At 35.4% G+C, this 57,671-nt stretch carries 53 protein-coding genes and 1 tRNA gene (2 of these 54 only partly in view); 23 read left to right on the top strand and 31 right to left on the bottom strand.

Annotated features, from left to right (window positions below):
- On the top strand, positions 1-1,210 hold the 3' portion of the coding sequence (locus tag J4050_RS01580; protein ID WP_208152181.1) for a SulP family inorganic anion transporter. 653 nt of this gene lie to the left of the window's left edge; 1,210 of the gene's 1,863 nt are visible here — the last part of the coding sequence; its start codon lies off the left edge, out of view; its stop codon occupies positions 1,208-1,210.
- 13 nt (positions 1,211-1,223) lie between these two features.
- Complete coding sequence (can, locus tag J4050_RS01585; protein WP_208152182.1) at positions 1,224-1,865, top strand: carbonate dehydratase; 642 nt, start codon at positions 1,224-1,226, stop codon at positions 1,863-1,865.
- On the opposite strand, the gene J4050_RS01590 is transcribed toward can, so the two are convergent.
- The gene (locus tag J4050_RS01590) at positions 1,862-2,380 is read right to left on the bottom strand and encodes a CvpA family protein (protein ID WP_208152183.1); all 519 of its coding nucleotides are present in this window, start codon (positions 2,378-2,380) and stop codon (positions 1,862-1,864) included. The two genes, can and J4050_RS01590, sit on opposite strands and share 4 nt — an antisense overlap.
- Before the next feature lie 97 nt (positions 2,381-2,477).
- Here J4050_RS01590 and J4050_RS01595 point away from each other — a divergent pair, with 97 nt between their 5' ends.
- From J4050_RS01595 to J4050_RS01605, 3 genes are read left to right on the top strand one after another with little or no spacing between them, the layout of a single operon-like run.
- Positions 2,478-2,834, top strand: coding sequence for a hypothetical protein (locus tag J4050_RS01595; protein ID WP_208152184.1), 357 nt, complete (start codon positions 2,478-2,480; stop codon positions 2,832-2,834).
- A 55-nt stretch (positions 2,835-2,889) separates the two neighbouring features.
- Positions 2,890-3,909, top strand: a complete 1,020-nt coding sequence (gene pheS, locus J4050_RS01600; RefSeq protein ID WP_208152185.1) for a phenylalanine--tRNA ligase subunit alpha — start codon at positions 2,890-2,892, stop codon at positions 3,907-3,909.
- 3 nt (positions 3,910-3,912) lie between these two features.
- The gene (locus J4050_RS01605) at positions 3,913-4,308 is read left to right on the top strand and encodes a hypothetical protein (RefSeq protein WP_208152186.1); all 396 of its coding nucleotides are present in this window, start codon (positions 3,913-3,915) and stop codon (positions 4,306-4,308) included.
- Between the two features lie 10 nt (positions 4,309-4,318).
- Here the strand turns inward: J4050_RS01605 and J4050_RS01610 are convergent, their stop codons facing one another.
- Positions 4,319-5,320: an NAD(P)H-dependent glycerol-3-phosphate dehydrogenase gene (locus tag J4050_RS01610; protein ID WP_208152187.1), complete on the bottom strand. Its 1,002-nt coding sequence runs from the start codon at positions 5,318-5,320 to the stop codon at positions 4,319-4,321.
- 133 nt (positions 5,321-5,453) lie between these two features.
- Between J4050_RS01610 and J4050_RS01615 the strand changes: the two genes are divergently transcribed.
- Entirely contained in the window at positions 5,454-6,398 is a 945-nt protein-coding gene (locus J4050_RS01615) for a nicotinic acid mononucleotide adenyltransferase (RefSeq protein ID WP_208152188.1), read from the top strand.
- A gap of 192 nt (positions 6,399-6,590) precedes the next feature.
- Entirely contained in the window at positions 6,591-6,896 is a 306-nt protein-coding gene (locus tag J4050_RS01620) for a DUF8785 domain-containing protein (RefSeq protein WP_498370596.1), read from the top strand.
- Here J4050_RS01620 and J4050_RS01625 read toward each other — a convergent pair.
- A complete protein-coding gene (locus J4050_RS01625; RefSeq protein ID WP_208152190.1) occupies positions 6,883-8,196 on the bottom strand; it encodes a TlpA family protein disulfide reductase in 1,314 nt (437 codons plus the stop codon). The two genes, J4050_RS01620 and J4050_RS01625, sit on opposite strands and share 14 nt — an antisense overlap.
- Positions 8,197-8,239: 43 nt before the next feature.
- Entirely contained in the window at positions 8,240-11,575 is a 3,336-nt protein-coding gene (gene mfd / locus J4050_RS01630) for a transcription-repair coupling factor (protein WP_208152191.1), read from the bottom strand.
- 196 nt (positions 11,576-11,771) lie between these two features.
- On the opposite strand from mfd, the gene J4050_RS01635 reads away from it, so the two are divergent.
- Positions 11,772-12,203 carry a tellurite resistance TerB family protein gene (locus J4050_RS01635; RefSeq protein ID WP_208152192.1) on the top strand — a complete coding sequence of 144 codons (432 nt, stop codon included), beginning with the start codon at positions 11,772-11,774 and terminating at the stop codon, positions 12,201-12,203.
- 48 nt (positions 12,204-12,251) lie between these two features.
- Here J4050_RS01635 and fbp read toward each other — a convergent pair whose 3' ends face one another.
- The gene (gene fbp / locus J4050_RS01640; RefSeq protein ID WP_208152193.1) at positions 12,252-13,256 is read right to left on the bottom strand and encodes a class 1 fructose-bisphosphatase; all 1,005 of its coding nucleotides are present in this window, start codon (positions 13,254-13,256) and stop codon (positions 12,252-12,254) included.
- A 126-nt stretch (positions 13,257-13,382) separates the two neighbouring features.
- Between fbp and J4050_RS01645 the strand changes: the two genes are divergently transcribed.
- From J4050_RS01645 to J4050_RS01660, 4 genes are read left to right on the top strand one after another with little or no spacing between them, the layout of a single operon-like run.
- Positions 13,383-13,859: a GNAT family N-acetyltransferase gene (locus J4050_RS01645; RefSeq protein WP_208152194.1), complete on the top strand. Its 477-nt coding sequence runs from the start codon at positions 13,383-13,385 to the stop codon at positions 13,857-13,859.
- Positions 13,859-15,109, top strand: a complete 1,251-nt coding sequence (locus J4050_RS01650; protein ID WP_208152195.1) for an aspartate kinase — start codon at positions 13,859-13,861, stop codon at positions 15,107-15,109. The genes J4050_RS01645 and J4050_RS01650 overlap by 1 nt, the downstream gene beginning before the upstream one ends.
- 20 nt (positions 15,110-15,129) lie before the next feature.
- On the top strand, positions 15,130-16,959 hold the full coding sequence (locus J4050_RS01655) for a GNAT family N-acyltransferase (RefSeq protein WP_208152196.1): 1,830 nt from the start codon (positions 15,130-15,132) through the stop codon (positions 16,957-16,959).
- Positions 16,949-17,968, top strand: coding sequence for a carboxypeptidase-like regulatory domain-containing protein (locus J4050_RS01660; protein ID WP_208152197.1), 1,020 nt, complete (start codon positions 16,949-16,951; stop codon positions 17,966-17,968). Before J4050_RS01655 ends, J4050_RS01660 begins: the two co-directional genes overlap by 11 nt.
- A 49-nt stretch (positions 17,969-18,017) precedes the next feature.
- Here the strand turns inward: J4050_RS01660 and J4050_RS01665 are convergent, their stop codons facing one another.
- The 15 genes from J4050_RS01665 to J4050_RS01735 all read right to left on the bottom strand — a co-directional run bounded on the left by J4050_RS01665 (position 18,018) and on the right by J4050_RS01735 (position 30,740).
- On the bottom strand, positions 18,018-18,524 hold the full coding sequence (locus tag J4050_RS01665; protein WP_208152198.1) for a TM2 domain-containing protein: 507 nt from the start codon (positions 18,522-18,524) through the stop codon (positions 18,018-18,020).
- Between the two features lie 58 nt (positions 18,525-18,582).
- Complete coding sequence (locus tag J4050_RS01670; protein WP_208152199.1) at positions 18,583-18,969, bottom strand: VOC family protein; 387 nt, start codon at positions 18,967-18,969, stop codon at positions 18,583-18,585.
- Between the two features lies 1 nt (position 18,970).
- Positions 18,971-19,429, bottom strand: a complete 459-nt coding sequence (locus tag J4050_RS01675) for a DUF1801 domain-containing protein (protein WP_208152200.1) — start codon at positions 19,427-19,429, stop codon at positions 18,971-18,973.
- A gap of 27 nt (positions 19,430-19,456) precedes the next feature.
- Complete coding sequence (locus J4050_RS01680; RefSeq protein ID WP_208152201.1) at positions 19,457-20,434, bottom strand: 2-hydroxyacid dehydrogenase; 978 nt, start codon at positions 20,432-20,434, stop codon at positions 19,457-19,459.
- 30 nt (positions 20,435-20,464) lie between these two features.
- Positions 20,465-21,178 carry a DUF6090 family protein gene (locus tag J4050_RS01685; RefSeq protein ID WP_208152202.1) on the bottom strand — a complete coding sequence of 238 codons (714 nt, stop codon included), beginning with the start codon at positions 21,176-21,178 and terminating at the stop codon, positions 20,465-20,467.
- 35 nt (positions 21,179-21,213) lie between these two features.
- The gene (locus J4050_RS01690) at positions 21,214-21,786 is read right to left on the bottom strand and encodes a hypothetical protein (RefSeq protein ID WP_208152203.1); all 573 of its coding nucleotides are present in this window, start codon (positions 21,784-21,786) and stop codon (positions 21,214-21,216) included.
- Between the two features lie 18 nt (positions 21,787-21,804).
- Positions 21,805-21,999: a DUF6090 family protein gene (locus tag J4050_RS01695; protein ID WP_208152357.1), complete on the bottom strand. Its 195-nt coding sequence runs from the start codon at positions 21,997-21,999 to the stop codon at positions 21,805-21,807.
- Positions 22,000-22,001: 2 nt separating this feature from the next.
- Positions 22,002-22,367, bottom strand: coding sequence for a cupin domain-containing protein (locus tag J4050_RS01700; protein ID WP_208152204.1), 366 nt, complete (start codon positions 22,365-22,367; stop codon positions 22,002-22,004).
- Between the two features lie 55 nt (positions 22,368-22,422).
- Positions 22,423-23,793: a magnesium transporter gene (gene mgtE / locus J4050_RS01705; protein WP_347879098.1), complete on the bottom strand. Its 1,371-nt coding sequence runs from the start codon at positions 23,791-23,793 to the stop codon at positions 22,423-22,425.
- Between the two features lie 49 nt (positions 23,794-23,842).
- The gene (gene rsmA / locus J4050_RS01710; protein WP_208152205.1) at positions 23,843-24,622 is read right to left on the bottom strand and encodes a 16S rRNA (adenine(1518)-N(6)/adenine(1519)-N(6))-dimethyltransferase RsmA; all 780 of its coding nucleotides are present in this window, start codon (positions 24,620-24,622) and stop codon (positions 23,843-23,845) included.
- A gap of 18 nt (positions 24,623-24,640) precedes the next feature.
- Positions 24,641-24,976 (bottom strand): DUF4286 family protein, encoded by a 336-nt coding sequence (locus J4050_RS01715; protein WP_208152206.1) that lies wholly within the window; start codon positions 24,974-24,976, stop codon positions 24,641-24,643.
- A 13-nt stretch (positions 24,977-24,989) separates the two neighbouring features.
- Positions 24,990-26,774 (bottom strand): tetratricopeptide repeat protein, encoded by a 1,785-nt coding sequence (locus J4050_RS01720; RefSeq protein ID WP_208152207.1) that lies wholly within the window; start codon positions 26,772-26,774, stop codon positions 24,990-24,992.
- Positions 26,775-27,171: 397 nt separating this feature from the next.
- Positions 27,172-28,443, bottom strand: a complete 1,272-nt coding sequence (gene serS, locus J4050_RS01725) for a serine--tRNA ligase (protein ID WP_208152208.1) — start codon at positions 28,441-28,443, stop codon at positions 27,172-27,174.
- An 88-nt stretch (positions 28,444-28,531) separates the two neighbouring features.
- On the bottom strand, positions 28,532-29,839 hold the full coding sequence (locus J4050_RS01730; protein ID WP_208152209.1) for an HTTM domain-containing protein: 1,308 nt from the start codon (positions 29,837-29,839) through the stop codon (positions 28,532-28,534).
- The gene (locus J4050_RS01735; protein ID WP_208152210.1) at positions 29,832-30,740 is read right to left on the bottom strand and encodes a bifunctional riboflavin kinase/FAD synthetase; all 909 of its coding nucleotides are present in this window, start codon (positions 30,738-30,740) and stop codon (positions 29,832-29,834) included. The genes J4050_RS01730 and J4050_RS01735 overlap by 8 nt, the downstream gene beginning before the upstream one ends.
- Positions 30,741-30,840: 100 nt before the next feature.
- Between J4050_RS01735 and J4050_RS01740 the strand changes: the two genes are divergently transcribed.
- Positions 30,841-34,806 (top strand): reprolysin-like metallopeptidase, encoded by a 3,966-nt coding sequence (locus tag J4050_RS01740; protein WP_208152211.1) that lies wholly within the window; start codon positions 30,841-30,843, stop codon positions 34,804-34,806.
- A 44-nt stretch (positions 34,807-34,850) separates the two neighbouring features.
- On the opposite strand, the gene pth is transcribed toward J4050_RS01740, so the two are convergent.
- From pth to J4050_RS01755, 3 genes are all read right to left on the bottom strand, one after another.
- Entirely contained in the window at positions 34,851-35,483 is a 633-nt protein-coding gene (gene pth / locus J4050_RS01745; RefSeq protein WP_208152212.1) for an aminoacyl-tRNA hydrolase, read from the bottom strand.
- Between the two features lie 73 nt (positions 35,484-35,556).
- Entirely contained in the window at positions 35,557-36,204 is a 648-nt protein-coding gene (locus J4050_RS01750; protein ID WP_208152213.1) for a 50S ribosomal protein L25/general stress protein Ctc, read from the bottom strand.
- A 151-nt stretch (positions 36,205-36,355) separates the two neighbouring features.
- On the bottom strand, positions 36,356-37,297 hold the full coding sequence (locus tag J4050_RS01755) for a ribose-phosphate pyrophosphokinase (protein ID WP_208152214.1): 942 nt from the start codon (positions 37,295-37,297) through the stop codon (positions 36,356-36,358).
- 141 nt (positions 37,298-37,438) lie between these two features.
- Here J4050_RS01755 and J4050_RS01760 point away from each other — a divergent pair.
- From J4050_RS01760 to J4050_RS01775, 4 genes are all read left to right on the top strand, one after another.
- A tRNA-Leu gene (locus tag J4050_RS01760) sits at positions 37,439-37,520 on the top strand.
- A 200-nt stretch (positions 37,521-37,720) separates the two neighbouring features.
- The gene (locus J4050_RS01765) at positions 37,721-38,311 is read left to right on the top strand and encodes a HupE/UreJ family protein (protein WP_208152215.1); all 591 of its coding nucleotides are present in this window, start codon (positions 37,721-37,723) and stop codon (positions 38,309-38,311) included.
- A gap of 103 nt (positions 38,312-38,414) precedes the next feature.
- Positions 38,415-38,846 (top strand): deoxycytidylate deaminase, encoded by a 432-nt coding sequence (locus tag J4050_RS01770; protein WP_208152216.1) that lies wholly within the window; start codon positions 38,415-38,417, stop codon positions 38,844-38,846.
- Positions 38,846-40,453: a S41 family peptidase gene (locus J4050_RS01775; RefSeq protein WP_208152217.1), complete on the top strand. Its 1,608-nt coding sequence runs from the start codon at positions 38,846-38,848 to the stop codon at positions 40,451-40,453. The genes J4050_RS01770 and J4050_RS01775 overlap by 1 nt, the downstream gene beginning before the upstream one ends.
- Here the strand turns inward: J4050_RS01775 and J4050_RS01780 are convergent.
- The 3 genes from J4050_RS01780 to J4050_RS01790 form a co-directional block, all read right to left on the bottom strand.
- Positions 40,443-41,054, bottom strand: a complete 612-nt coding sequence (locus tag J4050_RS01780; protein WP_208152218.1) for an FAD-dependent oxidoreductase — start codon at positions 41,052-41,054, stop codon at positions 40,443-40,445. The genes J4050_RS01775 and J4050_RS01780 overlap by 11 nt on opposite strands.
- The gene (locus J4050_RS01785) at positions 41,051-41,254 is read right to left on the bottom strand and encodes a hypothetical protein (RefSeq protein WP_208152219.1); all 204 of its coding nucleotides are present in this window, start codon (positions 41,252-41,254) and stop codon (positions 41,051-41,053) included. Before J4050_RS01785 ends, J4050_RS01780 begins: the two co-directional genes overlap by 4 nt.
- A 61-nt stretch (positions 41,255-41,315) precedes the next feature.
- Positions 41,316-41,897 (bottom strand): MarC family protein, encoded by a 582-nt coding sequence (locus J4050_RS01790; protein ID WP_208152220.1) that lies wholly within the window; start codon positions 41,895-41,897, stop codon positions 41,316-41,318.
- Positions 41,898-41,987: 90 nt separating this feature from the next.
- Here J4050_RS01790 and J4050_RS01795 point away from each other — a divergent pair, with 90 nt between their 5' ends.
- The 3 genes from J4050_RS01795 to J4050_RS01805 all read left to right on the top strand — a co-directional run bounded on the left by J4050_RS01795 (position 41,988) and on the right by J4050_RS01805 (position 46,560).
- A complete protein-coding gene (locus J4050_RS01795) occupies positions 41,988-42,560 on the top strand; it encodes a DUF3109 family protein (protein ID WP_208152221.1) in 573 nt (190 codons plus the stop codon).
- Positions 42,561-42,912: 352 nt separating this feature from the next.
- Complete coding sequence (locus tag J4050_RS01800) at positions 42,913-43,893, top strand: ribonucleotide-diphosphate reductase subunit beta (RefSeq protein ID WP_208152222.1); 981 nt, start codon at positions 42,913-42,915, stop codon at positions 43,891-43,893.
- Between the two features lie 195 nt (positions 43,894-44,088).
- Complete coding sequence (locus J4050_RS01805) at positions 44,089-46,560, top strand: ribonucleoside-diphosphate reductase subunit alpha (RefSeq protein WP_208152223.1); 2,472 nt, start codon at positions 44,089-44,091, stop codon at positions 46,558-46,560.
- A 58-nt stretch (positions 46,561-46,618) separates the two neighbouring features.
- Here J4050_RS01805 and J4050_RS01810 read toward each other — a convergent pair whose 3' ends face one another.
- The gene (locus tag J4050_RS01810) at positions 46,619-47,338 is read right to left on the bottom strand and encodes a DUF6503 family protein (protein WP_208152224.1); all 720 of its coding nucleotides are present in this window, start codon (positions 47,336-47,338) and stop codon (positions 46,619-46,621) included.
- Between the two features lie 103 nt (positions 47,339-47,441).
- On the bottom strand, positions 47,442-48,293 hold the full coding sequence (locus J4050_RS01815; protein ID WP_208152225.1) for an OmpA/MotB family protein: 852 nt from the start codon (positions 48,291-48,293) through the stop codon (positions 47,442-47,444).
- Between the two features lie 139 nt (positions 48,294-48,432).
- Here J4050_RS01815 and J4050_RS01820 point away from each other — a divergent pair, with 139 nt between their 5' ends.
- A complete protein-coding gene (locus tag J4050_RS01820; protein WP_208152226.1) occupies positions 48,433-50,178 on the top strand; it encodes a Na/Pi cotransporter family protein in 1,746 nt (581 codons plus the stop codon).
- On the opposite strand, the gene J4050_RS01825 is transcribed toward J4050_RS01820, so the two are convergent.
- Positions 50,179-52,461: an inorganic phosphate transporter gene (locus J4050_RS01825; protein ID WP_208152227.1), complete on the bottom strand. Its 2,283-nt coding sequence runs from the start codon at positions 52,459-52,461 to the stop codon at positions 50,179-50,181.
- Between the two features lie 286 nt (positions 52,462-52,747).
- Here J4050_RS01825 and J4050_RS01830 point away from each other — a divergent pair, with 286 nt between their 5' ends.
- Positions 52,748-53,107, top strand: a complete 360-nt coding sequence (locus J4050_RS01830) for a toxin-antitoxin system YwqK family antitoxin (RefSeq protein ID WP_208152228.1) — start codon at positions 52,748-52,750, stop codon at positions 53,105-53,107.
- An 85-nt stretch (positions 53,108-53,192) separates the two neighbouring features.
- Here J4050_RS01830 and J4050_RS01835 read toward each other — a convergent pair whose 3' ends face one another.
- Together J4050_RS01835 and J4050_RS01840 are read right to left on the bottom strand one after the other, a co-directional pair.
- Positions 53,193-54,389 carry a beta-helix domain-containing protein gene (locus J4050_RS01835; RefSeq protein WP_208152229.1) on the bottom strand — a complete coding sequence of 399 codons (1,197 nt, stop codon included), beginning with the start codon at positions 54,387-54,389 and terminating at the stop codon, positions 53,193-53,195.
- Positions 54,390-54,428: 39 nt separating this feature from the next.
- Positions 54,429-57,248 carry a TonB-dependent receptor gene (locus J4050_RS01840; protein ID WP_208152230.1) on the bottom strand — a complete coding sequence of 940 codons (2,820 nt, stop codon included), beginning with the start codon at positions 57,246-57,248 and terminating at the stop codon, positions 54,429-54,431.
- A gap of 228 nt (positions 57,249-57,476) precedes the next feature.
- Here J4050_RS01840 and J4050_RS01845 point away from each other — a divergent pair, with 228 nt between their 5' ends.
- Positions 57,477-57,671, top strand: the beginning of a protein-coding gene (locus tag J4050_RS01845) for a deoxyguanosinetriphosphate triphosphohydrolase (RefSeq protein ID WP_208152231.1). The gene runs 1,146 nt beyond the window's last position; 195 of the gene's 1,341 nt are visible here — the first part of the coding sequence; its start codon is at positions 57,477-57,479; the stop codon falls past the right edge of the window.

Raw genomic sequence — 57,671 nt, forward strand, 5'->3', positions numbered from 1 at the left:
AGCGCTGAGGGTATTGCCAAGAGCAATTAAAAATATCAATTGGTTAGAATTAGCATTGGCTATAAGCACAATTTTTATTGTTTTTGGATTTAAGAAAATAACAACTAAAGTACCAAGTTCCCTTGTTGCTTTGGTATTGGTTTCTACCGTTGCAGTTGTATTTAATTTAGATTACAGGACCATAGAGGAAATTCCTTCAGGTATACCCATACCTAATATGGAGATTTTTAGCAATATTAGTATTGGAACTATTACTCCATACATTTTTACCGCATTAACGCTTGCTATTTTAGGAGCAATAGATTCCTTGCTCACAAGTGTTGTAGCTGATAATATGACCAAAACAAAACACAAACCGAATAGAGAATTAATGGGTCAGGGTATTGGAAATAGTATTGCTGCTATTTTCGGTGGAATTCCAGGAGCAGGAGCCACGATCAGAACAGTAGTAAATATTAATGCAGGAGGAAAAACTAAATTATCAGGGATGATTGCAGGTTTAGTTTTGCTAATTATTATGATGGCATTGGCACCAATAGCTTCAAAAATTCCAGCTGCTGTTCTTGCCGGAATATTAGTTGTGGTAGGGATAAATGTAATGGACTATAAAGGCATAAAAGCCATACCTAGTTTACCAAAAGATATTGAATTAGGCCCTTTAAAATTGAGCTCAGAAGTAATCATCATGCTCATTGTATTGCTCCTTTCAACATTTTGGGACTTAATATATGCAGTAGGAATTGGTCTTGTAATTGCGTCGTTAATGTTTATGAAAAAAATTGGGAACATTACCGCGAGACGCAGTAGTGTTAAGTCAATTAAGGAAACAATATGGGCAGATGAGCTAAACTTTCCTCAACGATTTAAAGAAGAAGTTTTCATTAAACATATTAATGGGCCACTCTTTTTTGGTTCTACATCAGATTTTCAGGCCTTGACAATTCAAATTCCTGAAACAGCTTCAATAGTAATAATGCGTTTGGGAAGAATGCAATATATGGATCAATCGGGTTTATATGCTATGGAAGATATGCTGTTAGACCTTAAAAAAAAGAATGTAAATGTGCTCTTTGTAAAATTATTGGCTCAACCAAGATATATGATGGAACGCATTGATATTATCCCAGATTTTATTGGTGAGGATAGAATATTTAACAATTTTGAGGATTGTATTGCATGGATAAACAAAAACGTAGAGGATAAATACTAAAAACCCTAGGCTTATGAAAAATACATATTACAAACAATTACTTGTCAATAATAAAGAGTGGGTCAAGGAAATGACCGACGCTGACGAAAATTATTTTGAGAATTTGGCTAGGGGACAGAAACCACCAGTACTTTGGATTGGTTGTGCGGATAGTAGAGTACCGGCAAATGAAATTACAGGAACACATCCTGGAGAACTTTTTGTACATCGTAATATTGCTAATATGGTAGTACATACAGACATGAATATGTTAAGTGTCCTCGACTATGCGGTAAATCATCTTAAGGTTAAGCATATCATCGTTTGTGGCCATTACGGATGTGGAGGTGTTCAAGCCGCTATGCAGAATAAGTCCATAGGGCTTATTAACAAATGGGTTAGAAATATTAAAGAGGTTTATAAAGACAATAAAACCGAACTGAAGAAAATTGACGATGACAAAAAAAGATTTGATAGACTAGTAGAACTCAATGTTATTGCTCAAGTATATGATTTGGCCAAGACCTCAATTGTACAACAGGCATGGAAAGATGATACAGGCCTGCAAATACATGGCTGGGTATATGAGCTAAAAGATGGTGTTATCAAAGATTTAAAAGTGTCAATGGATAGCGCAGCACATCTCGACGAGATTTTTACCCTGGATTTAGATTAATTATTTTCAGATAAATCCTTTTGTTCATCTTCACCACTTTTAATAAGTGTTGGAAAAATTAAAGGTGCCAATGATTTAACTGGGTGGTAAAGCACACTCTCCTCTGTATCTTCGTCCTCTAAATAAGGTATAGTAGAATTGATTTTTTCAAATACCATAAGCAAAACACTAAGGATCAAGCCAATTTTTAATGCGCCAAAGGCAGCACCCAAAAATCGGTTTAGTAATCCTAGTGCCGCGAAATTTGCTAATTTAGTAAGCGCTTTTCCTGCAAGGCTAATGGCCAAGACTATGATGACAAAAGTAATTCCGAAAGCAACAATATTCAGCATTTTTTCGTCCCAGTCTACCCTAGCACCAAGGAACTCCGCAGCGAAAAAACTAAAGTGAATAGCTCCATATATACCTAGTACTAAAGCTAGAAGAGACGCTACTTCCACAAATAATCCTTTAATTAGTCCTCTTATTAAACCAAATAATAAGAGTGATCCCAAAACAATATCAATTATGCTCATTGTTGAAATAAGGTTTAATTAGGGTAAAATAGGTAATAAAGCGGAAATATAAATTAAATTTGTTTCTTATTATAACGCATCAATAGATGTAAAAATTATGGCTAGGGATATTCAATTAAAGGAGCGATGGGAATTAGTAGTAGAAAAACTATCCAATCAATTTGCAGATGGAGATACTTTAGATTTAGATGCAATTATCTATTTAATTGGTGTTCAAGAATTGGGTCAGTTACACCGACAGTTTAAAAAAGACCAGAAATTAGATTTAATGCACATTGCCATATGCAAAGTATTAGAACCATATGGTTTTTATGAATTTGATTTCGTCGATGACGAAGGATGGCCTCATTACAAGGTTAAAGCCCAATTACCCTTTCTTAAAGCTGGAGAACAGAGTGTTTTAATGAAGGAAGCTATTGTCAACTATTTTGTTGAATTAGACTATATCGACTAAGATTTTTTAAATTTGCCTTCATTTTTAAAAGGTCTCTAAATCAGCATTTGTAATTATGATTGATAAACTAAAAGAACTAATTGCCGAAGTCGAAGTATTCACTGCCCAAACCAAGGAAGAGGTAGAAGTATTTCGTATAAAATATTTAGGGTCTAAAGGTCTTCTTAAACAATATTTTACTGAGTTTAAGAATGTACCCAATGACCAAAAAAAGGAGTTTGGGCAAACCATCAACCAGCTTAAGAAAACAGCAGAAGAAAAAGTTAATACTTTAAAGGAAGCACTTGAGAATGCAGAGGAAGACAAAGGCATTTATGGTGACTTGTCTCGGCCAGGAGAACCCGTTGCATTAGGTGCACGGCACCCAATATCAATTGTAAAGAACCAAATAATAGATATCTTTTCTCGTATAGGATTTAATGTGAGTGAAGGGCCAGAGATTGAAGACGACTGGCATAACTTTACAGCATTAAACCTGCCAGAATACCACCCTGCCAGAGATATGCAGGATACATTCTTCATTCAGACCAATCCAGATATTTTATTGCGTACCCATACTAGCTCGGTGCAAGTGCGTTATATGGAAAATAATAAACCTCCAATAAGAACCATATCACCTGGACGTGTCTACCGAAATGAAGCCATATCTGCGCGATCGCATTGTTTCTTCCATCAAGTAGAAGGGCTATACATTGATAAGGATGTTAGCTTTGCAGATTTAAAGCAAACGTTACAATACTTTACAACTGAGATGTTTGGTAAATCCAAAATTAGACTTCGTCCTTCGTACTTTCCATTTACAGAACCTAGCGCTGAGGTTGATGTGTATTGGGGTTTGGAAACAGAAACGGATTATAAAATGACCAAAGGAACAGGTTGGCTAGAGATTATGGGTTGTGGTATGGTTGACCCTAATGTTCTAGAAAACTGTGGTATTGACTCCAAGGAATATTCTGGTTTTGCTTTTGGGATGGGTATTGACCGTATAGCTTTATTATTGCATCAAATTAGTGATATAAGACTCTTAAGCGAAAATGATGTGCGTTTCTTAGAGCAATTTAAAAGCGCACTTTAAATTTTGAAGAAAGACATTACAATTCCAAAGGTTAAGGAGGTTTACATTGCTGTGGTGCAGGAGAAACATCTAGAATACCAAACCCAAGATTGGAATGCCTATATCATTAATAATAGCGATAAAGAATTAGATACCGTTCTTATTCTTTCTCAAGGATATTCCGAAAGTAAAATGACACCTCCAATGCGGCATTCCATTGCCAAATTACCAGCAAGAAGTTTTGCTAAGATTGAATATTTGCAAGAGGATGTACTAGAACTTAATAACTCTTTTAAGCTAAGCTTTTTCCAGGGCAATCAAATGTTTGATAAAACGTATGTGTTTAGAAAAAACACAATAAACACAAGAGCCTTTCAGCCAATTCCTCTTATGAATACTAATGGTATATTGGTTAAATAGTATCTAATCTTTAATCTAATTTTTCCGTCAATTTATTAAACACTTTTTTTGGGTCTTTGTTGAGATATAAAATATCGTAAACAGCCTCTATTATAGGAAGACGGCTTTTTCTGTTATTCTTTTCATTAATGAGATAAGCGCTTTTGGTTGCATAGTAACCTTCTGCAATCATATTCATCTCCATCATAGCAGATTTTACGGTATATCCTTTGCCAATCATATTACCAAACATGCGATTTCTTGAAAAGATAGAGTAACCTGTTACGAGTAAATCGCCTAAATAAGCTGAGTTATTGATATTGCGTTTCATTTTATGGACTTTTTTGATGAAACGTTTCATTTCTCTAATGGCATTACTCATTAACACACTTTGGAAATTATCGCCATAACCTAAGCCATGAGCGATACCTGCGGCTATAGCATATATATTTTTAAGCATCACCGCATACTCTACTCCAATAATATCATCACTTATTTTAGTGTTGATATAAGAACTTGATAATCTGTTAGCAATAGCCTGAGCTTTAACAGGGTCTGCACAAGAAATTGTGAGATAAGATAAGCGTTCTAAAGCTACTTCTTCTGCATGGCAAGGACCAGCAATAACGGCTATATTTTCAAAAGGAATATTATAAATATCGTGAAAGTGCTCGCCTACCAAAAGACCAGACTCTGGGATTATGCCTTTTACGGCCGAAACAATTATTTTATCCTTAATGTCCACATTAAGCTTTTCTAATTCAGAATGCATAAATGCGGATGGAATAACAAAAAATAACACATCTGCCCACTCTGCAATTTCGTTGATATCATTACTTAGTTTTAGTTGTTCTGTGTTAAATTCTACTGAGCTTAAATAGCTAGGATTGTGCTGCTCTTTAAGGATGTGCTCTTTCGTATAAACACTGCGCATATACCAACCGACCTCATCTAAATTTTCACAAAGCATTTTAACAATAGCAGTTGCCCAACTACCAGCACCAAAAACAGCATATTTTGCAGATTCTATCATTGTAAAAACAAAATTTTTGTCTTTCAAAAATACATAAAATAAAGGTCTTGTTATTTCTCTATTGCAATGGGTGATTTAAATCTTGGCACAGGTTTTGAATTTCATTATACAGAAACCCTAAAACTTTTGAATTATGAAGACGATTAGATTTTTTTTAGGATTAGTATTAAGTACAACCCTCTTGACTTCTTGCTATAGAGAAGAAGTTGTTATTACCGATGTCAACCCAGCACAGTCGCTAAACCAGTTGCTTAGCTCTTACGAGTTGTGGTATGTTGATATCAATCAAACTCAAGGATTTGGGGAAGTACCATTTTTACAAATAGCGTTTACTGTTTCTTTTAACAATGGTCGCGTATTCGCTAATAATAACCTCGTTGGATTTGGAAGCCAAGGCAATGGTTTTGGAGTAGAGATTGGAAACTATGATGCTTATAATATGATTTTAGACACTTACCACATTGTTGATGGTTATGATAGTTTCGATGTCTATCAAATAAATAACAACACCATAGAATTATATAATCCTTTTACAGACACCTCTTACTTTTTAAAAGGTTACCAAAGGAATAATTTTGATTATGATTTTATTTTCTATGACAATATTCATTATTTCCTACAAGAGTATGAGGCTTGGGAAAAGGTGTACACAAGTAATTATGGTGTGTTAAATGAATTCGACTATGAGAATTATCTACAGTTTTTGCCAAGAGGAAATGACTCTACATTTAGAAGTTCTCAAGATGAACATGTTAATAATACCAATATGATTTTTTGGGATTACACAGGTCTTTATGGCGTTGGTAATGTAGCTGGTAATTTCTATTTAAAAACATTAACACTAGATTATGATTTCTTTGACAATGAATTCTTTGAACTTAGCGTTATTAATGATGCACGGATAGCGCTGTTCCATACTGTATCTGGTACAGTTTATGAGTTTGTAGGACGAAATTATATACCATATTTACGAAATACGAATACAGAAGGTAAAACGACGATTGAAGATGGTAAACCCAAAAAACGAAAGCAAAAAACCCCTAAGATAGATAACCCTAGGGAAAATGCACGAAGCTAAATTTTGGTTGGTTATTTAGTTTCAAAACGCTCAGTCTAAGCACTTGCTTAGCTGAGCGTTTTCTTTATCTTTACTTTAAATTAAGTTAATATACCTATGGAAGAGCAAAAGCGAAGTTTTAAATCTAAAGTAAAGTCTTTTTTTGTAAAAATACTCCTTGGTTTAATAGTGGTTTGCGCTTTAATACTATGGATGTGTTCATGGACATATTCAGAGGGTACACGAGCAGGGCAGCTTATTAAATTCAGTGAAAAAGGGGTTGTGTTTAAAACCCATGAAGGCGAGCTTAATTTAGGTGGACTAAGAACTGGCAACGCAAATGATGGTTTAGAAGGTAATCTGTGGCAGTTTTCTGTTTTAAACGATGATGTATTAAATGATTTAATAAATGCCGAAGGCAAACGCGTGAAATTAAGCTATAAAGAAAGATACAAAGCTATGCCCTGGCAGGGTGAGACTAATTATTTTATAACGAAGGTTGAAACTATAAATCCTTAAGTCTGTTTTCGACCTCATTGAAGTCATAAGGCTTAGACAGTATTTTCTTTTCTTTATCCAATAAAAAATAGGTTGGTGTAGCTGTAATGCCATAAGTCTTTACAATGGTATTCTCCCATTTTCCTAAACCAATGGTATGTAAAAAATCAGGATAGTTTTTTATTTCTTCAGACCAACCTGAGGCTTCATTTTCTAATCCAAATGCTACGACTTTTATATTAGTATAATTAGTCACTAAATCTTTTACTAATGGGAGTTCTTTTAGGCAATGACCACATTCGCTACTCCAAAAAATCACTAGGTAATAGTCCGATTCACTTAAGTCGTAAAGCTGTTTTTTTATGGTAGAGCCATTTTTTGTAGTTACTTCAATATCAAAATTAGGGGCAAACGCTCCAATAGAGGTGTTTTTATAAGAGGTTATAGTCTCGGCTATCACCTTGTTATTAGTACCATTTGCTAAGTTTAACAAATAGGTATCTGTAATATAATTTGCTACTTCATGATTATTTATGTTTACAAAGCGTTGCCATAGCAGGTATAAAAGAGATGTTTTAATTTCCGTGCCCTCTGCACCAATGGTATTAGAAACATCGTCAATATGAGATTTATAAGTGTCATTAGTGGGCTCTAAAACAATATCAAAAACATAGGCCATTACACGGTCAACAAGAAACGACGAACACTGCAAAAAGTAATTATTAAAATCTATTTCACTCAGGTAATGCTCCTTTAAATTCTTAGAGTAAGTGCGAATATCTTCATAAGATTGCGGAATATACGGGCGATTAGCATCTATGAATGCCGACACCAACATGCCCTTAGAAGATTCTTCATAGGCGTTTTGGGTATCTGCAAGCACTTTGAATATAGAGGTGTAACCTTTTTCGTCAGTTTTTCCTTGCGCGTAATAATTGCTAATGGTTTGGTTTACCATTTCCATACTTTTTAAGTAAGAATCCCAGAGTTTATTCTCATCTGATTGTGTAAATTCCACACCAGATTCAGCATTAAACTTAAATTCCACAGACGTTTTACCGTCATATATAAAGTCGAAATTGTTTTCTTCAGGAGGAATGGCATAAACAATTTTATAAATTCCAGGAGCTATCGTACTATCTAGCTCTATCTCAAAATAGCCTTCTGCATTGAGTTTGCCACGATCTACATAGTTGGCCCCATCTGGAGTGGCGTTGTATAAAAAAGCATAAGTATAATCAGTAACTGGTGAGAAACTACCTTTCACCGTTTGCGATAAAATCAGTGTAGGTAAAAGAAGTAGGAAGAGGAATTTTTTCATAAGTAAAGCACGTATTATGCAATTAAATCAATATCGTCAAAAACTACGCCAATATGGGTTTAAGTAAAGCCAAGGCTTCATTAACACTTTTAACCTTATCAAAAGTAAGTAATAATCTTAGACCGTTTCTCGTTTGTTTTTCTTTCATTTTACATTTTCCAGAATTTAACTGTATAAATTGTAATACTTGAGTGAACGAGGAGCTTTGGTAGAACTTGCTCTGCTGATCTTTAATAAAATATCCAACAAGTTTACCGTGCTTCATAATAAGTTTTTCAAGACCCATATTGGTAGCAATCCACTTTAATCTAACACTATCAAATAAGTCTAAAACTTGAGTAGGTAATTCTCCAAAACGATCAACGATTTCAGATTCAAATTTTTGAAGTTCTTCTTCGGTTTTTATATCATTAAGCTTCGTATACAAATTAAGTCGCTCAGTGATATTGTTTACATAATCGTCAGGGAATAGCAATTCAAAGTCAGTATCTATGGTAATATCTTTGACGTATTGTTTTGGCTTGCCGTCATCTTTATATAAATCTGAAAATTCTGTTTCTTTAAGTTCTTCGATGGCTTCGTTTAATATTTTTTGATAGGTGTCAAAACCAATGTCATTGATAAAACCACTTTGTTCTCCACCAAGTAAGTCTCCAGCGCCACGAATTTCTAAATCTTTCATGGCAATATTAAATCCGCTGCCAAGTTCTGTGAATTGTTCTAAGGCCGTAATTCGTTTTCTGGCATCAGTAGTCATGGCAGAATATTCTGGAGTAATAAAATAACAGAAGGCTTTTTTGTTGCTTCTACCTACTCGTCCCCGCATTTGATGTAAGTCGCTAAGCCCAAAATTATTAGCATTATTTATAAATATAGTATTGGCATTAGGTACATCTAAACCGCTTTCAACAATCGTGGTGCTAATTAAAACATCAAATTCACCGTTCATAAAGGCAAGCATTAGCTCCTCAAGCTTTTTGCCTTCCATTTGCCCATGACCTATACCTATTTTAGCATCTGGGACCAATCGTTGAACCATACCAGCTACCTCTTTTATATTCTCAATACGATTGTGAATAAAGAAGACTTGTCCGCCGCGTTGAATTTCGTAGCTCACAGCATCTCTTATGGTTTCTTCATTAAATCGAATGACGTGGCTTTCTATAGGATATCTGTTTGGTGGAGGTGTAGTAATAACCGATAAATCTCTAGCAGCCATAAGGCTAAATTGTAAAGTCCTTGGGATTGGAGTTGCGGTTAGAGTCAATACATCCACATTTTCTTTTAATGTCTTTAGCTTATCTTTTACGGCAACACCAAACTTTTGTTCCTCGTCTACAATTAATAAACCAAGATCTTTAAACATTACATTTTTATTGGCTAGTTGATGTGTACCAATAATAATATCAACACTTCCTTTTTCTAATCCCTCTAAGGTAATCCGCTTTTCTTTGGCTGTTCTAAATCTATTGACGTATTCTACAGTAACGGGAAAGTCCTTCAAACGTTCTTTAAATGTACGATAATGTTGGTACGCTAGGATTGTTGTTGGTACTAAAACAGCTACTTGTTTACCGTTATCAACAGCTTTGAATGCTGCTCTAATGGCTACTTCTGTTTTGCCGAATCCAACATCCCCACAAACTAAGCGATCCATTGGACGCTCACTTTCCATATCTCTTTTAATATCTGCTGTGGAGGACATCTGATCTGGAGTGTCTTCATAAATAAAAGACGCTTCCAATTCTAACTGCATATGGCTGTCTGGGGCATATTGAAAACCTTTTTTTAATTTTCTCTTGGCATAAAGTTTAATAAGATTGAAGGCAATTTCCTTAACTCTAGATTTTGTTTTTTGTTTGAGCGTTTTCCATGCCTTGCTTCCAAGTTTATAAATCTTCGGAGGTTTTCCGTCCTTACCGTTAAACTTCGTAATCTTGTGAAGGGAATGAATACTCAAGTATAAAATATCGCGTTCGCCGTAAACGAGTTTAATGGCTTCTTGCTTATTACCTTCGACATCTATTTTTTGGAGTCCTCCAAACTTTCCTATCCCGTGATCGATATGTGTTACATAATCTCCAATTTCTAAGTTGGTCAGCTCCTTGAGCGTAATGGCTTGCTTTTTGGCGTAACCATTTTTTAAATGAAATTTGTGATAGCGGTCAAAAATTTGGTGGTCTGTATAGACTGCTATATGTTGGTCTTCATCTATAAACCCTTGATACAAGGACAAGACTACGGTTTTATAATGGACTTGCGCTTCGGCATCATCAAAAATATCATGGAAACGCTGCGCTTGTTGCTCACTGACGCAAGCGATAAAATTAGTAATCCCTTTATCGTGGTTTTCATTAAGGTTTTCAATAAGCAAATTAAACTGCTTGTTAAAGGCAGGCTGTGGCTTGATACTGAACGTTATGTCTTCACTTTCAAAAACAGGTTGGGATCCAAACTCAATTATGTTGTAGTCTAGAAATTGCCTTTTGAGTAAATCTGAATTACAAAACAACTCCTCTGGAGTGGCGTGTTTAATGTCTTGAGATAACGTATTAAATGCCTCTTTAGCTTTTTCAAAAAGACCGTCAATCCTAGAAAATATTAGAGAGGTGTTTTTAGTAAACACAACCGTTTTGGATGAGATGTATTTTATGAAGCTTTCGCGGTTTTCAGCGATTTGCTTGTTGGCCACATTAGGAATGATACTAACCTTTTTAATTTTCTCAGTAGAGAGTTGAGTTTCTACGTCAAATGTTCTGATGCTATCAACTTCCTCACCAAAAAATTCAATTCTATAAGGTTCATCATGAGAGAAAGAAAACACATCAATAATACCTCCACGTACGGAAAATTCTCCTGGCTCAGTTACAAAGTCAACGCGTTTAAACTTATACTCAAAAAGAACTTCATTGACAAAGTCAATACTTAAGTCGTTACCAACTGTAATTTTTAGGGTGTTTTTTTCTAGTTCCTTTTTTGTGACGACCTTTTCAAATAAAGCATCAGGATAGGTAACTATTATGGCTGGTTTTTTTCGGGAATTTATTCGGTTAAATACTTCAGCACGTAAAAGAACGTTAGCGTTATTGGTCTCTTCAATCTGATAAGGCCTTCTATAGCTTCCGGGATAAAACAGAACATCCTTATCATTAAGCAGTTGCTCTAAATCATTTAAGTAATATGCGGCCTCTTCTTTATCATCGAATACGATTAGAAAGGGTTGGTCCGCGGATTTAAAAAATTCTGAAATTACGATTGAAAATGAAGAGCCAACTAGACCTTTTAAATGAATCTTATGGTCGTTTTTGGCAATAGCGTTCCTCAGATTTTGCAGTTGCAAGGTCTGTGCATAGGTTTGGGTAATAACAGATTTACTCAAGTGCCTTTAATTGGAAGTGCAAATATAAAACAAATCAATGCTTACAGTCTTTATATATGGAATTCCTTAACAGGTTTTTTTTAGAATAAAAGTAGTTCATCTTCCGCAGCACAACCTGACCTAAATTAGTTTTTAAAACCTAAAAATTTCGTAGGTTTGTGAACCTTAATAAGAGGACTAAAATAAAACGTATTATATGTCAATTTCAGATTTATTCGATAGTGGTTTTAGAAAGCGTAACGAAGATCATTTTGCCGCTATTGTTAGAGTGGCCATGAGCGACGGTGTTATAAATGATGCAGAAAAAGCCTTCTTAGATCGATTAGCTACTAGGTTAGATATTAGCGAACATGATTACAAGAAAATTCTTAAGGATTATATGAGTCATCCCATCAATGCACCACACTCTTATGATATGCGTTTAGAACGTTTGTATGATTTGGCAAGAATGGTGTGGGCAGATCATATCGAGGGGCCTAATCAAGTATCCTTATTAGAAAAACTTTGCATTGGTTTAGGGTTTACACCTGATAATGTAAAATATATCGCGGATAAAGCACTAAGTTTGGTTTATTATGAGGTCGGTCAAACGGAATTTATTGAAAAAATGAAGACCATGAATCAATAAAAAGGTCAACGAAATCAAGTAGGAAGCGAACAATGATGTTCGCTTTTTTTATGCGTTGCGCATAAAGTCTTCAACTTTTTCTACCATGTTTTTGCTACCACATATAAACGGTACACGTTCATGCAGTTCTGATGGTTCAATATCCATAATACGAGTAAAACCGTCACTTGCTTTACCATTGGCCTGTTCTGCTATAAATGCCATAGGATTGCATTCGTAGAGTAAGCGCAATTTCCCTTTGGCATTTTTAGAACTTTTAGGATACATATATATACCACCCTTTATCATATTTCTATGGAAATCAGATACCAAAGAGCCAATATATCTACTGGTATACGGACGGTCGCCTTCCTCCATTTGGCAATATTTAATATAGTCTTTAATCCCTTTTGGGAAATGAATATAATTTCCTTCGTTTACAGAATATATTTTTCCATCCTCAGGAAATTGCATATCTGGGTGCGATAAATAGAAAGATCCAATTGCAGGGTTTAACGTAAAGCCGTTAACACCATCGCCAGTTGTATAAACCAACATAGTGCTGGTTCCGTAGATAACATAACCCGCAGCGACTTGCTGATTTCCTTTTTGTAAGAAATCTTTAAGTTGTACAGGTGTTCCTACTGGGGTGACACGTCTGTAAATTGAAAAAATTGTTCCGACCGAGACGTTGACATCAATATTTGATGAGCCATCAAGAGGATCAATTAAAACAACATACTTATTCTGATGATTTTCATCTTGGCTGTTAATGGTAATAAAGTGATCTTCTTCTTCACTAGCAATGCCGCAAACTATATTTCGTTTAGTCATGGTTTGAATAAACTTTTCATTGGCATAAACATCTAGTTTTTGCTGGTCTTCACCTTGGATATTGGTATCTCCTGCTGCTCCAATGATATCAACTAAACCAGCTTTGTTTACTTCATGGTTTACAACTTTTGCCGCTAAACGGATAGAATTAATAAGTCTAGAAAGTTCTCCCGAGGTGTATTTGAAGGAAGCTTGGTTTTCAATAATAAATTCACCAAGGGTCTGATTGCGCTGAGACATGGAGTTTGAGATTGATTTGTTGCACAAATATCGCATTTTTTGCCAAACTATATCGATATCGTGGCTTAAATAAATTGTTATGAAAACCTACTTTTCAACTATCTTTGACCTCGTTGAAAAAGTATTATGATTATCCCAAGATTAGCGGTAAAAGAAGACATGATGCAGGTATGGCAGCTGATAAAGGAGCTTGCTATTTTTGAAAAAGAGCCAAATGCGGTTGAAATTTCAATAAGTGAATTAGAAGAACATGGGTTTGGAGACAAGCCACAGTTTGTCTGTTTTGTCGTTGAAGACGATAAAAAATTATTTGGAATGGCCTTGGTTTACCCAAGATATTCAACATGGAAAGGTCAGGTCTTGCATTTAGAGGACCTAATTGTTAGTGAATCTTATAGAGGGCAAGGCTACGGAACGCTATTGTTAGATACGGTTGTAAAGTATGGTAAATCTTTAGGTGTTAACAGAATTAGTTGGGAAGTTTTAGATTGGAATGAACCAGCTATTGGGTTTTATGAAAAGAAAGGTGCAAAGGTATTAAGAGATTGGAATGTTGTTCAGCTCAATAAAGAAGAAATAAATAATTATTTAGATAAACTCTAATGCGTGTTTTCAAATTTGGTGGTGCATCTGTAAAAGATGCCAAGGGTGTAAAGAATTTGGCCAAGGTTTTAAAGACAGTAGGCCACGAACAAACCCTGGTGGTGGTCTCTGCTATGGGGAAAACCACCAATGCCATAGAGCTTGTGGTTAAAAATTATTTTGAAAACAAAGCGGAGTTACAAAGTTCCCTACATGCAATTATAAAATATCATAACGAAATTTTATTAGATCTTTTTGATAATGACCGACACAGGGTCTTTTCAGATGTAAAATCACATTTTGATGAGCTTTCTGCGTTTCTCAAATCTAACAAGTCTCCAGATTACAATTTTGTTTACGATCAAACCATTGGGTATGGTGAACTTATTTCTACAACAATAATTAGTTTTTTCTTAAATGAAATTGGATTGAAAAACCAATGGTTGGATGTTAGGGAGTTTATAAAAACGGATAATTATTACCGGCGGGCAAATGTTAAGTGGGAGCAAACACAAGAGTTAATTACATTATCTTTTGACACCTCTAAATTGAATATTACACAAGGATTTTTAGGGAGTGATGCCAATAATTTTACAACAACTCTAGGTAGAGAAGGAAGTGATTATACTGCGGCCATATTTGCCTATTGTTTAAATGCTAAATCCGTTACAATTTGGAAGGATGTTCCTGGTCTACTTAATGCAGACCCACGATACTTCGAAAATGCACAATTATTGTATCAAATATCTTATAGAGAAGCCATTGAGTTGGCATTCTATGGCGCATCGGTAATTCATCCAAAAACCCTTCAGCCATTGCAGAGAAAAGAAATACCTTTAAATGTAAAGTCTTTTCTTAATCCCAATGAAAGAGGTACGGTTGTTGGAAAAGGGAAAACTATAGAACCCGAAATACCTTGTTTTATAGTGAAGAAAAATCAAACCTTGATATCCTTGTCATCTCTCGATTTTTCTTATATCGTTGAAGAGAATATAAGTGATATTTTTAGCCTTTTACATCACTACAAGATGAAGGTAGATGTTATACAGAATTCTGCAATTAGTTTTTCGGTATGTGTAGATAATCTTTTTAATAACCTTGAGCGCTTATTGCAGCACCTTAAAGCTAAGTTTAATGTTACATGCTACGACAACGTGAATCTCTATACAATTAGGCACTACAACACCAAGGCTATTGAAGAAATTGAAAAGGATAAAACCATTTTATTGAAACAAATAACGAAAGAAACCGTTCAAATGGTCACTAAGTAAATAGTTATTACATTTGTTTTATGGGGAAAACATCTGATTTGGGTTTAGTATCAGCTAAGGAAGTTGCAAAGGCTATTAAAGCCGATAAATATGGCTTTCTTGGTACATTCTTCGGATGGGTGTTAATGAAGGTGCTTAAAATATCTACCCTTAACCGTATATATAGACGTAACAAGCACTTAAGTAAACTAGAATTTTTGGACGGTATTCTCGGAGAATTTCAAATAAAGTTTGAAATTCCAGAAGAGGACTTGAAGCGTTTACCAAAAGATGGTGCTTATATTACTATTTCCAATCATCCACTTGGCGGAATAGATGGTATTTTACTTTTAAAATTGATGTTAGAACAGCGTGGTGATTTTAAGATAATTGCCAACTTTTTATTGCATAGAATAGAGCCTTTAAAGCCCTACATTATGCCTGTTAATCCTTTTGAAGACCGTAAGGATGTAAAAAGTAGTATTTCAGGATTTAAAAATGCTATTCTTCATTTAAGGGAAGGCCATCCTTTAGGTGTTTTTCCAGCAGGTGAGGTCTCCACCTATCGCGATGGAAAACTGGTAGTTGATAAACCATGGGAGGAAGCTGCAATGAAGCTAATTCAAAAAGCAGAAGTTCCTGTCGTACCTATTTACTTTCATGCAAAGAATAGCAGATTGTTTTATAGGCTTTCTAAGATTAGTGACACCTTGAGAACAGCCAAATTGCCATCTGAATTGTTGACGCAAAAGCGACGGGTAATTAAGGTAAGAGTAGGTAAGCCTATTTCAGTTAAAGATCAAAAGGAACAAGAAAGTTTACAAGACTTTTCAGAGTTTCTTAGGCGCAAAACATATATGCTGTCTAAGACTTTTGAGGACAAACCCAAAATATTAGACAATCTACAATCCTCACTAAAGGCTCCAAAATTGCCTAAGAGAATAGTAACACCTGTTAACGCGGAGGTAATGATGGCCGAGGTAGAAAACCTTAGGGCTATTGATTCTAGACTTCTTGTTAGTAAAAACTATGAGGTGTTTTTGGCTGCACCGCGGGACATCCCTAATATTTTGAGGGAAATAGGTCGCCTACGCGAAATAACGTTTAGAGAGGTAGGAGAAGGCACTAACGAGGCTATAGATTTAGATAAGTTTGATACCTACTATCACCACATGTTCTTATGGGATAGTGAAAAAAGCGTAATCGCAGGTGCTTATAGAATGGGATTAGGGTCTCATATTTTTGAGCGCTATGGAATTGATGGGTTTTATTTACAAGATCTTTTTAGGTTTGAGCCAGAACTCTACAAAATGATGAGCCAATCCATAGAAATGGGACGTGCTTTTATAGTAGGCAGTTACCAGCAAAAGCCAATGCCTTTATTTTTATTGTGGAAAGGGATTGTACATACAACTCTTCGTCATCCCGAGCACAAATATTTAATAGGAGGAGTAAGTATTAGCAACCAGTTTTCAAATTTCTCTAAGAGTTTGATGATTGAATTTATGAAATCGCATTATTATGATCCATACGTGGCGCAATATGTTCATCCAAAAAAGGAGTTTAAGGTGAAGCTAAAAGATGCCGATAAGGATTTTGTTTTTGACTCTACGGAAGCTGACTTAAATAAGTTTGATAAAATTATTGATGAAGTCGAGCCAGGTGCTTTAAGGCTCCCAGTACTGTTAAAAAAGTATATTAAGCAAAATGCAAAACTGGTTGCTTTTAATGTAGATCCACTATTTAATAATGCGGTTGACGGCTTAATGTATATCAAAATTGCCGACTTGCCAGAAAGTACAGTAAGACCTGTTATGGAAGAGTTCCAAGCAGAGCTAGAGCGTAAATTCATGGAAAATCATGACAAGTAAATGGTACTTGCTCATATGTCTTTTAATTTCAATTACAAGCTATGCTCAAATCCTTAGTGGAAAGGTATTAGATGCTAAAACAAATGAACCACTTGAAACTGTTGCGGTTTATTTTGATAATACGACCATAGGGACTACAACTGACGAAAAAGGTGAGTTTTCTCTAGAATATACTGAAGCTGTACAGTCCACATTAGTGATATCTTATTTAGGGTATGATAAGGTTTATATTTCTGATTTTAGACAAAAAAAATCTATCACTATTTCATTGGTTGAAGCCAATAATGAACTTGATGAAGTTTATATAGAATATGACGACGAATTGACGCGTCGTCAGAAACTGAGATTATTTAAAGATCAATTTCTCGGTTCAACAAAAAGAGGAAAGTCCTGTAAAATTCTTAACGAAGACGATATTTACTTAAGATATAACAAAAAAGATAAAACGCTCTCGGCGAGTTCAAAGGAACCAATAGTTATTTATAACAAAGCTCTAGATTACGAAATAAGCTACGATTTAAATGATTTTGAAATACAATTTCGTTACGTAAATGCAAAATCTAACAAGTTTACTTTAAATACTGCATATTATTTAGGCACAATGTATTTTAAAGATTTAAATACTATAAACCAGAAGCGAAGCATTGTTAAAAAACGGGAGAAGGCATTTAAAGGTTCTATACAGCATTTTATGCGCGCATTGTACAATGAAGATTTAGGCTCGCAAAACTACACTGTGTTTAAAAGAGGGTTTAAAGTGAATGGATGGGACCATATTGAAGTCATTCCAATTGAAAACTCTAATCGTAAAAACGTATTTTTAAAAGGTAAAATTTCTATTCTCTATAATAAAAAAGTACAATCGGATATGTTTTTAGATAAAGACATCAAGGTGTTTTCGGTTGATGCTTATGGACATTATACACCAATAGTTGGGGTGTATTTTACAGGTTATATGAACGAGCAGCGCATAGGAGATATGCTGCCTTTAGATTATGGCCTAAAATAAAAAGCCCACAATTTTAAATCGTGGGCTTTTCTTATTCAATGTGTTTGATCTAGAACCAAGGCTTTTTCCCAACTTGGTATGTGTTATAGAATTCTTCGTCGGATTTTGTAAGATAGACAATACCTTCGATTAACCCAATCAATGCGGTTAACCAAACTATAAAAACACCTATGCCAACGCAAACTAAGATGTAACCAATAACTGTTATTCCAAGTAAAATGCCACCTTCTTTATTATAGCCTAAAATAAACTTATGTATGCCTAGGCTACCAAATAAAATGGCTAGAACCCCAGCTAATATTTTTTTGTTATCACCAGATGCTTTTGCAAATGTTTCTTTGGCACCTTCTGTAAATTCCTTAGCGCTTTCTTTGGCTTCTTCGGCAAATTCAGAGGCTTTTTCTTTAGCTTCTTTTCCTAATTCTTTAGCTTCTTCGGCGAATTCACTAGCTTTCTCACTTGCCTTGGAGGCTGCTTTTTTAGCGCCTTCTTTGGCATCTCCCAACATATCGTTGAGGTCATCACTTAAATCCTTGTTGTTATTTTCGTCAGACATGATTGATTTTTTAAAGATTAATAGTTCTTGCTTAAAGTTACTAAAAAATCAAATAGATTTATTTAAAAGCCTTATCGATAGGCTCCCATAATTCTATCTTATTGTTTTCATTATCTAGTATCCAAGCAAACTTTCCGTAATCATAAGTCTCCATATCACCAACGATTGTTACACCTTCTTCTTTTAAAACTTTTAAAAGTTTCTCTAGATTCTCAACTCTATAATTAAACATAAAGTCTTTTGAAGAGGGGTTAAAATAGTCCGTGTCTGCTTTAAAGGCACTCCATTGTGTTGAGCAATCATTACCTTCATTGTCTTTCCACCAAAAGGTTGAACCGTATTCATCTGTATTAAATCCAAGGTGTTTGTTGTACCATTCTTTTGATGCTTTTGGGTCTTTAGATTTAAAGAAAAGTCCTCCTATACCTGTTACTCGATTTTTCATCCTATTCCTTTTTTATGGCTGTTTCATAAATGTCTATCCACTCTTCACAGCTCATTTTTTTTGTGAGTTCGCCAATAAGGTCAAACGGAATATCCTCCATTTTCTTAAATCGTATACAGCTCTTTCCCATATCTAATTTTCTTTTTGAGTATTTTGGATATTCATTTACAAACCAATCACTGAGTTCTTTCTTTGCATAAATACCACTGTGATAAAGATTAACAGAGTTCTTTTGTGACGCAAAGCTCATAAAAGGTAAGGGTGTTTTAGGATCGCAGTGATACCCATCTGGATAAACTGAATGTGGTACATAATAGCCTATCATTTTATAAATTATGCCTTCTTCAAATCCCTTGGGTAAATTATCAGTGATAACTTTTCTAAGGTTATGTAAGGCCTCTTGCCGTTCTTCTGGAACTTGCTTAATGTAGTCCTCTGGAGAGTTTGCATTGTATTGCATAATAAGGTTGATTTAGCAACCTCCAAGTTAACAAAATTTCGCTTTAATTTTATCTACAATAGTTTGAGCTAGTTTTACATTACTTTCAGTGGTCCAGCCTGCAACATGAGGTGTAAGGATAACATTGTCAGCATTGATTAAATATTCAAAGGCTTCGGGTAGCTTAGAGCGTTTGCCTTTTCTCATCCATCTAAATCTAGGTTCTTCTGTTTTAAAAAGGTCTTCAAATGATACCTTTTCGTATTCCAAAACGTCTAAACCTGCCCCTAAGATTTTTCCAGATTCCAATGCCGATACCAAATCCTGGGTCACAACACTTTTTCCACGTGCTGTATTTATGAGCCAAAATGACTTTTTGAATTGAGAAATAAACTTAAGATTAATCATCCCTAAGGTCAAAGGTGTTTGAGGGGTGTGAAGACTAACGACATCTGACTTGTTTTGAAGTTCTTCTAAAGAAACTTGTTTGCAATTGTCGTCACCAACATTGGCTTTAATATCATAGCAAAGTACTTCCACATCAAACCCTCTTAGTTTTTTGGCAAATGCTTTGCCCATATTGCCATAGCCAATAAGTCCAACCGTTTTGCCATCTAACTCTACACCTCTGTTTTTTTCTCTTCGCCATTGTCCATTTCTAACTTCTCTATCCGCTTGGTTAAGTTTGTTTAGCAAGGATAAAAGCATGGCAAGCGCATGTTCTCCAACAGCATTACGATTGCCTTCTGGTGCAGATATGAGGTAAATACCTTTTTCCTTAGCATAGTTGCAATCTATATTTTCTAGCCCAGCACCAACTCTGCCAATAAATTTTAGGTTTGTTGCTGCATCAAGAAATTGTTTGTCAATGCTAAATCGACTGCGAATAATTATACCATCATAATCAGAAATTTTAGCTTCAATTTCTGACTTAGAAGAGGCGTAATCTTCATGATTATTAAAACCTAAAGCGTTGAGTTGATTTAAGAGTAAAGGATGGTTTGAGTCTATGTGTAATACTTTCATGATACTTTAAAAAAAATGAAAATCGTCATTTTATTCTTTTAATTCCTTTTCAAAAAGCTCTAAAATCTGTAACTGGAAGTCAAATAAATCTTTTGCCGCTTCAAGGGAATCACTTGCATCAATAATTCTTTCAGCAACAATGGTTTCAAATGCCATATCAGATAACAATGCTTCTTGGGAGAATTCAAATTTACTTTTAGATTTATTTTTAGTGATAAAGTACTTTAAAGCGCGTTTCAGGGGGTATTTTTTCTGTAAATAAGGCAAGACTAAATCAAATACATCCTTTTCGCTCCAATTTAAAGCAGTGTTATATTCATTCATTAAACTCGTCCATGATGCTAATTTAGAATTGAGTTCCGTATTTTTTATTAGAGAAATTTTACCAGAACTTATAACAGAATTTAGAACCCCTTCTTTAGGGTTGTAACTAGGTAACCAACCAAGACTGAACATTAATGAGTCTAGTCTTTTATCACTAATTAATTTTGGCTCAGGTTCTATATAATCACTTAATTCTGTTAGAAGACGTAAGACATTTGTATGTCTTTGTAAATCTTTAGTTAAGGTGATTTGATTTTCTGAAATTTCTGTTTTTAATGCCTTAAGAATTGTTTGTTCTTCGATTGTGTTTAGTCTATTTTCATTCCAATTATTAATCTGTAACGCAATTAAAATTCCTATAACTACAAGAATGATTTCTCCAATGGCGTATTTAATGTATTTACCTGTTTTGTTTTCCATAATTAGGTTTTGTCGAATACGCCGGAAGAACTTTATCATTGTTTTATCTCGGCTTGTATTTGTCCTACTAAACTTTCCATCTTATCTTTTAGTTGCTTATACCGCAATACTTGTCCTTCTGTAAGAAATAAGCGCTGCCTGAGCAGATTAATGATAAAGATATCTTTTTTGAAATCTTCGATTGTTTTCTGTTTAACTTCAAAATTGGATACATCTATCTGTGAAAAGTCGTTACTGGAAAATCGACCAGTATTCATCTCAAAACGATCGTAATTTACAATTGGTAAATAGTCAAAATTCATTAGATATGGCCCTATAACGTTTCTTGTATAATCCTTATTTGCTGTATCCCACCCTTTATAATTGTCGTTGTAAAAAACATTTAAAGAATCTACAAGTTTATCGTTTTCAATATTATCTATAGTTCTAGACTCTGTAATACTATTAAAAGTAGTTCTGTTCATATCAAAAAGAACCATAATCATACTGCTCGAAAAGCGTTGGTTAAACTCTTCTAAACTTGATTCTTTTTGATTGCTTAATACATCTAGACAAAATCTAAAATCCTCAATATAGATAATTCCTGAGGCAATTTGATTTTGTATCATTTTAATATCCTCTTGTAATTAAACCTCAAGCTTCTTTAATATGAGCTGCTCTTGTTTTGCCTCTTTTCTAGATTGATTCCAATTATTAATCTGCAATGCAATGAGGATTCCAATAACAACCAAAATAATTTCGCCAATGGCGTATTTAATGTATTTACCTGTTTTGTTTTCGTTCAAAAGGGTGTACCGTATTTTGCGAAAAAACTTAATCATATTTAAATCTTAGGATAATGTGTCTGTGTTTTCTCATGCTGAATATTCCCTGTATGAGCCGTGTTTAATTTTTCAAATAAAAGCACATGCACCTCTTCATCATTTTTGGTTTGTGGATTGTGTTCAACACCTTTAGGGACGACAATGATTTCGCCTTCATTGACCACTTCTGTACGGTCACGAAACTGCATGTACAATGTCCCTTTAACGACTTGAAATAGTTCGTCTTCATCATCATGACTATGCCACACAAACTCACCTTTTAATTTTGCTAAAATCACTTGCATATCATCAACCACTGCAATTTGATGTGGATGCCAGTTTTTACTAAATTTTGAAAGCTTTTCTTTAATGTTAATTGGCTTCATACTTTAAAGTTAAGTCATGTGAAATGGTGAATCAAATTCTGTACAACACAGTAAATTATATGCCAAGTATAAGTTTGGCTATCCAAAAATAAAGCAGTATTCCTAAAATATCATTACTTGTTGTAATGAAAGGACCAGTAGCAATGGCTGGGTCAATACCTTTTTTATCTAAAAATAAGGGGACAAAGGTTCCTATTAGTCCAGCAATAATAATGACAGCAACCAGAGAGACGGAAATGGCAACAGCTTTAAGCATCTCACCATTATAAATCCAAACAAATAAAAATAGAAACACTGCTAAAATAACACCGTTTAAGGCCGCTAGCAGCATCTCCTTAATTAATCTCCCATTGACGCTTCCCTTAACATCATCATTGGCCAGACCTTGCACGATTATTGCGCTCGACTGTACACCGACATTACCGGCCATTGCCGCAATTAATGGTGTGAAAAAGAATAAGACGGCATACTTGTTAAAGGCTTCTTGAAAACCTTCCATAATAATAAACGCACCAATACCTCCTAAAAGTCCTAAAAATAACCATGGTAAACGCGCTTTGGTAAGTTCTAAAATGCTATCGTCTAAATCTACATCTTGGGTAATACCAGCAGCTAATTGATAGTCTTTATCGGCTTCTTCTTTTAGAACATCTACAATATCATCAATAGTAATACGCCCGAGTAAGGTTTGGGAATCATCTACAACAGGAATGGCTTCCAAGTCGTATTTGGCCATAACTCTGGCAACATCTTCAACATCGTCATTTACATGAACCCAATCGACATTGTCTTTTTTAATCTCTGCGATTTTTTGTTCGCTTTTTGCAACGATTAAATCTTTTAAGGACAAACGTCCAATGAGTTGTTCTTGTTTGTTAACTACATATATAGAATGCACTCTTGTTACATCTTTGGCTTGACCTCGAATCCTCCGAAGACAACCAGCAACTGTCCAAGTTTCGTATACCTTAACGAGTTCTTTTGCCATGAGTCCACCAGCGGAATCTTCGTCATAGGCCAGCAGTTCCTGAATTTCGTCTCGATGTTCCTGGTCTTCAATTTGATTAATAACCGCTTGTTGACGGTCTTGAGGAAGCTCTGCAATAATATCAACCGCATCATCAGTATCAAGTTCTTCAACTTCTTCTGCGATTTCTTTTGCAGAAAGATTTTGTAATACCTTTTCCCTTGTATCTTCGTCGAGTTCGGTAAGTATATCTGATGTGGTTTCAGAATCCAATAGTTTTATTAGATAAACTGCGTCATCTAAATCTAGCTCATCGAGAATCTCAGCGATATCAGCATAGTGAAACTCATTTAAAAGTTTTTTAAGCTCCTTGTCGTTTTGTTCATTGACAAAAAGCTCAACTTTTTCTATAAGCTCATTTGTGAGTTGAAATTGTATGCTATCTTGAATCTCTTCCACTACGATATTTAATGCAAAGTTACTATCACAACGTTAAGTCCTGTGAGAACTATTGGTTGGTATCTTTTTCAATTAATGAAGTAAGTTCAATAAATTGGGTAACACTTAACTGTTCTGGACGTTGCCCAAAGATAGTATTTGCTTTTAAATTATCGGAAAGATTGAAAGTTTTTAAACTATTGCGAAGTGTTTTTCGTCGCTGTTGAAAACCGGTTTTTACAACCTTAAAAAACAGTTTTTCATCGCAGGGCAATTTGTAGTTGTCTTTTCGAGTTAACTTTAAAACTCCAGAATCCACTTTTGGCGGAGGGTTAAAAACAGATGGAGGGACAGTAAAAAGGTATTCTGCCCTATAATATGCTTGCGTTAAAACAGATAATATACCGTAAGTTTTAGACCCTTCTTTTGCACAGATTCTTTGCGCCACTTCTTTTTGAAACATTCCTGAAAATTCTGGGACACTCTCTCTAATCTCGAGTGTTTTAAAGACGATTTGAGATGAAATATTATACGGGAAATTACCTATTATGGCGAATGGGAGGTCATTAAAAAGAGACTTAAGATCACACTTTAAAAAATCTGCTTCGTAGATTCTGTTAGCCAAATTGAGAAAATGACCTTTCAGGTATTCTACAGATTCTGAATCGAGTTCTATTACATGGACATTTATGTGTTTTTCTAATAGGTACTTTGTGAGCACACCCATTCCTGGTCCTATTTCTAATACATCTTGATAATCTTGAAGACTTAAAGTATCTGCAATTTTTTTTGCAATATTCTCATCTTTAAGAAAGTGCTGACCTAGATGTTTTTTTGGCTTAACGGACAATATTAATTTCTTTATTGATTAAAAATTTACGATATAATCGTCAACAACTTCCAGCTCAGTCCTAAATGCAAGCATTTTATCTGCAAATTGCTGCAAACCTTCTTGTCTTAAACGTCCTGCGTCTTCTTTGTAATAGGCCTCTAATGCAGCTCTGTTATGAGCTCTATATTGTATAGAATATGTCACCCCTCCTAACTTCTCCTTAACAAGAACTTTAGTGAGTTTTGCTTCTGAAAATTTTCCAGTAGCAAGAACTCGAGGAATATGTGCCTTAATCCAAGACAGCCACTCTTGGTGGATTGACTCATCAATATTTACAGTAACATTATATATTATTTGAGGGTTTTGATGCATTTTGGCTATCAATTTAGTTTATGGCATCACCTCTGAGTTGCCTAAATTTTTTTCTTGCTTCAATGAAGTAAATACTATCTTCAAATTCAAAAATAATCCGCTCATATAAGGTTTTGGCATCTTCTGGTTTTGAGAATTGTGTGTTATACAACTCAGCAAGATGATAGATGGCATCATCCGCAAGGATATCCTCGCTGTAATCTTTAATGATTTCTAAATAATTGGCTTCAGCCTTAGGGTATATTTTGAGCTTTTCATAGAGTTTAGCTTGTCTGTATAGGGCTTGGTCGGTTATACTTTCTCCTTTGTGTTCCTCTAAAATCTTATCTAATAAGCTAATAGCTTGTTCTGTTTTATTTTGAAATGCCAGCAAATCAGCTCTTGCATAATATTTGAGAGCTGTTTGTGTACTGTCTTCATATTTATTATCCGATATCAGTAGTTTTAAATCTAGTGCATCATTAGCTATTAGCTGAGAGGTTGATGACTTTAGAATTTTTAGTTGAGATTCTGCCCAATCAAAATCACCCTTGTAATAACTCGTTTTGGCTACTTTAAAACGAGCTTCTTGTGAGATGGTACTATTCTTTAAATTAACCTGAATTTGAGAATAAAAAATCAAGGCTTCGTTAAAGCGTTCCTGCAGAACCAATATATCACCTAATAAGAGCTTTACTCTGGCCTTTTGATAGTCTGAAATATTTTGGTCGAGTGTTTCTTTTAAAAAGGTGTTTGCTTTTTCTTCTTGATTAAGATAAAATGCTAGAAATTCTCCATAGGCCAATTGCAATGATAGGGTTATGTCTGATTTACCGTAGCGGTAAAAAAGCTGATTGTATTCTGATTTGATGCGGTCTAGGTCTTTGGGCTCTGCATTTTCCGTTTCAATTTGTAATATATACTGGTGGGCTATTAAAAGCGTTGAGGTATCTTGTGTTGTTTCTAAAATGAAATTAAAAATTGCTTTTGCAGTTTCATCTGCATTATCATCGAGAGCAGTGAGGGCCAATTCTATAATACGTTCTAAACTTTCAGGGTTTCTTTTGTAAAGCGCTTTTTCTTGCACAAATGACTTTTGGTACGCCCTCTCTTGGATGTAAAGCCAGCTCAGCATTTCATACCAATAGCTGTTGGGCTCTTCCTGAATCTTCTTTAAGAGCAATCTTCTGAGATAGCGATTGTTATCATTATCTCGGTCTTCTTTAATAAAGTCACTTATTGACCTTTTTATATTATTTAAATAATTTGGACGATAGGCGATATAATCGATATAACTGGCAAACATTTGTTCTATATCTCCTTTTTCACCATAGATTCTTGCCAATTGAATACTGAAGTTTTTATCTGGGGTAAGTGTTTTACCTTTATCGTACACTGCTATAGCCTCATCGAGCAATGAGTGATCTTCAAACTTTCTGGCAATACTGAAAACATAATTTGGATTAACATCTATAAAACCAATAGCTTCATCGTACAATATTTGTGCACGTGCTGTACTATCCATAAGCTGATAATTATACCCTAATTCTACTAAAAGTTCAGGCCTTCTATATTTGGTTAATTTCTCAACCAATAGTTCTTCAGCCTTATCATAGGCCTCTATTTGTTGATAGGTTTTAACTACTTTATAGAGAAAATTAGTAAGATGAGGTTTCTCTTTTAAAAGACCTTGGTAGATAATCAGTGCTTTATCAAACTCCCCTTTTTTAAAGTAACTATCGGCTAGGGCTTCACTATTTTGTCCATGGGCAAAGCTAAGAGAGAATAGGATTAGAGCAAGTAGACGAAGTACTTCCATGCAGTTGTTTTTGTAAATATAACAAATGCCAAATCGAGATATTATAAATGTAATCATAAAAAATGCCTAAACGTACGTTTAGGCATTTTGACCAACAAAATAAATGTGCTATTAATCAGTATTCGTTACAAATATGATTCAGTTATTCTGTTTTGGTTTCTTACTATTTTTAAACTGATAGTTAAAACAAAACCTTGCTTACCATAACAACAAGTGCAAGTAGTAACACAATGCGTTTAATGTCTTTCATTTTCAGTTAAGTTTATTTTGGGACGTTTAACTCGTCGAATATAATAAAAAAACGAAGAAATGCGTAAAAACTCGATAAAAAACATCAAATTTTAACAAATAGGACTGTTTTGGGGTGTAAAGTTGTCTTAAAAAAATAAATTCTTTTTTAAGAAATGCGGTCAAAACCTGTGTACGGAACTAGTACATCAGGTACTTTTATGCCGTTATCGGTTTGATAATTTTCTAAAAGACCTGCAAGAACTCTTGGTAGGGCTAGGGAACTTCCATTTAATGTGTGGCAAAATTCATTCTTACCTTCATTATTTTTAAATCTAAGTTTAAGTCTATTGGCCTGAAAGGTCTCGAAGTTAGAAACGGAAGAAATTTCTAGCCATCGCCTTTGTGCCGTAGAATAAACCTCAAAATCATACGTAAGAGCTGACGTGAAACCCAAATCACCACCACATAATCTAAGAATACGGTAAGGAAGCTTTAATTCATCTAGAATTCCCTTAACATGTTCAACCATTTCATCAAGCGCCTTATAGGAATTCTCAGGATGTTCCACTCTAAGTATTTCTACCTTATCAAATTGATGAAGTCTATTAAGGCCTCTCACATGGGCACCGTAACTACCAGCTTCTCGTCTAAAGCAAGGCGTATAACCAGTTACTTTAATAGGCATGTCACGTTCATTCAATAAGGTATCCCTAAACATATTGGTTGCAGGGACTTCAGCCGTTGGTATGAGATAAAGATTATCTGCAGTGACATGATACATTTGCCCTTCCTTATCAGGTAATTGACCAGTTCCAAATCCAGAGGCTTCATTCACAAGATGTGGGAGTTGGTATTCTGTATAACCAGCAGCTGTATTTTTATCGAGGAAATAAGTGATTAAGGCACGTTGTAATTTGGCGCCTTGACCCTTATATACAGGAAATCCAGATCCTGTAATTTTGTTTCCTAAGTCAAAATCAATAATGTCGTATTTTTTTGCAAGTTCCCAATGAGGAAGCGCAGTTTCAGATAATTTTGGGACGTCTCCCTTTCTAAATATTTCTTCATTATCATCTTCAGTATTCCCCGCAGGAACAATTGTATTTGGTACGTTTGGGATTTTATAGAGCAATTCTGCCAGATCTTGCTTTTTTGTATTGAGGTCATTCTCTAATATTTTGGTAGATTCTTTAAGTTTAGCTGATCGTGTTTTGAGTTGATTAGCTTTTTCAATTTCACCAGATTTATATAGTCCTCCGATGTCTTTAGAAATTTTGTTAGCCTCAGATTTAATGGCATCTAGTTCCGTTTGGATGGCGCGTCGGTCTTCATCTAAAGCTATAGCCATATTTACCATCTCACTAGCGTCGATATTGCGTTTTGCCAATAAAGCTATGGCTTCATCTTTATGGTTTCTTAAATAAGCAACTTGTAGCATCTCTATTATTTTGATTTATGGCTAGATAGATTCGTCAAAGCCCAAACAAAAGTAAAAAGATTTTAAGCAGATAAAAACAAAAACTAAGCTATTTTGAAGGTAAAATCCAACTGTGATGTTTAAAGTGATGCCACTCTTCTGAGGCAAGGTCAATCTTTGGATCTATGAGTTGTTTAGAAGGCTTTCCGTTGACGCTTACAAATACCCTTGCGAATACTTTAACATCTTCACCTTTTAAAGCATATTCATGTTTTAGGTGTTGAGCAAATTGCCATATAAAGTCTGGTTTGGCGGCAACACTATTATATTGTTTTGGAGTTAAATAATCGCTCATATTAATGCGAGTACTGTTATTTGTGGCTTTATCTACGACATTGAAATTTGCTCTGCCTCTTTTGGTACGCAACATCATGCGCCATGCCAAGCGATGTCCTTCTTCTGTCCATAACACATCATCTTTAAAAAAGTAATGCCGAAGTGGCAAAGTTATATGAACTAGCATGTAGACTATAAGAATGATACTAATAAGCTTGTGGTTTTTAGATGGCAAAATGGCCGCTTGGTCATAAAAAGGTTTCTTTTTTAAAAATAAATCTCTAACGGTTTTGGGCTCAAAAAAGAATAGGCAAAACGCTAATGACAGAAAGGGGAATATACCAATATGAAACACCACTGAATTGAAAATATGAAAAAAGATAGAGCCAAAAAACGCAATTTTTCGTGTCGGTTTATATAAAAGTAGTGGTATTATTAACCCATCGAAAAGGATTCCACCATAGGCTATAAAATAGTGCATACCTTTGTTCTGAAGCACTTCACCAATTATAGGAAGCTCGGCTTTTCCTTTCATTAACAATTCAACGACAGTAGTATTTAGCCAATCTGGATATATTTTGGCGAGAGAAGCATAAGTGTACAATATAAATAGTTGAACTACAAATAGCCACCTACACCAATTAGGCATGGAATGCCGTACGAGTTTTGGAGTTAGTCGTGCATCGATTGATGCGTAGCGATTTGCTGGAAGAAACACCATGACAAAGCTTAGTACAAATAACAGGTAGTAATGATTATTGTATGAGGACTTTTGCATGAGATATGTTCCCGTCCACATAAGGGCAAACATCAGCATGCTAAAACGATATTTATAGCCTAGCATTACAAAAAGGCCAAAAAGACCCATAACTAAATAATAGGCATACATCCACTCGCCTGGAAGTGGTTGCAACCATTCAAACCCAATGAAAGAAAATGTAAATTCTGGTTCAACCATTACCCGTTTTACCCAACCAGTAAGAATAGCTCCAATAGACTCTAAAAAACACAGTAGGCCAAAAAAGATTCTAAAAACAATTAAGCTGGAATTGTCAATATGTTTAAAAAGAAATTTAGTCATGGCCCTCTTCGATATATAAATTAGCCGCTTTCATATCTTCTTTTAATTGTAATTTAAGAGCCTCTAAGTTTTCAAATTTACGCTCATCTCTTAAGCGCTTTAGAAATTCAATCTTAAAGGTTTCGCCATATATGTCTTGGTCAAAATCAAAAAAATGGACCTCTACTGATTTAGAAACACCATTTACAGTCGGATTTGTACCAATATTCATCATTCCAAAAAGAACTGTTCCATTATGTTTAGACCTTACAACGTAAACACCATCTTTAGGTATAAGTTTATAGCGTTCTTCTATATAAATATTTGCCGTTGGAAAGTCAATTGTTCTTCCAATTTTATTACCTTTTATAACAGAACCAGTTATAAAAAAGTTGTAGCCGAGATAGGCATTTGCTACATTAACTTCGCCATCTTCTAATGCAGACCTAATCTTTGTAGAGCTTACGGTAACATCTTCTATGTCTTGAGCAGAGATTTCTTCAACTTCAAAATCATATAATTTGGAAAATGCTTTTAAATCTGTAATGTTCGCGCTTCGACCTTTCCCGAAGTGATGGTCATAACCAATAACTACTCGTTTGCTGTTGAGTTCATCAATTAAGACATCTTTGACGTAATCATCTGCACTTAGATTGGCAAATTGTTTTGTAAACTCTTTTACAATGACATGTTTTATACCAAAAGATTTGAGAATTTCAACACGTTCATCTATGGTGTTTAAAAGTTTGATGGATTCATCTCCAAAGAGCACCATTCTAGGATGAGGGAATAGGGTAAGAACCGCAGATTCGTAGTCTTGCGACTCCGCCAACTTCTGCACGCGCTGTAAAATTTTTTGATGTCCGATATGTACACCATCGAAGGTGCCTATGGTGGTAACTTTTAAGGGTTTGTCAGCCAATGCCTTTGATTTAACAGATTATGATAAAAAATATCATAAAAAATTGAGGGGTTAAAAAATATTTTAAATTTGTAAAAATTTAATCTTAATCCCCACACTTATGAAAACAAAGCTACGTTTTGTTTTGTCAATTTCAATGGTTTTAACGCTATTTTCGCTATCTGCTCAACGTGGGTATTGGCAAGAAATAGACAATGCAAATGACAATCTTGGTTTAAATATTTCTTCTTTAAATGAGAAGTTTTATCAGACGTACCAGTTAGATTTAAATCAACTAAAAGCTAATTTGGTTAATGCACCACATCGCAGTTCTAATGTAAGTTCTCAGTCTCGAGTCTTGCTTCCAAACTTAAATGGAGAAACCTTAGATTTCATAGTTTTTGAAGCTCCGGTTTTATCCGAAGAATTATCCTTGGAGTTCCCTGAAATTAGAACTTATATAGGATTTAGTTCTAAAAACCCAGGGATTAGAGCTCGATTTAGTGTTACACCTCAAGGTCTACAGGCCATGGTAACATATCCAGATAGACCTATGGAATTCATTGTGCCTGTTTCCAAGGGAGATACTGCAAATTATGTTTTATATACAAGAGACGCAAGACTAACTAGTACTAAAGACTTTGAATGTTTAACAGAGGCTGAATTTATTCCAATGGACGGATCGGCCTTTGTCAATAGGGATGCAAATGACCAAACGCTGCGTACTTTTAGAATTGCTATTTCTACGACAGGAGAGTACACCAATTTTTGGGATGATGGAAACAATGCAAACGGAAATGCGCAGCAAGATGCCTTAGCGCAAGTAGTCTCTACTTTAAACAGAAATAATGAAGTTTTTGAAGTTGATATGGCCGTTAGCTTTACCTTGGTTAGCGGTACAAGTATAATCTATCCCAATGCAGCATCGGACCCATATACAGGTAGTTTCAATTCTCAGTTGCAAACCACTTTAACAAACAATATTGGAGAAGCAAATTACGATATAGGTCATTTGTTTAATTTCGGAGGCAACAATGGAAACGCTGGATGTATTGGTTGTGTTTGTGTTAATGGCCAAAAAGGTAGTGGTTTTTCATCCCATTCTTTTTTAGATAATGACGGAGGACCTTACATGTCTGATTTTTTTGATATTGATTATGTACCTCATGAAATTGGTCATCAAATGGGTGCAAACCATACATGGTCTTTCTCTAGTGAAGGAACAGGCGTAAATGCAGAACCTGGCAGCGGAACTACCATTATGGGTTATGCAGGTATTACGGGACCAGATGACGTGCAGGATCATTCAGATCCTTATTTTCACTATTACAGTATTTTACAAATCCTCAACAATCTTCAGAATAGAACCTGTTGGGTGGGTACGCCTATTGCAAATAATCCACCAGTTGCTGATGCAGGATTGGATTATACAATTCCTGCAGGAACTGCATTTGTTTTAAAGGGAGCAGCAACAGATCCGGATGGTGGAGACGTGTTAACCTATAACTGGGAGCAAATAGATAATGGTGTGACTACTACGGGAAATTTTGGACCCAATAAAACTACTGGAGCCGTCTGGCGTTCAAGGCCACCGAGCACCTCTCCAGATCGTTTTATGCCATTTGTAGAACGTGTAATTAGTGGACAACTCACCGAAACCAATCCTGTAGAGACTGTAGATAATTCTAGTTGGGAAACAGTATCTAATGTAAGTAGGTCTCTAAATTTTGCTTTAATAGTCAGGGACAGAAGTGAAGCCAATGGTACTGGTCAAACACCTCAAAGTAGCTATGATACCATGACAGTAACGGTAGATGGGTCGTCAGGACCATTCGCCGTGACTTCTCAGACAACAAATGAAACTTGGGATGCTGGATCTAATCAAACTGTAACTTGGGATGTTGCAGGTACTAACGGTGGTGCCGTGAACACCCCCACTGTTAATATTTTACTTTCAATAGATGGAGGATTTACCTATCCGTTTACGTTAGCAACTAATGTTCCTAATGATGGTTCTGCAAATATTACAGTTCCTGTAACTGGATCAGGAGATGTAACAACCGCACGTGTTAAAGTAGAAGGGAACAATAATATTTTCTATGCTATAAATAGTACTAATTTCTCAATTCAAGAAACTGAGTTTGTATTATCTGTGGCTCAAAGTGATATAGACGTATGTTCGCCAGATGATGTTGTATTTAACGTTACTTATAATACATTTTTAGGGTTTGTAGACCCTACAACTTTTAGTGTAACGGGACTTCCGGCTGGAACTTCTGCGGTATTTAATCCGGTTTCCGCAACTGCAGACGGTACAAATGTAACAGTTACTATCTCAGGAATTGGAGGTCTAAGTGTAGGAAACTATCCTATTAGTTTAGTTGGTACTTCAGGGCCAATTACACAAAGCACGCCTGTAGAATTTAATGTGTTTGACACCAATTTAAATGTATTGACCTCTCTGGCTCCGGCAGATGGAGCCACAAGTGTTGACCCGGCCTTGGTCAATTTTTCATGGAATGCTGATACAAACGCAACTGCTTATGAAATTGATATTGCTACGGATATGGCATTTTCAAATATTATAGATAGTGCTGCAGTAAATGACCCGAGTTATTCAGTTTCTAATTTAAATGTTGTGACACAGTATTACTGGCGCGTAAGGGCTGTAAATGATTGTGGTTCTGGACCGTATGCTATTGCAAGCTTTACCACCGCAAATATTTTGTGTAATACATTTACGTATTCTGGTCCGCCAGTGACAATTCCTGATAATACACCAGGAGGGGTCAACGCGGTTATTAATGTAACTAACCCGGTACTTATTACAGATGTAATTGTCACTGTTAATATTACACATTCATGGGTAGAAGATGTTGATTTAAAGTTAATTGCACCTGATGGAACAGAAATAATTCTATCTCAAGGCAATGGTGGTGACGGTGATAATTACACCAATACGGTATTTGATAATGATGCCACTACTCCAATTGGCAATGGTTCAGCGCCATTTACAGGGGTCTTTTTGCCTGAGGGAGATCTCACTCAGTTAAATGGAACAATTTCTGGCGGAATTTGGACTCTAAATGCAGAGGACACCATTTTTATTTTTGATGGTACTATTGATAACTGGTCAATAGAGATTTGTGGAGAACCTCAAACAGATACAGACGGCGACGGAATACCAGATAGTACGGATAACTGTCCGTCCATTGCTAATGTAGATCAATCCGATTTAGATAACGATAATATTGGAGATGTATGTGATGACGATATCGATGGGGACGGCATACTTAATGGTGACGATAATTGTCCCAATACTCCAAACGCCGACCAAGCGGACTCAAATGGAAATGGCATTGGAGATGCTTGCGACATAGAATGTGACACGCTAACGGCGACTGATACACCGATTACCATTACTACTACAGGAGGGGTAACTTACACATCAACTATTGATGTTGGATTTAATTTTGAAATTACAGATGTCAACGTTGGGATTACTATTCCACATACATATACAGCCGATCTGGATATTTTTCTAACAAGTCCGGCAGGTACTGTAGTAGAGTTAAGTACTGATAATGGTGGAAGTGCTGATGATTATATTGATACTATTTTCGACCAAGAAGCTTCTAATCCTATAATTTCTGGTGCTGCACCATTTACAGGGTCTTTTGTTCCCGAAGGTGATTTGTCAGTTTTATATGGAGAGTCTTCTGCAGGTACCTGGACCTTAAGTGTAACGGATGACGCAGGTCAAGACGGTGGCTCAATTGATGATTTCACTTTGGAGCTATGTGTATTAGGGACACTTTCAGTTGTAGAATCTGTTTTAGAGAATGGATTTACTATTTACCCGAATCCAAACACTGGAACATTCACAGTGCAATTAAATACACCTATATCTAATGATTTGAGTATTGAAGTGTATGATATTAATGGCAGACGAATCTATGAGCAGCGCATGGACGTCACTTCTAGTCTTGAGCATGAGGTAATATTGCAGAATGTCGCTTCTGGTATGTATTTGGTTAAGGTTAAAGATGGAACAAACCAAGCGGTTAAAAAGATAATTGTAGACTAATTTTAAAAATGAGAAAAAAAGAGGTGAATTTTTCACCTCTTTTTTTATGTTCCATTATATGAGTTCATGGTGTCCGAAACACCTGAAAGTACGAACGATTTAATAGTTTCTTTTGTTCGTTTTAACCGTTCGGGTAACTTTGAAGATTCTTCATCAGTCCATTCGCTTAAAACATAATCAACCTGTCTCCCTTTGCTAAAACTATCGCTAATCCCAAATCTAAGCCGGTTGTATTTGGTGGTTTGTAATTTTTCTTGGATGTCTTTAAGGCCATTGTGACCGCCATCACTGCCTTTAGTTTTGAGTCTGAGTGTGCCGAAGGGCAGATTAAGGTCATCCGTTACAATTAAGAGGTTCTCTAAAGGAATTTTATCTTTAGTAAGCCAATACTTTACGGCTTTTCCACTAAGATTCATATAGGTACTTGGCTTTAACAGAGTGATGCTTCGGCCCTTAACTTTAACTTTGGCCATATCACCAAGCTTTACGCTCTCAAATTTTACCTCATCATCTTCAATAAAATGGTCTAGAACTTTAAAACCGATATTATGGCGCGTATTTACATATTTTTCACCAATATTTCCTAGTCCAACAATTAAGAACTTTTTCATATCTGGATATTCAGATGGATTGGTTTCTATGTTTTTAGAAAACCATGATTTTAAAAAAGTAAACATCTATTAGGTTTACTGTAAAAATAAAAAAGCATCCTTAAACAGAATGCTTTTATTTTATTCAAAAAAAATGAATTTATTCTTGGCTAGATTCCGCTTCTGGAGTTGCAGCAGTTGCTTCTGCTCCTTCGGCAGTTTCTTCCCCTTCTTCATCCTCTTCTACCTCATCAACTATTGCCAGTCTACTACGTCTTACTTGACATACAACAGTATTGTCTGGGTGTAAAAGCTTATAGTCATCGTTTTTTAACTCTGTGATGTAAAGCTTACTTCCAATTTTAAGAGGCGTAATATCAATCTCTATAAAATCTGGTAATTTAGATGGAACTGCTTTTACTTTAAGTTTACGGTAAGGTCTTCTTAAGTTACCACCGTTTAGCACGCCTTTGGAGGTTCCTACGGTTTTTACAGGAATTTCCATGGTGATTTCTTTGTCTTCGAAAATTTGGTAGAAATCCACATGTAAAATTCTGTCTGTCACAGGGTGAAATTGAATGTCCTGCATAACAGCGTTATAAGACACGTCATTATCTAAGGCAATCACAACCGTATGCGCGTTTGGAGTGTATACGAGTTTTGAAAATGCCAATTCTGGTGCAGAGAAATGAAGTGGCTTATCTCCTCCGTATAATACGCAAGGAACCTGACCAGCATTACGTAAGGCTTTTGTTGATTTCTTGCCCACGCTTTCTCTTTGAGATCCATTGATTGTAATTGATTTCATTTTGAAATTGTTGTTTTAAATTTATAAAATCCTCATTTTGAGGGCTGCAAATTTATAAATTTAAAATGGAATACCTACAGAAACAGGTTGAGTTTTTCAATCAAAGTAATATTTCTTTGATTTTTAGGGGAATATGAGCGAAAAGTACCTGTTAGATGACAAACTTATTACTAATAGATTTGTTGTGGTGCACATTATACATCACTTCTGCAAATAAATTAGCACAGCTTATTACTCTTAATTTTTTACTATCCTTTGTCAAAGGAATTGAGTTGGTAACAATAAGTTCTTCAAGTGCAGATTTTTCTAATTTTTCATAGGCATCACCCGAGAGTATAGGGTGAGTACATATAGCACGGACACTTTTAGCACCACGTTCCATCATAAGGTCAGCAGCTTTTGTTAATGTACCAGCAGTATCCACCATATCATCAACTAAAACCACGTTTTTACCGGTGACGTCACCGATTAATTCCATATGCGAAATTACATTGGCCTTGGCTCTTTGCTTGTAACAGATAACAACGTCGCTTTGTAGTGCTTTTGAATAGGTGTAAGCTCTTTTAGAACCTCCCATATCTGGTGATGCAATAGTTAGATTATCGAGATTTAAACTTTTCAGATAAGGTAAAAACACGGTTGACGCGAATAAGTGATCAACAGGTTTTTCAAAGAAACCTTGAATTTGATCGGCATGTAAGTCCATTGTTATAATTCGCGTGGCACCTGCAGCTTCTAACATTTTTGCTACAAGTTTAGCTGCAATTGGAACTCTAGGCTTATCCTTTCTGTCTTGTCTTGCCCATCCGAAGTAGGGCATAACAGCTGTGATATGCCTAGCCGAGGCTCGTTTAGCAGCATCAATCATTAACAGCATTTCCATTAAATTCTTTGGACCAGGATGTGTAGAGCCAATAATAAAAATGCGTGTACCACGGATAGATTCTTCATAAGATGGTTGAAACTCACCATCACTGTAGGTTGAGGTAATAACATTACCTAATTTAACACCATATGCGGCTGCAATTTCTTCTGCAAGATATTGACTTTGCGAGCATGTAAAAATCTTGGCTTCAGCTGGTTCGTGTGGCATTTTTGACAGAAATTAGTTGTGTTAGTGTTAAATATAATTAGCATCCAAAATTAGAAAAATAATTTGCACGCTAAAAGATAAAAGAGAGTATTTTTAATTGGTTCACTTGAAATATTTTATATTTTTACGCTCCATAATTTTGCTCAAGTGGCGGAATTGGTAGACGCGCTGGATTCAAAATCCAGTTCCTTCGGGAGTGTGGGTTCGATTCCCACCTTGAGTACGAATAAATCAAAAAGCAAGCGAAAACATAAAGCTTGCTTTTTTGTTTTTGTAGTTTTTTGATTTTCAAAGCGACGCTTTGTGGGAACAACGACTGAATAGAAGTTAATCCCACCTTGAGTACCCAGACATGCCTCCAATAATGGAGGCATTTTTTATGAATAATAATTGTACCTTTGCCCTTCCCAAATATCGTAAATTATGCTTGAAAATTTTTGGTTCAATGTACAATATGGTATGAACCATGTTTTAGACCCAAATGGATACGATCATGTATTGTTTTTAATGGTCTTAGCAGTGCCCTACGTGTTTAAAGATTGGAAACGTATTTTACTCTTAGTTTCCATGTTTACCTTAGGTCACACTTTATCACTTGTCCTAGCCGCTTACGGTATTGTTAGCGTAAATGGCGCTTTGGTAGAATTTTTAATTCCAGTAACAATTCTTATTGCAGCTATATATAATGTTTTTACTGCTGGTAAAAAAGATAAAGGCAAATCTATTGGACTTCTATTTTTTGCCACGCTTTTCTTTGGATTAATACATGGCTTAGGTTTTGCGCGCGAGTTCAAAATGTTTTCTGGCCAGTCCGAGAATAAACTAGAACTTCTAATAGAATTCGCCTTAGGGATTGAGTTGGCTCAAATTATTGTAGTATTTGTAGTGCTGTTCTTTGGATTTTTATTTCAAACCTTATTCAGATTTTCTCGCCGAGATTGGGTAATGGTGTTGTCTTCTGTGGTAGTAGGGTTGGTAATTCCTATGATAGTTGGTAGCGATTTGTTAAACTAAGACTAAAGTTTGGTAAAACTTTAACTCTGTGCCAATTGGCTATAAAATACTATCCTTTTATCTTCGTTAAAAGGTTGTACGTTTGTGCAAACAAAAAATTGTAATGTCAGCAAAGAAACAATTACGTTATGACAAGGCTTACTTAAGAATTGCAGAAGAATGGGGGAAATTATCCCATTGCAATCGCAAACAAGTGGGCGCTCTAATTGTTAAAGACCGAATGATTATTTCTGATGGTTATAATGGCACACCTACAGGTTTTGAAAATTATTGTGAAGACGAAGAAGGTTATACCAAATGGTATGTGCTACATGCCGAAGCTAATGCTATTTTAAAAGTAGCATCTTCAACACAATCTTGCAAAGGCGCAACTTTATATATTACATTGTCTCCATGTAAAGAATGTAGTAAGTTGATTCATCAGGCAGGAATAATCCGTGTGGTATATCAACAAGCTTACAAGGACGACTCTGGATTACAGTTTTTAAAACGTGCAGGCATTACGTTAGACCATATAACAGATTTAAACGCTTAATGGCTACTAAAAATAAATACATACCACTTATTACAGGCATTGCCATCGCGGTGGGTGTTTTTATTGGTGGTAAATTAAATTTTACAGACACTTCAGATCGGTTATTTACTACTAACAGTAAAAAAGATAAGCTGAACCGATTAATTGATTATATTGATTATGAGTATGTTGATGAGGTAAATACGGATAGTATAGTTGACGTCACAGTTAATGGTATTTTAGATAATCTTGACCCACATTCAACATATATTCCAAAAGAAGACCTGAAACGTGTCACCGAGAATATGAAAGGTGATTTCGTGGGAATCGGGATTAATTTTTACCCTTATAATGATACTATTGCAGTAATTAAACCAACTGATGGTGGACCAAGTGAGCGGGCAGGAATTATGAGAGGAGACCGTATTCTATTAGCAGATGGCGACACCTTGTTTGGCAGAACAATTACAAATGATTTAATAACCAAAAAACTAAAAGGCGACAAGAATACCAAAGTAAATCTTACGGTTTACAGAAAGGCAGAAAATCGAATGTTCGATGTAGAAGTCCGCAGAGAAGATATTCCCATAAAAAGTGTTGTAGCGTCTTATATGTTAACAGATGAACTCGGTTTTATAAAAATGAATCGATTTGCGGAGTCTTCTTTCAAAGAGTTTAAGGCGGCCTTAGAAGATTTAAAAGCTCAAGGCGCCAAAAAACTGGCTTTAGATTTAAGAGATAATCCTGGAGGCTTTTTAGGAATAGCAGAACAAATTGCAGACGAGTTCCTGGAAAAGGGAAAACTCATTTTATTTACACGAGATAAAAAAGGCAGGGAAGAATACACCTATGCTACCAAAAGAGGAGATTTTGAACAAGGCGAACTCTTTATTTTAATGAACGAAAATTCTGCTTCAGCGAGCGAGGTCATTGCCGGAGCTCTTCAAGATAACGACAAAGGCATCATTATAGGACGGAGATCTTATGGTAAAGGATTAGTTCAAAGAGAGATGGCTTTAGGTGATGGTAGCGCGGTTCGCCTCACGGTTTCTAGATATTTTACACCAACAGGACGCTCAATACAGAGACCCTATTCAAATGGAGATAGTAGGTCTTACTACAATGATTATTTTAAAAGGCTGCGTAATGGAGAGTTGGCCGATGAGAATAATATCAAGGTAGATGACTCCTTAAAATTTACCACGCCAAAAGGAAAGGTAGTGTATGGTGGTGGAGGTATTATTCCAGATGTTTTTGTTCCTGTTGACCGTGCTTTCGATAATGAAACTGTTAACTTCCTTAGAAGAAGAGGGCATTTTGGCCGTTTTATCTTTGAAACTTTAGACAAAGATAGAACCCAATTTGGAGAATATTCAAAATATGATTTTATCAATAACTACGAAGTAAGTGATGATATGGTTATTCAATTTCAAGACTATGTCAATGATAAGGAGGGTACTGATTTTAGTTTCGCAGCTTACTACAGCCAATTGCGCAGACTTATAAAAGCTACTTTAGGAAATCAATTATTTGACGATAATGCTTTTGAAGAAATCCTGAATAAGGATGATATGATGGTGCAAGAAGTTATTTTATTGAGTACTGAATATCCTAATTTTAAACAGTAATCTTATCGTGTACTTTGGTATGCTTGCCGTTATTCCAAAGTGTTAAAATATCTGTTGCGACTTGAGCTCCACTTCCAGCGGCTATTGAAAATTGACTGCGCCAACCAGCCAAAGTCCCTGCAACGTACAAATTATCTACTATCTTATGATCTGTATTATTAAGCCAAATACGATTTTTTTCTAAAGCGGCTTTAGGGTGCGGTTCAATATAGGGCTCAAGACCTTTAATGGTCATTAGATTTGTATAGCCTACAGCTATCACCGCCGTTTCCGTGCTGTACTTATTTTTATTGGTTTCAACTATAAACCCATTAGAATAAGGTTCTATGGATTTCACTTTCTCCTTTTCAATTTGGATAACATGAGGATATAAATCTTGTAACTGTTGTTTTCCATTATCTAAAATATCCTTTCCTAATGTGCTAGGCGAAAGTCCAAGAACATTATTAAAAAGTGCATTTTGAAGGTGCGAGGATTTTTGATGCATAATAATGCCAATGGATTTGCCTTTAGCATATTCTTTATGCTGAGCTGACCCCAGAATTAAGGCACAAGACATACCTGCCGCTCCACCACCGATGATTAAGGCATCAAAATTCATTTGCGCTTATTTTGAAGAGTCTCTATCTTTTTTGATAGTCTTAAAATCTGTAATAAAATAATGGCACAAAATCCTGCAATTATAGTTAAAACCGCCGTATAACTTTCGCCCTCTAAAAGCGCGTTGAAGTTAAGCTTGGTGGCATTGAAAATAATAAGCCCAAGGGCCAATAGTGTTAGAATAAGTGTTGCAATCTTCATAAATCTACAGTTCGTTTGTGCAAAGATAAAGCTTGAAATTGGTACTAGGAAATAGTCGTTGTTAAACCAAAAGTGCTTTTATATTGTGTGCGAATAATTTAACTGCAATGGCCAATAAAATAACCCCAAATACTTTTCTAATGATTTTAATACCATTCCCACCAATAACACGTTCTATTTTAGCGGAAGTTTTAAGAACTATATAAATAACTATTACGTTGGCAATAACGGCAACAATAATATTTTCAATTGCAAATTCAGCTCGTAGGGAGAGCAGTGTTGTTAAACTGCCTGGCCCTGCAATTAAGGGAAAGGCTAGAGGAAAAACAGAGGCCGTTAGGGCGTTGTGGTCATCATCTTTGTAAAGGGTTATACCTAAAACCATTTCAAGCGCAATGAAAAAGATAACAAAAGCACCTGCAACAGCAAAAGAGTTGACATCAACACCGATAAGACTTAAAATACTTTTACCTAAAAAGAGAAATAATATCATTATAACACCCGCAATGAGTGAAGCTTTTTCACTCTGAATGTGTCCCACTTTTTTCCTTAAATCAATGATTATAGGGATATTGCCTATAATATCTATGACGGCAAAAAGGACCATAAATGCAGTAAATATTTCTTTAAAATTCAGTTGCATTATCATGCTTTTTAAAATTCGCGGCAAAGGTGCGATTTCTTTACTGATTTTCAATATTAATAAACTGTAAAGTTTAGCTATTTTTGTCCTATGTTTCAGTTAGGTAAAACACTAGTCTCAGAAGACATAATAGAAAACGATTTTGTTTGCAATCTTTCTGCATGTAAAGGCGCTTGCTGTGTTGAGGGTGATGCCGGTGCGCCCTTGGATAAGGAGGAGGTCGAGATACTAGAAGACATATATCCAAAAGTTAAACCATTTCTTCGCAAAGAAGGTATTGATGCTATTGAAGATCAAGGCACATCCATTACAACAGCCTTTGGTGAGAATGAAACCCCTCTAATTAATGGAGCAGATTGTGCTTATGTTATTTTTGATGAACACAACAAAGCATTGTGTGGCATAGAAGAAGCTTACAACCAAGGCGCTATTGATTGGAAAAAACCCGTGAGTTGCCATTTATACCCAGTTAGGATTAAAGATTATTCAGAATTCTCTGCAGTTAATTACGATAGATGGCATATATGTAATGACGCTTGTAGTTTGGGTAAAGAACTTGAAGTCCCTATTTATAAATTTGTTAAACAAGCGCTCATTAGAAAATTTGGGCAGGATTGGTATAGCGAATTAGAAAAAGTTGCAGAAGAAAAGCTAAAGAGATAGCAGAATACCATTAGTCTTTAGGGTTAAAATAAACAAGGTGCTTCAAATTAAAAACAAGACTAAAATTTAGCAAAACAAACTCCCTTTAAACACGGTACTTTATGGCTTATTTATTAGGTTAATTCTTACAATTTACCTTCAAGAAATATAATAGTATTACATTGAAAATCAGTTAATTAAGGGCTTTTTTGAAAAAACCATTTTAATACAGGTATTTTTTTTCACTTGTTAAAAACTTGTTGACAATGTTTATAAAATAACCTTTCATTATCCTTTACATTTTTAAATCTTTGTCCGTCCCAAATCGCTCCAAAATAATTCGTTTAATAGTCACAAAAAAAGTAAAAGAAACATGTCGCAAGCAGTAGAGCCAATTTTAGCAGAAAACAAAGATCGTTTTGTAATTTTTCCAATTCAACACCATGATTTATGGGAGTGGTATAAGAAATCAGAGGCCAGTTTTTGGACGGCCGAAGAAATCGATCTGCATCAAGATTTAACCGATTGGGCTACCAAATTAAATGACGACGAACGATACTTTATTAAACACATTTTAGCCTTTTTTGCTGCAAGTGATGGTATTGTTAACGAAAATTTAGCAGAGAACTTTGTAAATGAAGTACAGTATAGCGAAGCTAAATTTTTCTATGGTTTCCAAATAATGATGGAGAATATTCATAGTGAAACCTACTCGCTTCTTATTGACACTTATGTCAAGGACGAAGTTGAAAAAGATACTTTGTTCAATGCTATTGAAAATTTCCCAGCCATAAAGAAAAAAGCAGATTGGGCTTTAAAGTGGATTGAATCGCCAAGTTTTGCCGAGCGTTTAATTGCATTTGCAGCTGTAGAAGGGATTTTCTTTTCTGGTGCATTTTGTTCAATTTTCTGGTTAAAGAAAAGAGGATTAATGCCGGGATTAACATTTTCAAATGAATTAATATCTAGAGATGAGGGTGTACACTGTGATTTTGCTGTTCACTTGCATAATAACCATTTGGTAAATAAAGTGCCTAAAGAGCGTATAAGAGAAATCATCATTGATGCGCTTAACATTGAAAGAGAATTTATCACAGAATCATTGCCAGCAAGCTTAATAGGTATGAATTCTAAATTAATGACCCAATACTTAGAGTTTGTTACAGATAGACTTTTAGGAGAGCTGGGATGTGAAAAAGAGTACAACTCATCAAATCCATTTGATTTTATGGATATGATATCGCTTCAAGGAAAAACCAATTTCTTTGAGAAGCGCGTTTCAGAATATCAAAAAGCCGGAGTGCTAAATAAGGAAGAGGAGAAAGATAAATTTACTTTCGACGCTGACTTTTAATTGGGTTTAGTCTTAATAAGGCTAAAAAAACCCAATGCCCTTTCTGTCCCAAACCTAATATTGTGGCAGATTCAAAAACAATTAATTAATCTAATCAAAGTAGGTGCTTGTCCTGCAACGGGAGAGGTGTCTGCTCTAACTAACTAACGCCATGCTGAATTGGTGTATTCAGTAGGTAAATAAATTAAATAACGTATGTATGTAATTAAAAGAGACGGCCGAAAAGAACCAATGATGTTCGACAAAATCACTGCTAGAGTGAGAAAATTGTGTTACGGATTAAACGAATTAGTTGATCCGGTAAAGGTTGCCATGCGAGTCATAGAAGGCTTGTACGATGGCGTAACAACAAGCGAATTAGATAATCTTGCTGCAGAAATTGCCGCAACGATGACTACTAGCCACCCAGATTATGCAAAATTAGCAGCACGAATTTCGGTTTCTAACTTACATAAAAACACCAAGAAATCTTTCAGCGAGGTCATGGAAGATTTATATACATACGTTAATCCAAGAACTGAAAAAAAAGCACCTTTATTATCGGATGAGGTTTATAAAATCATTTCAGAGAATAAAGACAAATTAGATTCTGCCATTATTTATAATCGTGATTTTGGTTACGACTATTTTGGGTTTAAAACTCTAGAGCGTTCCTACTTATTAAAATTAAATGGCAAAATTGCTGAGCGTCCACAACATATGTTAATGCGTGTATCTGTTGGTATTCATTTAGACGATTTAGATGCGGTGCTAGAAACCTATGAGTTAATGTCTAAGAAATATTTTACTCATGCTACACCAACGTTATTTAATTCTGGGACACCAAAACCACAAATGTCATCTTGTTTCTTGTTAACCATGAAAGACGATAGCATCGATGGAATTTACGATACACTAAAACAAACAGCCAAGATTTCTCAATCTGCTGGAGGTATAGGATTGTCTATACACAATATTAGAGCTACAGGGAGTTATATCGCTGGTACAAACGGCACCTCAAACGGAATTGTGCCGATGCTCCGTGTATTTAATGATACAGCGCGTTATGTAGATCAGGGTGGTGGAAAGCGCAAAGGTAGTTTTGCCATTTATTTAGAAACATGGCATGCCGATATTTTCGATTTCTTGGATTTAAAGAAAAACCACGGTAAAGAAGAAATGCGCGCTCGCGATTTATTCTATGCGATGTGGATTTCAGATTTATTTATGAAACGTGTTCAGGAAGATGGGGAATGGACTTTAATGTGTCCTAACGAATGTCCAGGTTTAGCAGATACGCACAGTGAAGAATTTGAAGCGTTGTATACGAAGTATGAAACTGAAGGAAAAGGCCGTAAAACGATTAAGGCAAGAGAGCTTTGGGAGAAAATCTTAGAGTCACAAATAGAGACAGGAACACCTTATATGCTCTATAAAGATGCAGCAAACCGTAAGTCCAATCAAAAGAACTTAGGGACTATAAAGTCATCTAACCTTTGTACTGAAATATTAGAATATACAGCACCAGATGAAGTTGCCGTTTGTAATTTAGCTTCTATTGCTTTGCCAATGTTTGTAAAGAATGGTGAGTTTGATCATAAAGAGTTGTATAAAATTACCAAACGTGTTACCAAAAACTTAAATCGCGTAATTGATAGAAATTACTATCCAGTTCCAGAGGCTGAGAATTCTAATTTCCGTCACAGGCCAATAGGTTTAGGGGTACAAGGTTTAGCAGATACCTTTATAAAATTACGAATGCCTTTTACTAGTGATGAGGCTAAAACATTGAATCAAGATATTTTTGAAACCTTGTATTATGCAGCTGTTACTGCATCCATGGAAGAAGCTAAAGTAGACGGAGCTTACCAAACCTATGAAGGTTCTCCAATTAGCACAGGTGATTTTCAGCACAATCTATGGAATATTAAAGATGAAGAATTAAGTGGTCGTTGGGATTGGGCAAAATTGCGCAAGCAAGTATTAAAGCATGGCGTACGTAACTCTTTATTGGTAGCACCAATGCCAACAGCAAGTACTTCTCAGATTTTGGGTAATAATGAGTGTTTTGAGCCTTACACATCTAACATCTATACAAGACGTGTATTGTCTGGAGAGTTTATCGTTGTAAACAAGCATCTGTTAGAAGATTTGGTGGAGCTTGGCTTATGGAACGATGGGGTGAAGCAAGATATCATGAGAGCCAATGGTTCAATTCAAGGGATAGATATAATTCCAGAAGATATTAAAGAGCTTTATAAAACAGTATGGGAATTGAGCATGAAAGATATTATAGATATGTCTCGTCAGCGAGGGTACTTTATAGATCAGTCTCAATCGTTAAACTTGTTTATGGAAGGTGCTACTATGGCAAAACTAACATCAATGCATTTCTACGCTTGGAAAAGTGGTTTAAAAACAGGAATGTATTACCTGCGTACTAAGAGTGCGGTTGATGCCATTAAGTTTACATTAACTAATAAAAAGAAGGAGGAGCCTGTGGCTGAAACGGTTCAAGTAACTGAAGAAGCAGTAGTTGCCAAACAGAAGGTAAAGGCAGCCAAAACAGCAGCTAAGTTTACTCAAGAAACCACAGAAGTGGAGCCTCTTTCACCAGAGGAGATGAAGGCATTAATTGCTCAAGCTAAGGAAGCCGAAGGCGATGATTGTTTAATGTGTGGTTCTTAATTACTGCTCTAACAAATTGTTTTAAGTGTTAAAAAAGCCTCTCATTCGAGAGGTTTTTTTAGTTTTCAATTAAAGTGTCAGTACCCAAATGTTTATTGTCCTTGTTGTAGTACCAAGCCCTAGTCTGAGGCATTTTAATACCGTTAACAACAAATATTTCGCTTAGTAAAATGTATTCTCCAGAATCTAGTATCATACGACCAGAATCATCCGTTTTAAAAAATTGATAAACTTCCATTGCATAAGTAGAGGGGTTGAAATAAAAAAACCAAATATCGCTTCCTGTAGAGGCATCATAAGACACCTTTAAAACCAAATAATCCCTATTTTTAAATGTTCTTTTTTCTACTTCTTTATCTAAAACTGTTCCTGGATCTTTAAGTTTCATTGGTAGGCCATATAAATACGTATAATAGTTCTTGTAAAGCACAGCTCTATCACAACTCATTCCCTTGTCATTAATAGAATCTATTGACTTACCATTATAAAGCATTTTACATTGCCCTTTGTTTATTTCGTAATACGTGTTAACTGAGTCTCTTTTCGCGGACACGCTAAAGTATTCTAGAGGTAAATTAATTTTAATATGACTCACGCGCTTAGAGGCATTTGGAGTAGTCATTTCAACCGTAAAATCACCTTCAAATGTACTCCATTGGTTGTTTGGGTCATGAAATGCAATGGACTTATCTAAAAGTTGAGCTGCCGTTAACTCTTGGCTCCAGACTGAAAATAGGCTAAACAAAGTTACAACTAAGAACACTAATCTAACTGTCATGGTATTTTTTGATTTAGTATTGAAACACAAGTTAGGAAATAAAAAAAGCATCCAATGCCGAATTTTACGGGAGGATGCTTTTCTTAATTTTGAGGGATATGGATTAATTGGCCTCCATAAGGGCAAAGAACTTATCTATGTTTGGCATTAAAATAATGCGTGTACGCCTGTTTTTGGCTCTATTCTGTTTAGAGTTGTTATCAACTAATGGTTGGTAGCTACTGCGACCAGAAGCGATTAATTGCTCTGGAGCAACCTTAAATTGCTTTTGCAGTTTTCTTACAACAGAGGTTGCTCGCAAGACACTTAAATCCCAGTTATCTTGAATTTTGTTTGTATTAATAGTTCGAGAATCCGTGTGGCCTTCTACCATTACATCTAGGCTAGGTTCTGAATTGATAACATCAGCGAGCTTTTTCAATATCTTATCAGCCTTATTGCTAACACGATAGCTTCCAGTGTTAAATAGCATGTCATCTGCAATAGAAATCATTACAACCGTTTCGTTAATATCTATCACCAAGTCTTTATCTTCATCTAAATCACTCGTATCAATAGCCTTGTTTAGGTTGTATTGTACAGCCAAATTCATAGAGTCTTTAAGGGTTTCTGCAGATGCTAATTTTTCTGGGTCAACTTGCTCAAGTGTTTCAAGCATGTTTTGTTTGCTCATCCCAGATATTACTGTTCCGTCGTCATTAACCTCAAATTTAGCTTGGTTTTCTAGGGTTAGCCCTTCAACATCTTGATTTAGGGATTGAATTTTTGAATTATAGTCATTAACACGTGCCTCAATAACCGCAAATTTGTTTTCTAGGTCTTCTTTTTCAACTCGAGTTTTAGTGAGTTCACTTTTTATTTCACCATTTTCTTGTTCTAGGGCCAAATATTTTTTCTTGGAAACACAAGAACTAAAAATAATAGCACCAAGTAATAGAATTGAAATTTTTTTCATGATTTGGTTTTTAGTTTAAAGAATTTATATACTTAGATATACGATGAAAGGATTTTTTTAGACGTTAAAATGTAATTATTTAACAACTTTTTTTGGTTAACATTGAATTTACATTAAATTAAACTTCATTTAATATTTAATGGACTACGGACTATACGATATTTTAATGTTAGTTGGTGCTTTAGGGGTTTTCCTTTATGGTATGACTGTTATGAGTGATGCCCTTTTGTTGCTAGCAGGGGATAAACTGCGTAAGATATTGGCCTCAATGACATCAAATCGTGTTTTTGGAATTTTTACAGGCTTCTTAATTACATCTATAATTCAATCTTCTTCGGCTACAACCCTTATGGTAGTGAGTTTTTCTAATGCAGGGTTATTAACTCTGGTGGAGTCTATTGGTGTAATAATGGGTGCCAATATTGGTACAACAGTTACAGCTTGGATAATTGCCATTCTGGGCTTTAAAGTGAGCATGAGTGCTATAGCATTACCTCTAGTCGGTTTGGGTTTTGGCTTAACTTTCCTAAAGAACAAAACATATAAGAATCTTGGAAACTTCATAGTGGGCTTTGCGTTGTTATTTATTGGGCTTGAGTTTTTAAAGGATACCATGCCAGACATAAACAGCAACCCGGAATTGTTATCTGTTTTATCCAAATACACAGATTTAGGTTATTTGTCCATTTTTATTTTCCTATGCATAGGTACTATTTTAACCGTTGTGGTACAATCGTCCAGTGCGACGATGGCACTTACCCTAATTATGACAGCCCAGGGTTGGATTCCGTTTCATTTGGCAGCTGCAATGGTACTTGGCGAAAATATAGGTACAACTATTACCGCTAATCTTGCTGCAATAATTGGAAATTATAAAGCAAAGCAAACCGCAAGGGCACACTTGGTATTTAACAGTATTGGTGTGATCTGGATGCTATTATTGTTTTATCCGTTTTTGCGATTTATAGATTGGTTATCGGTTCAAATAGGGTCAGAATCCCCCTATATGTCTGCTGCTGCTATTCCCGTGGCCATTTCGCTTTATCACACGACTTTTAATTTTGCCAACAGTTTTTTATTGGTTTGGTTTGTAAAACCTATAGCAAAATTAGTGGAGTATTTGGTGCCTGAAGTAGCGCTTAAGACCTATGAAATTGACCAACCAAAATATTTAACACCAGAAGTTTTAAAATACCCGGAAACAGCAATTTCTGCATTGCGAAATGAATCTATATATTTATTTGAGAATCCAATTTTCGAGATTATAGCTCATGCTTTAAGCATAAGTAGAACGGATATTATGTCTGACGAGAAAACAAAGAATATTATAATGAAATCTAATATTCAGTTTAAGGCGGATCCAGGAAAATTGTATTTAACTAAAGTCAAATCCATTTATGGGAAAATTATTGAATACGGAACCAAGGCCCAAAGTGAATTAAAGTTAACCCAATCACAGCATCAGGAAATAAGTCAATTGAAAATAGCCAATAGAAAGATGGTTGAGATGATAAAGTTAGTCGAGGATCTTACCAAAAATATAAATCTTTATATGGTGTCTGATAACACGTATATAAAGGACGAATATGACCGATTACGACAAAAGGTTGTTAAAGTACTCCGTATTATTTATCGGATGAGAACCGAAAAAAATAAGGAGAAATATCACGATAAACTGATATTGCTTAAACAAAAGGCTAAACAAAACAAGCACCTTGGCTCAGTAAAAATTGATAAGCTAATAAGAAAGGATAGTATAACTGCAGATATGGCTTCGTCTTATTTTAATGATTTTGATAACGTTAATGATATTGTGAAAAATCTGATTGACGTTGCAGATTTACTGTTTGCATTAAGAGACCCGTTGTTTCTCAATGGAAAATAACTATTCGTCTAAAGGATTGTCAGTAGCTATAATCTTAGCTGGTTTCACAGAACTATCGTGGGCACTGTAATACTCTTCTAGAAGATTCATAATTGCAGTAAGGAGGTCTTTTGTTTCTAAAAGTAAACCGAAATAAAGCGTTGTATTTTTTGGACTAGATTCTTCATTACGAGTACGCTCTACTTGCATGGTAATTTTAGTCTTAACAATATTAAAAACAACATCTTTATCATGAAGAATGGCGCCTATGTCATTGAATGAACGCGATTCAAATGCAGATTGTGTATTTAAAAATAGTTTTTCAAGCTGCTCGTCCAAATCTTTCAATTCTTTTATCTGACTAAATTTGAGTTTTTTATGATTGTTGTTAACATGCTTTAAGCTCACCCTAGAAATATATTCTAAGGACTGGGCCATATCCTGCAGATAGTTTAGGATATTAAGATAGAAGTTACTAGCCGATAAGCTTGGTTCTTCTAGGTTTTTAATAAAATAAAAGATGTTATCCCTTAAATCATCAACTTCATTAGAAAGTTTTTCTACTTGCTTTTTATTCTTTTTAAGGACAGCTAAATTTTGTGTGGCTAATCCGTTTATGGCATTAGTGTATATTCTATTTCCTCGCTTCACAACAGTTGCAATGTTAGATGCGCTTTCATAAATTACCCCTTGAGTTGAACTGCTCTCTGCTTTTTCTAATTTATCTTCTTCTATAAGAACTTTATTGCTTTTGCGGTGAGATATGTAATTTTTACCAAGCATAATAAGTGCAAAAACAAATAAACCCACCAAAGCATAACCCTCACCATAAAATAGGATTATAGCCATAATAGATGCAGCAGTAAATGCGCTAAAGGCTGTAAAAAACCAGCCTCCAATAACATTTAGCACACCAGCTACGCGGTAAACGGCACTTTCTGATCCCCAGGCCCTATCGGCCAAGGACGTTCCCATAGTTACCATAAATGTTACGTAAGTCGTGGATAATGGTAATTTCATTGAAGTAGCAATAGAAATCAAAACACTTGCCACCATTAAATTAACAGCTGCTCTAACTAAATCAAAGGCAGGTGCATCAGCCGTTTTAACTACTATTTTAGGTTGTGTAAATTGTTTGTTGGCCCACGCTTTATAAGATTCTGGTAATACACGATTTAGGTTAGCACCAAGTCCTATAGAATAACGCACAATATTTCTAGATAGGAAATTGGGTTCAAAGCGTTCCTTACCCTCGTCTTGTCGCGCCAAATCTACAGAGGTTTTTACAACAGCTCTCGCTTTTGTAGAAAACCAAAGCGTTAGTACCATAATTAATCCTGCTAGCAAGAGCAAGAAAGGTTCGGTTTGCACAGGTTGTGCCAAAGCAGACATAACGTAGTTAGTAGCAAGTATTCCACTTGTTGACCAAACTTCATAAGAGTTGTAAGCAGCGATTGGAACACCTATGAAATTGACCAAGTCGTTTCCAGCAAAAGCTACGGCAAGTGCAAAGGTGCCTACAACAATAATAATAGTATAGATTTGAGCCTTAAATAGTTTAACGGCTAAATAGGAAAGTACCGTGAAAACGATAAAACTCCCTTCAACAAAATAAACAGGATGGTTATTTAAAAATTCTAATATCCCAGATGGTATAAATGTTGCATTTTTTAAACCTTTTATAATTATGAAATACATAATTGCTGTAACCGCAACACCACTGAAAATGGCACTGTACCAAGCAGGTTTTTCTTTAAAATTAAAGGTTAGCAATAGCCGTGATACGTATTGAACTAACGCACCTATAGTAAAAGCAACAACCACAGATAACAAAATACCCAGAATAATTTCTATAGCTTTTGAATTATTGATGTAGTTAGTAAGGTCTGTAAGACTTTGACTATTATCACTGTAAATTTTAATCAGAGCCATAGCCACAGAAGCTCCTAGTAATTCAAAGACAATAGAAACTGTAGTGGAAGTCGGTAAACCGAGGGTATTGAAAAAGTCCAGAAGTAAAATATCTGTAAGCATCACGGCTAAGAATATCACCATGATTTCATTAAACATAAACTCGCTAGGATTAAATATGCCCTTTCTGGCAACCTCCATCATACCGCTAGACGTTAAAGCACCTACCGCAACGCCAATACTAGCAACAATCATTATAGTTTTAAAGGAAACCGCTTTGGATCCAATAGCGGAATTAAGAAAATTCACAGCGTCATTACTAACGCCAACAACTAAATCTGCAACCGCCAAAAATGCCAATATGGCGAGCATATAGATGTAAAGATTCTCCATGCAGAGGTTGTTCTAAATTTTGTTTGCAAATTTCATCTTTTAATTTCAACGTTATGTTACCAAAGTGTTATGTTCTATAAGAAAACGTGAATAATATTATATCAAAGGTACGGCAAGCAGCAAATACAACAATTCTTATTTAAACATGAAATAAATAAATAAATATAAACAATTGAATAACAGATAAATACCCGGTTAATGTTAATTTAATGTTATCTTAAAGTTGGTTTAAAGTAAATTTAGTGTTATGTTTGTATCGTTATTATTAATAAAAGCCCAAATAGTTATGAAGAAAATAGTTGTAATTTTAGTGATGTTGTGTGTAGGTTTTACATATGCTCAAAAAGAAAGAACTTTAGAATTAAACAAAGAAAAAGATTTAATAGAAGTAGTGTATTACCATGATAATGGAACCATAAGTCAGACTGGGTTTTACACCAAAGAAGGTAAATTGCATGGAGAGTGGTTTAGTTATTGCGAACAAGGAAATAAAATTATCTCCGCAAAATATTACGATGGAAAGAAAGTTGGAAAATGGTTCTACTGGAATAATGATACTCTAACTGAAGTGGATTACAGTAATAATGTTATTGCGGGTATCAATAAGTGGACGAATTCTGAAACTTCGGTTGCAGCAAACGAGTAGATAAATAAGAAATATAAAAAAAGGGCTTCTATTCTAATTTAGAAGCCCTTTTTTTATGATGTAAGTTTTATAATTGTTAATACAATTAGTCCATACGTGCCCAACCTGCACCCCAAGTAGCAAAATCAGTACCTGTAGCATTAGCGGCATCTCCGAAGATAACGTCTCCTTCTGTAATGACATTTTCTAATTCGTCTAGTACAACTGTAGTGGCAACATTAGTAAAAGAAATATCAGTTACTGAAGTATCCCCATCCACAACACCTTGGCTAGTAGCTTGTCCTGGCTCGTCATCTTGGATAACAAATCCACGACCAAAGTCGCTTACAAGAATATTCGAGAATATACCTCTAGAACCTGCTCTCAATCTAAATGCGCGACCAGAATCTTGGTCTCCTATTACCGTAACGTTAGTCACTGTAGGAGCAGAAAAATAACCACCTTCATTTGAAAAATCTGTATTGAAACCATCCATTTCAAATCCACTATCATGTGGTATACCAACATTTTGAACAACATAAACATCAGTGATAGAACCTGTCCACCCTTCAGTCCAATCTATAGAGTCATCCTCAGCATCTGTAACCACTAAGTGGTTAGCATCTACAGTTCCACCAAAGAATTCAAAACCATCATCAGAACCTTTATAGATTTGTACATAGTCAATTATTGTTTGGTCACCAGCGGCATATACAGATAATCCGTTAAGCTCAGCATTACCATCAATAGCTCCACCTACATACTCTAAACGTACATATTCCATGCGTCCTGAGCTATCACCAGGTAAATTACCACCGTAAGATAGACCACCAACTTCGGTTGTCGCTGTATCAGTCGATCCATCAGCTGTTGAGTTAATTGGTGCTCTACCACAAAGTACGATTCCACCCCAATCACCTGAGCTTGGAGAACTTGCATTAGAAGTAAATACAATAGGATTAGAAGCGTTACCAATTGCTTGTATTGTCGCACCTTGTTGGACAGCGATGTAAGCATTAACTCCAACTGGCTCAACTCTAATTGTCATTCCGGCAGGTACAGTTAAAGTCGTACCATCTGCCATTAATACAGGTCCTGTAATTAAGTATTCTTGGTCTGCATCTAAGGTTAAGTCCTGAGAATATACACCACTAAGTGTAATAACTCCATTTCCTGGACCAGTACCACCATTATTTATGGTAGTAGTACTGTTATCATTGATAACAATATTTGGTGTATTATCTCTTTCACAGCCCATAAAGACCAATGCAAAAGAAAAAAGTAATAATAAATTGCGTTTCATTGTTAATTGAATTTAATTGAGATTATTTATTGTTTCTTGTTAAAATTTATAGCTAAGTTTTACACCAGTGTTTATACCGAGTTTAAATTGTGAAATAACTATATCTCCACTACCAGTACCTTCTCGTGTAAAGGTGATATTTGGGTTTAATAAGTTCTGTGCAAAAACCGTTAGTTCTAAGCCTTCAGAAATTGGACTTTTCCATACAAAGTCTAAAGAGGTAACACTATTTTCTACTATATTTCCTAAACTACCAGAACCAATAGAAAATATTCTATCGGAGAAATAAGAACTAACTAAGGTGAATTGTGGCTCGTAATTACCGAATTTTGGAGTATAATTAATATCGGCATTAAAAACCCAATTTGAAGCACCTTCTAATTCTTCGGTATCCTTGTTAAAAGCTGTTGTAAATGTCCCAGAGACGTCTCTTAAATCCTGTTCGGTATGCAGGTAAGATCCGTTAAAACCAAAAGCTAATACCGTTGATTCATCTTCTCTATTAATAAGGTTTTTTCTTACTTCTAATTCTATACCATAGACTTCTGCTAGGTCCCCTGTTCTAAAGAAGCGTTGTGTTCCCGTTGCGTCTGCAGCAACCACTCGGTTTACGGGGTCGTTGATTCGTTTGGCAAAACCTGCTACAGAGAATATCTCTGTTGGAGACATAAACCACTCATATTTTAAATCGAAATTATAGATGTCTGAATACGTGGCTCCTGTACCGTCAACACCACCAAGAAGATCTGGGTTACCACCATACCTCACAGTAACATCCTCATATATAAATGGTGCTACTTCCTTAAACTCCGGGATAGACGCTGTTTGACTAAATGAAAATCTTAAGTTAGAATCGTCATTAAGGGCATATTTTATATTTAAAGTTGGTAAAAGTAAAGTCTCATTAACGCTTCTTAAACCTGGATCATTTGGTGGAATATTAATTACGTCATATTCAATATCTTGTTCAAAATATTCTAATCTAAACCCAGGTACAAACAACCACTTGTCACCAACTGAGATTTCTGCATTCACATAGCCTGCATGTATTTCTAATTCACCATCATAGATATTTTCCGGTAAGCCAGGTACGTTTGTATTCCCTAGATTATTATTGATTGGGTTTAAGACCACGGTATTAAATAAGCCAGAACCAGCCGGAATATTAATATTATTAACATTCAGTATGGCATTAAGGTCATTGATGTTAGTTACAGGGGTGTTGTCTCTATCTACAATTTCATAACCGTAACGAATACTACTAAACGCTCTTCGTTTTAACCTTCCATTATGTCCAATGTTTAATTTGAAATTTTCTGAAAATTCTTTTTTAAAGTTTAAGAAACTCGAATATTCATTGTCTTGAATAGATTGAAAAAATCGCTGGTTATCAAATGGAATGTTGGTATAAAAAATTGGATTTGTATTAGGATCGTTGTCTAGAGCAAATTGGTAATTCTCAAATGAAAAACGACGTCTGTCGGGCTCATCAGACATCACTAAATTGTATCCAACACCCCATGTAAGTTCTAGAGTATCATCATCGAACAAGTGCTTGCCTAATAATTGATTAACTAAAACCATATCTTGATTAAACCTACCGTTAATCGTAAAGAAACCTAAGCCATTTGGATCTACACTGGCTATGTCATCACGATTAAAACCTTGGCCTTGAGTACCAAAATAGCCAACTTGATCGCTCGAACTATTAATAAATAAAGAGCTGAACTTAAAGGAGTTTGTATTGTCAAGTTTAAAATCTATATTCAGCATCCCTGTTGTATTAGTGCTGTAGTCATACTCCTCTACATTAGGAAAATCTACTTTTAAAACGTTTGTAAAGTCTCTTGCAACACCTTGTCTATACTCGTATCCGTTAGAAAATCCAAGAGTAGCAAAAAAGCTTAATCTTGTATCATCGTCAAAGTTATGCGAGTACCCGCCAGAAATTGTTCCATTTAAATTTATAGGTGAACTGCCATCCTGAGGATCTACAGTTTGTCCTAAGACGACATTGAATGGGTTTACATCATAACGGTTATAGTACCCAAAGAAACTTGGGCCATCATTTCTAACAAAATTTTCTCCAGCAGCTAAAGAGTTTACTCCACTCCCTAATGAGACTTTTACGAAGCCGTTTCCGTTATACTCTTTAGAATTGATATTTACGTTTCCAGCAGAGAAATCACCATAAAAACTAGAGGTAAAGGCTTTACTAACTGATACATTTTCTATAATGTCAGTTGAAAATAAGTCTAAATCAATATTCTTTTTGTTAACATCAGTAGATGGCAAAGGAAGCCCATTAAATGTAGTGTTCTGATAGCGGTCGCCCAATCCTCTAACATAGACGTCGCTAGAATTCTGCTGTTTAGAAATACCTGAAATCTTTGAAACCGCACCAGCAGCATCACCAACTCCTTTTCTCGATAACTCAATTGCGCCTATACTTTGTTTAATGGATACAGCTTTCTTTTGATCTAGTAAAAGGGCGGCTTCACTTTCTTTACGTGAAGAGGTTTTAATAACAACTTCCTCCAAGGCTGCAGCACTCGCTCCCATGGGTACGTTAATAGTGGTTACTTTACCGGCCACAACATCGGCTTCTATTTCTAAAGTTTCATATCCAACAAAACTAAAGATTAAGACATATTTTCCAGGGTCTAGATTATTAAGTTCATATAGACCATCAATATCCGAGGTAGTTCCCTTAGAAGTACCTTTAATAACTATGTTGGCAAACGGAAGTGGCTCATTATTAAACTCTTTGTCGGTTAATTTCCCAACTATAGAACCTGTATTTTGAGCTTGAAGACCAAGCGCTATAAAAAAACTAAAAATGAATAGTATTTGTTTCATTTGAATTTTAAAATTGTTGCTGCAAAGAAACTGTGATATTCCTATTTTTAAGTTAATCGAGAATTAAACATTTGTAATTAAAAAGTTAGTTTAGTGTTAGCTGAACATTAAGAGTGTTTAACTTGAGGCAACATTTAATTAACATCGAAAAAAGGCGAGTTTTCCTTTTGTAATCCTAACTAATTAAGGGTCAATTTCTCTATCTTGCGACTTAGAAAATAATAATACATGAATTGGGAACAATTATTATCTCTAAAACGGTACGGAGATAACTCTAAGCGCCTTAGAAAAGAACAAGATGAAACACGTTTAGGTTTCGAAGTAGACTATGATCGTATCATTTTTTCAACAGAGTTTAGAAGTTTACAAGATAAAACTCAAGTGATTCCCCTATCAAAGACGGATTTTGTACATACAAGATTA

Source organism: Winogradskyella pelagia, assembly GCF_017581965.1.
GTDB lineage: Bacteria > Bacteroidota > Bacteroidia > Flavobacteriales > Flavobacteriaceae > Winogradskyella > Winogradskyella pelagia.

Bases quoted from the DNA above. Each gene is read 5' to 3' on its own strand.
- can (WP_208152182.1), top strand. From the start codon at position 1,224: ATGAAAAATACATATTACAAACAATTACTTGTCAATAATAAAGAGTGG.
- J4050_RS01590 (WP_208152183.1), bottom strand. From the start codon at position 2,380: ATGAGCATAATTGATATTGTTTTGGGATCACTCTTATTATTTGGTTTA.
- J4050_RS01595 (WP_208152184.1), top strand. From the start codon at position 2,478: ATGGCTAGGGATATTCAATTAAAGGAGCGATGGGAATTAGTAGTAGAA.
- pheS (WP_208152185.1), top strand. From the start codon at position 2,890: ATGATTGATAAACTAAAAGAACTAATTGCCGAAGTCGAAGTATTCACT.
- J4050_RS01610 (WP_208152187.1), bottom strand. From the start codon at position 5,320: ATGATAGAATCTGCAAAATATGCTGTTTTTGGTGCTGGTAGTTGGGCA.
- J4050_RS01615 (WP_208152188.1), top strand. From the start codon at position 5,454: ATGAAGACGATTAGATTTTTTTTAGGATTAGTATTAAGTACAACCCTC.
- J4050_RS01620 (WP_498370596.1), top strand. From the start codon at position 6,591: ATGTGTTCATGGACATATTCAGAGGGTACACGAGCAGGGCAGCTTATT.
- J4050_RS01625 (WP_208152190.1), bottom strand. From the start codon at position 8,196: ATGAAAAAATTCCTCTTCCTACTTCTTTTACCTACACTGATTTTATCG.
- J4050_RS01635 (WP_208152192.1), top strand. From the start codon at position 11,772: ATGTCAATTTCAGATTTATTCGATAGTGGTTTTAGAAAGCGTAACGAA.
- fbp (WP_208152193.1), bottom strand. From the start codon at position 13,256: ATGTCTCAGCGCAATCAGACCCTTGGTGAATTTATTATTGAAAACCAA.
- J4050_RS01645 (WP_208152194.1), top strand. From the start codon at position 13,383: ATGATTATCCCAAGATTAGCGGTAAAAGAAGACATGATGCAGGTATGG.
- J4050_RS01650 (WP_208152195.1), top strand. From the start codon at position 13,859: ATGCGTGTTTTCAAATTTGGTGGTGCATCTGTAAAAGATGCCAAGGGT.
- J4050_RS01655 (WP_208152196.1), top strand. From the start codon at position 15,130: ATGGGGAAAACATCTGATTTGGGTTTAGTATCAGCTAAGGAAGTTGCA.
- J4050_RS01660 (WP_208152197.1), top strand. From the start codon at position 16,949: ATGACAAGTAAATGGTACTTGCTCATATGTCTTTTAATTTCAATTACA.
- J4050_RS01665 (WP_208152198.1), bottom strand. From the start codon at position 18,524: ATGTCTGACGAAAATAACAACAAGGATTTAAGTGATGACCTCAACGAT.
- J4050_RS01670 (WP_208152199.1), bottom strand. From the start codon at position 18,969: ATGAAAAATCGAGTAACAGGTATAGGAGGACTTTTCTTTAAATCTAAA.
- J4050_RS01675 (WP_208152200.1), bottom strand. From the start codon at position 19,429: ATGCAATACAATGCAAACTCTCCAGAGGACTACATTAAGCAAGTTCCA.
- J4050_RS01680 (WP_208152201.1), bottom strand. From the start codon at position 20,434: ATGAAAGTATTACACATAGACTCAAACCATCCTTTACTCTTAAATCAA.
- J4050_RS01685 (WP_208152202.1), bottom strand. From the start codon at position 21,178: ATGGAAAACAAAACAGGTAAATACATTAAATACGCCATTGGAGAAATC.
- J4050_RS01690 (WP_208152203.1), bottom strand. From the start codon at position 21,786: ATGATACAAAATCAAATTGCCTCAGGAATTATCTATATTGAGGATTTT.
- J4050_RS01695 (WP_208152357.1), bottom strand. From the start codon at position 21,999: ATGATTAAGTTTTTTCGCAAAATACGGTACACCCTTTTGAACGAAAAC.
- J4050_RS01700 (WP_208152204.1), bottom strand. From the start codon at position 22,367: ATGAAGCCAATTAACATTAAAGAAAAGCTTTCAAAATTTAGTAAAAAC.
- J4050_RS01715 (WP_208152206.1), bottom strand. From the start codon at position 24,976: ATGCATCAAAACCCTCAAATAATATATAATGTTACTGTAAATATTGAT.
- J4050_RS01720 (WP_208152207.1), bottom strand. From the start codon at position 26,774: ATGGAAGTACTTCGTCTACTTGCTCTAATCCTATTCTCTCTTAGCTTT.
- serS (WP_208152208.1), bottom strand. From the start codon at position 28,443: ATGCTACAAGTTGCTTATTTAAGAAACCATAAAGATGAAGCCATAGCT.
- J4050_RS01730 (WP_208152209.1), bottom strand. From the start codon at position 29,839: ATGACTAAATTTCTTTTTAAACATATTGACAATTCCAGCTTAATTGTT.
- J4050_RS01740 (WP_208152211.1), top strand. From the start codon at position 30,841: ATGAAAACAAAGCTACGTTTTGTTTTGTCAATTTCAATGGTTTTAACG.
- pth (WP_208152212.1), bottom strand. From the start codon at position 35,483: ATGTTTACTTTTTTAAAATCATGGTTTTCTAAAAACATAGAAACCAAT.
- J4050_RS01750 (WP_208152213.1), bottom strand. From the start codon at position 36,204: ATGAAATCAATTACAATCAATGGATCTCAAAGAGAAAGCGTGGGCAAG.
- J4050_RS01755 (WP_208152214.1), bottom strand. From the start codon at position 37,297: ATGCCACACGAACCAGCTGAAGCCAAGATTTTTACATGCTCGCAAAGT.
- J4050_RS01765 (WP_208152215.1), top strand. From the start codon at position 37,721: ATGCTTGAAAATTTTTGGTTCAATGTACAATATGGTATGAACCATGTT.
- J4050_RS01770 (WP_208152216.1), top strand. From the start codon at position 38,415: ATGTCAGCAAAGAAACAATTACGTTATGACAAGGCTTACTTAAGAATT.
- J4050_RS01775 (WP_208152217.1), top strand. From the start codon at position 38,846: ATGGCTACTAAAAATAAATACATACCACTTATTACAGGCATTGCCATC.
- J4050_RS01780 (WP_208152218.1), bottom strand. From the start codon at position 41,054: ATGAATTTTGATGCCTTAATCATCGGTGGTGGAGCGGCAGGTATGTCT.
- J4050_RS01785 (WP_208152219.1), bottom strand. From the start codon at position 41,254: ATGAAGATTGCAACACTTATTCTAACACTATTGGCCCTTGGGCTTATT.
- J4050_RS01790 (WP_208152220.1), bottom strand. From the start codon at position 41,897: ATGCAACTGAATTTTAAAGAAATATTTACTGCATTTATGGTCCTTTTT.
- J4050_RS01795 (WP_208152221.1), top strand. From the start codon at position 41,988: ATGTTTCAGTTAGGTAAAACACTAGTCTCAGAAGACATAATAGAAAAC.
- J4050_RS01800 (WP_208152222.1), top strand. From the start codon at position 42,913: ATGTCGCAAGCAGTAGAGCCAATTTTAGCAGAAAACAAAGATCGTTTT.
- J4050_RS01805 (WP_208152223.1), top strand. From the start codon at position 44,089: ATGTATGTAATTAAAAGAGACGGCCGAAAAGAACCAATGATGTTCGAC.
- J4050_RS01810 (WP_208152224.1), bottom strand. From the start codon at position 47,338: ATGACAGTTAGATTAGTGTTCTTAGTTGTAACTTTGTTTAGCCTATTT.
- J4050_RS01815 (WP_208152225.1), bottom strand. From the start codon at position 48,293: ATGAAAAAAATTTCAATTCTATTACTTGGTGCTATTATTTTTAGTTCT.
- J4050_RS01820 (WP_208152226.1), top strand. From the start codon at position 48,433: ATGGACTACGGACTATACGATATTTTAATGTTAGTTGGTGCTTTAGGG.
- J4050_RS01825 (WP_208152227.1), bottom strand. From the start codon at position 52,461: ATGGAGAATCTTTACATCTATATGCTCGCCATATTGGCATTTTTGGCG.
- J4050_RS01830 (WP_208152228.1), top strand. From the start codon at position 52,748: ATGAAGAAAATAGTTGTAATTTTAGTGATGTTGTGTGTAGGTTTTACA.
- J4050_RS01835 (WP_208152229.1), bottom strand. From the start codon at position 54,389: ATGAAACGCAATTTATTATTACTTTTTTCTTTTGCATTGGTCTTTATG.
- J4050_RS01840 (WP_208152230.1), bottom strand. From the start codon at position 57,248: ATGAAACAAATACTATTCATTTTTAGTTTTTTTATAGCGCTTGGTCTT.